Source organism: Blautia ammoniilytica (assembly GCF_025566965.1).
Lineage (GTDB): Bacteria > Bacillota > Clostridia > Lachnospirales > Lachnospiraceae > Blautia_A > Blautia_A ammoniilytica.
In genome coordinates, this window is sequence record NZ_JAOQJL010000002.1 from 117,399 (window position 1) to 175,069 (window position 57,671).

Genomic DNA, 57,671 nt, shown 5'->3' on the forward strand with positions numbered 1-57,671 from the left:
AGAATTTATGTGCTTGATTTTGGAAAGCCTATTGCTGAAGGTGTTCCGGAAGAGATTCAGAATAATCAGCGGGTAATTGATGCTTACCTGGGAGGTGCAGCAGATGAGTAATGTACTGGAAGTAAAAGGACTGTGTGTTTCCTATGGAGGCATCCAGGCAGTAAAAGATATCAGCTTTGTAGTTCCGAAAGGTGAAGTAGTTACACTGATCGGAGCCAACGGTGCAGGGAAAAGCTCTACACTTCGTTCCATTGTAGGTCTTGTGAAACCAACCCTTGGCAGTGTTCTTCTTAATGGAAAGGAAATCGCCGGAAAAACACCGGAAAGTATTGTATCCCAGGGGATTACCCTTGTGCCGGAAGGAAGAAGGGTTTTTGCCGACTTGACAGTGCTTGAGAACCTGAAGGTTGGAGCTTACCTAAGAAAGGACAGCCTGGATGAAGATATCCGCTGGTGTTATGACCTGTTCCCAAGACTGAAAGAAAGAAGCTGGCAGCTGGCAGGTACTCTTTCCGGAGGAGAGCAGCAGATGCTTGCTATTGCAAGGGCATTGATGAGCCGCCCGGATGTGATCATGATGGATGAGCCTTCCCTTGGACTGGCGCCTATTGTTGTACGTGGAGTGTTTGATATTATCCGTGAGATCAACCGTCAGGGTAAGACAATCCTTTTGGTGGAGCAGAATGCGAACATGGCATTAAATGCAGCACATCATGGGTATGTTATGGAAACAGGACGGATCACGTTGTCAGGAACCGGTAAGGAACTGTCTGAGAATGATTCCGTAAAGGCTGCTTATCTTGGAAAAGCAAGAAAATAATGTTACGATAAGAATGCCGGGAAAATAATCCCGGCATTAATCGTTATGAAGTGCATAAGAAATATTAAGGATGCAGCAGATACACAGGAGCGGATCACAGGATCTTTGTGGTCCACTTGCTGCAGTCCCATACCTGAGAAACAATATCCTGGTAGAATTCCGGTTCATGACAGATAAGCAGGATACTTCCCCGATATTCAAGAAGGCTCTGTTTCAGGGCCTCTTTTGCGTCCACATCCAGATGATTGGTAGGCTCGTCAAGAAGCAGCACATTGGTTTCTTTATTGACAAGCTTGCACAGGCGGACTTTTGCCTGTTCTCCACCGCTGAGTACACGAACCTGGCTTTCAATGTGTTTGGTGGTAAGTCCGCATTTGGCCAGTGCAGAACGCACTTCATACTGGGTATAGGATGGGAATTCTGCCCAGATCTCATCAATGCAGGTGGTCTTATTGTCGCCCTTTACTTCCTGTTCAAAGTATCCGATCTGCAGGTTGTCCCCTAATTCGCAGGAACCGGAAAGGGGCGGGATCAGACCCAGGATGCTTTTTAAAAGTGTAGTTTTACCGATTCCGTTCGCACCGGTAAGAGCGATTTTATGCCCTCTTTCCATAGAAATGGTAAGGGGCTTGGATAAGGGTTCGTCGTATCCGATCACAAGGTCTTTAGTTTCAAAAATATATTTACCTGGTGTGCGCCCGGCTTTAAAGTGAAATTCCGGCTTGGGCTTCTCTGCGGCAAGCTGGATAAGATCCATTTTATCTAACTTTTTCTGCCTGGACATGGCCATATTTCTGGTGGCCACTCTTGCTTTATTTCTGGCAACAAAATCCTTAAGCTCGCTGATTTCCTGCTGCTGTTTTCGGTAAGCAGCTTCCAGCTGGGCTTTTTTTACTTCATATACTTCCTGGAAATGGGTATAATCTCCAACATAACGGTTCAGCTCCTGATTTTCCATATGATAAACCAGATTGATCACATCATTCAGGAAAGGAATGTCATGGGAGATCAGGATAAAAGCATTTTCATAATCCTGAAGGTAGCGCTTCAGCCAGGCAATATGCTCTACATCCAGATAGTTGGTAGGCTCGTCAAGGAGCAGGATATCCGGCTTTTCCAGAAGAAGCTTGGCAAGCAGAACCTTTGTACGCTGACCGCCGCTAAGATCCGTTACATCCCGGTCAAGGCCAAGCTCCAGAAGCCCCAGTGCCCGGGCAACTTCCTCAACCTTTGCATCTATTACGTAAAAATCATGAAGAGTCAGGGTATCCTGGATAGTACCAAGCTCTTCCATCAGGTTCTCCATTTCTTCCGGAGACGCATCCCCTAGCTGATCACAGATACTGTTCATTCGTTCTTCCATCTGGAAAAGCCAGGAAAATGCAGATTTTAATACATCTTCAATGGTCATTCCTGCCAAAAGTACAGAGTGCTGGTCCAGATAACCGATCCGTACATTTTTGGACCATTCTATCTTACCTTCATCAGGCATCAGTTTTCCTGTAACAATATTGAAAAAAGTAGATTTGCCCTCGCCGTTAGCACCTACAAGGCCAATGTGCTCCCCTTTTAAAAGGCGGAAGGACACATCATGAAAGATGGCTCTGTCTCCAAAACCATGGGTCAAATGTTCTACGTTTAGTATACTCATAAAATGAAACTCCTTTGTATTTGAACCAATGTGCTTGTTCTAAAAGAATTATGCTTCGGAAAGAGAAGAAATATCCGGAACAGCCATCAGAGAATAGTTGGTGTAATATACCACAAATCCTGGCTTTGCGCCAGCTGGTTTTTTTACATTTTTCTTTTGCAGGTAATCGATTTCTACTTTAGGGGCAGTACGGCCCTGAGAATAATAGGCGGCCAGACTGCCGGCTTCTTCAAAGGTGCGGTCCGGAAGAGTACCATCCTTTGTTTTGACTACTACGTGGGAACCTGGCATTTTCTTTGCATGGAACCACCAGTCGTTTCCGGATGCGAATTTGAAAGTCAGTTCATCATTCTGATAATTGTTCTTTCCCACATAGATGTCATACCCGTCACTGGATATGTAATGGAAAGGTTTGGATTTTGTCTGCATTTTGGCACCTTTTTTGGAGGTATAATGCTTTTTGATATAACCAAATTCTGTCAGTTCCTCTTTAATCTGGGATAGATCACTTTCCTCGCGGGCAATATCTAATGCATTGGAAATAGATTCCAGATGCTGGATCTCTTCCGTGGTTTCCTTGATCTGTTCTTCAAGTGCCTCCTGGGTGCGTTTCAGCTTCTGGTACCGGTCAAAATACTTTTTGGAATTTTCCTGAGGGGTAAGTTGAGGATCCAAAGGAATGGTAATTTCCTCATTGGTATAGTAATTCAAAGCTTTAAATGATTTTACACCTTCTTCCAGACCATAACCATAGGTGTTGATCAATTCACCATATATCTTGTATTTGTCTTTTTTCTCAGTATCCTTCATCTGTTTTTGCTGAAGCATCAGCTTTTTGCGGTTGCGTTCCAAGGCTGTCTGTACGATCCTGCGAAGATCAGCAGATTTTTGACGGATTCTTGTGATCAGATCCCTGGAGGCATAGTAGGTTTCCAGCATCTGGGAAACGCTGTCAAAGGATACGTTATGGTATTCCGGCCCATATTGCTGGAAATCCAGCACTCCGTATTCCACAGGTTCATCCCCCCGGAAAATAATATTAGGGGTAAAACTGCCCTCTTTTACCTGATCCATGATCCTTGCAAAGGTATGGTAAAGATGAGTGCGTGCAGCTTCATTAAGAGACTGCATGGAATCATTTCCGTCAATAGATGCACGGAAGCAGACTTCCTGAGCCATAACAGGACTGATCCCTGTAAGGGATGAATAAATGGCTTTGGCCGCCGGAAGTGGCTTTGGGCAGATGTCGGATATAAATTCTTCTTCTGTGATGGTAAGCGGATCCAGCTTGTCCTGGGTTTTGGGAATAAAGTATTCACGGCCTGGAAGGACTTCGCGGACAGAACTCATATTGGAAGAAACATGTTTGATGCTGTCTAGGATCATACCCTTGTCATCGCAGAAGATCAGGTTGCTGTGTTTGCCCATAAGCTCCATGATCAGTATTTTATGGCATACATCTCCTAATTCATTTAAATGTTCCAGGTGGAACTGTACTACACGCTCCATGCCGGGCTGTGTAATATCTGTGATCCGCGCACTGCCGATATGCTTCCGTAAAAGCATGCAGAAATTGGGAGCAGTAAGGGGGCTGATACGGTTCTTAGATGTAAAGTAAAGCAGAGGCAGGGATGGGGAAGCGGAGAGCAGCAACCGCTTCTGGCCATCCTGGCCTCTGACTGTGATTAGCAGCTCGTCGCTTTCAGGCTGGGCGATTTTGTTGATCCTGCCGCCTTTCAGGCTGCTGTTCAGTTCTTTTACCATTGCTGCAATGGTGATGCCGTCAAATGCCATATGAAAAACTCCTTTCAGAGGGAATATACGTTAAAAAGTAAATGCACCTGGCAAAGCTTCCAACAGCCTTAATGCTTTGTTTGTGCACTTACTTTAGTATACACGTAAAAAAAGGGTTTGACTAGGGTTATTGAATGAATTATAATAAATCTATATGTTCGGAGGAAGAAAAGAAAGACAATGATAAAAAGCATGACTGGCTTCGGACGAGCCGAAGTTATCACGAAAGAAAGAAAAATAACAGTTGAGTTAAAATCTGTAAACCACAGATATCTTGACCTGAGTATAAAGATGCCCAGAAAGCTTAGCTTTCTGGAGAGTACTGTGCGAAATCTTCTGAAGAAATATATTCAGAGAGGCAAGGTAGATGTATTTATTTCCTATGAAGATTATACCTTGAGCCAGGGATCACTGAAGTATAACAGAGAACTGGCAGCGGAATATCTTGGCTATCTGAAAGAAATGGCACAGGATTTTGGTCTGGACTACGACATGAAGGTGTCCGCACTTTCCAGATATCCGGATGTTTTTACTATGGAGGAGCAGTCACTGGATGAAGAGGAGTTATGGAACTGTCTTGAACAGCCTCTTATGGAGGCATGTGAGAAGTTTGTTGCAGCCAGGGAACGTGAAGGCGAGCACCTGAAGAATGATCTGGTTTTGAAGCTGCAGGGGCTGGATGAGAAGGTGACGATGGTAGAGCAGCGTTCTCCGCTTGTAGTAGATGCTTACAAAGAGAAGCTGGAGGCTAAGGTTCATGAACTTCTGGCAGATACCCAGTTTGATGATGCCAGGATCGCAGCTGAGGTTGTGATGTTTTCTGATAAGATCTGTAATGATGAAGAGACAGTACGGCTTCACAGCCATATTGCCGGGATGAGGAAGATGCTGGAGGAGTCTGAAGGTATTGGACGTAAGCTGGATTTTATGGCACAGGAGATGAACCGGGAAGCCAATACCATTCTTTCCAAGTCCAGTGATCTTGTGATATCAGATATTGCCATTGATTTGAAAACAGAGATCGAAAAGATCCGTGAGCAGATTCAGAACATTGAGTAAAGAACCTGGAGATTTGTTTTATGGCAAAATTAATTAATATTGGTTTTGGTAATGTGGTAAATTCCCAGAAGATTGTTGCAGTTGTAAGCCCGGATGCAGCACCTGTGAAGCGGATGGTGCAGAGTATCAAAGGCACCCGTTCACTGATCGATGCCACACAGGGACGAAAGACAAAAGCAGTGATCATCACATCAGATGATTACCTTGTATTGTCTGCATTACAGCCGGATACCATTGCCAGAAGATTTGCAGAAGTATATGAATATGAAAGCAGGGGAGAGAACCATGAGTAAAGGGATACTTGTTGTAGTATCTGGATTTTCTGGTGCCGGGAAAGGCACTGTAATGAAACGTCTGATGGAAAAATACAACAATTATGCATTGTCTGTTTCTGTTACCACCAGATCTCCCAGACCGGGAGAGCAAGATGGAAAAGAATATTTCTTCCGTACAAGGGAAGAATTTGAGGAGCTGATCCAAAAGGATGCCCTCATTGAATATGCCCAGTATGTAAAGAATTATTACGGGACGCCCCGTGCCTATGTAGAAGAACAGCTAAATGCAGGTAAGGATGTAATCCTTGAGATCGAGATTCAGGGAGCCCGCAAAATCAAAGCAAAGAATCCGGAAGCATTGCTGATCTTTATTGCACCTCCATCTATGGCAGAGCTGAAAAACCGTCTTGTTGGCAGAGGTACAGAAACACCCCAGGTGATCGAGAGCCGTCTTCACAGGGCAGCAGAAGAATCCCAGGGTGTGGAGGAATATGATTATCTTCTTTTAAATGATGAGCTGGAAATCTGTGTGGATGAGCTTCACAGGATCATCCAAAGCGAACACAGCCGGATCAGCCGGAATCTTGGTTTTATCCAGGAACTTCGTAAGGAGGCCAGTCAGCTGGGCTGAAAAGTGCATATGATAAGATAAGATCACAGACATTTACGTATTACAGGTGTGAAAGGTTTGAACCTGTCCGGACTATGTCAGGACAGGAGAATGACTTTACAATATAAAATTATAAAAAGGAGCAGGATAGATATGATTCATCCATCTTATTCAGAATTAATCGAGGCAATCAATACAAATAACGAAGACGACGACGAGAGCATGGTTCTGAACAGCCGTTATTCTCTGGTACTTGCTACCAGTAAGCGTGCACGCCAGCTGATCGCCGGATCCAAACCACTTGTAGAAGGAGCAGCCGGAAAGAAACCTCTGGCCATTGCTATTGATGAACTTTACAAAGGAAAAGTAAAGATCCTTCCTGGCAAGCATGAGGATGAGGAAGAAGCAGCTGCAGCAGAAGAGACAGCAACAGAGACATCAAAAGAGGAGAATACTGCTTCTGCAGAGGAGTCTTTGTCAGAAGAGGCATGATTATATGAAATTATTATTTGTTTCCCTGGGATGTGACAAGAATCTGGTGGACTCAGAAGAAATGCTGGGGCTTCTTACCAGGAATGGTCATGAGATTGTTGACGATGAGACAATGGCAGATGCTATTATTGTAAATACCTGCTGCTTTATCGGAGACGCCAAAGAGGAAAGTGTGAATACGATCCTTGAAATGGCAGAATATAAGAAAGCCGGTTCCTGTAAAGTTTTGATCGTTACAGGATGTATGGCACAGCGCTATAAAGAAGAAATTATTCAGGAGATTCCAGAGGTAGACGCCGTTCTTGGTACTACTTCTTATGGGGAGATCCTGAAGGCAATGGAAGCCGCAAAAGCCGGAAAACATTTCCAGGAATTTAAAGACATTGACTATCTGCCGGAAGATCTGGGCAGGCGTGTGCTTACTACAGGTGGTCATTATGGATATCTGAAGATTGCAGAAGGCTGTGATAAGCACTGCACTTACTGCATTATCCCCAAATTGCGTGGCAGGTACCGCAGTGTTCCTATGGAACGTCTTCTTAAGCAGGCTATGGATATGGCAGAACAGGGTGTGAAGGAATTGATCCTTGTAGCCCAGGAGACTACAGTATATGGCAAGGATCTTTATGGTAAGAAATCTCTTCATATCCTTCTGAAAGAGCTTTGTAAGATTCAAGGAATCAGATGGATACGTATTCTGTATTGCTATCCGGAAGAGATTTATGATGAGTTGATCCAGGTAATGAAAGAAGAAGAAAAGATATGTAATTATCTAGATCTTCCAATCCAGCATGCCAGCGATCCGGTTCTGAAAAGAATGGGCCGCAGGACAACAAAAGCAGAATTGGTGGAAATCATAGAGAAGCTTCGCCAGGAGATTCCTGATATTATCCTTCGCACTACGCTGATCACCGGTTTCCCGGGAGAAACAGAAGAAGACCATCAGGAACTGATGGATTTTGTGGATCAGATGGAATTTGACCGTCTGGGAGTTTTTACTTACTCTCAGGAAGAAGATACACCAGCTGCTTCCATGGAGGGACAGATCCCCGAAGAATTAAAGGAAGAAAGAAAAGATCAGCTGATGGAGCTTCAGCAGGAAATATCCCTGGAAAAGGGCCGGCAGAGGGTCGGGCAGGTAGTATCTGTGATGATCGAAGGTCAGATTTCAGGAGAAAGTGCTTATATAGGCAGGACTTATGGAGATGCGCCAAAGGTAGATGGCTATATTTTTGTGCAGACAGGAGAGCTTCTGGTAACAGGAGATTTTGTGAATGTACGGATCACCGGTGCATTGGAATATGACTTGATAGGAGAATTGGAAGATGAATATACCGAATAAACTTACGGTTGCAAGAATGATCATGGTGCCGTTTTTTGTTCTGTTCAGCCTTACAGGCTGGGGAGGTGCTGCGAACCGCTATATCTGTCTTGTTATTTTTGTAGGAGCCAGCATTACGGACTGGATGGACGGTCATCTTGCAAGAAAGAATAATCTTGTTACGAATTTTGGAAAGTTTATGGATCCTCTGGCTGATAAGCTTCTGGTATGCTCTTCCCTGATCTGTATGGTGGAATTGAACCGTCTGGAGGCTTGGATTGTGATCATCATCATCGCCAGAGAATTTATTATCAGTGGGTTCCGCCTGATCGCAGCTGAGAACGGAGTAGTGATCGCAGCCAATTACTGGGGCAAATTCAAGACAACCGCTCAGATGATCATGATCATTTTGCTGATCCTGAACTTTGATGGCATCTTTCACATCCTTGCCCGTGGTTTTGTATGGATCTCACTGGCATTGACGATTATCTCACTGTTGACTTACATTATGGAGAATAAGAACGTATTATCCATGCAGGAATAATAACTGCGAAAGGAAAAAATATGATTGCAGAGATTGTAACGGTAGGAACCGAGATATTGCTTGGTAATATTGTGAATACCAACAGTGCATATCTGGCAGTGGAATGTGCGAACCTTGGTCTGACTGTATATTATCAGAGTGTGGTAGGAGATAATGAAGAACGGATGAAGGCAGTGATCCGTACGGCACTGGACCGGTCTGATGTTGTGATCCTTACCGGTGGTCTTGGACCTACAGAGGATGACCTTACCAAAGAGGTAACAGCTGAAGTGATGGGGATGCCTCTTGTTGAGGATGCACATTCCAAGGAGCGCATCGAGCGCTATATGAAAGAATATAAGAAAAATAATTCCCAGCGCCGCATCACATCGAATAACTATAAGCAGGCACTCATTCCAGAGGGGGCACTTGTACTGGATAATCACAATGGGACAGCTCCTGGGCTGATCCTTGAGAAGGATGGGAAGATTGCCATTTTGCTTCCCGGACCTCCGGTAGAATTAAAGCCTATGTTTACAGAGGAGGTTTATCCTTATCTCCGCAAAAAACAGCCGGAAATCATTTACTCCCAGGTAGTGAAGATCTGCGGGATTGGCGAGAGCCAGGTGGCAGAGGATATTCAGGATATGATCCAGGCACAGACCAATCCTACCATTGCACCTTATGCAAAAATAGGTGAAGTACATTTGCGGATCACTGCAAAGGCGTCTGACGAGAAGGAAGGCAAAAAGCTGATCAAGCCTGTGGTAAGGGAACTGAAACGCAGGTTTGGCAGGAATATATTTGCAACTGAGGCAGAGAAAACACTGGAAGAAGCGGTGGTAGATATGCTTCGTGACCAGCAGCTCACACTTGCATTGGCTGAGTCCTGCACAGGTGGAGAGATTGCAGCCAGGATCGTGAATGTGCCAGGTGCATCCCAGGTATTTACCCATGGTTTTGTCACATACAGTAATCGTGCCAAGAGAAAATGCCTTGGCGTAAAGAAAGCCACACTGAAGCTGGAAGGTGCTGTTTCAGCCAAATGTGCAAAGGAAATGGCAAAGGGAGGATGTAATGCGGCAGAGGCTGACATCTGCCTTTCTATTACAGGGCTGGCAGGCCCTGACGGAGGCACAAAGGAAACACCTGTGGGCACTGTATTTATGGGCTGTTGTTATAATGGCAAGGTTGTTACACGGGAGTTCCATTTCACAGGGAACCGCACCAAGATCCGACAGCAGGCAACTGCACATGCTCTTGCTTTTTTACGTGAATGCATGATGGAAGGTATTTCAAAATCTGAGTAAAATGATTCAGCCATGAACATCAGGAATTGGTTCATGGCTGTTTTTATATTCATTTTATCATTTTCATAAGTTGTATTACCTGATCCAGTTTCCGGGTTTCTTCCGGGCTTTTTCCAATTTTTAGTACCTGTATGATGGTATCAATCTCATTATCTGAAAAATTCATACCTGCCTGCTTTCCCCGGGCAGCTGCACTCATGATGTAAGGCAGCATCTGGGAAGGGCTTTTCCCTGCTCCCTGCATGGCCAGTTGGGAAAGCATATCTAATTTCCCGCGGTCTAATTGTGACAGTTTAGGGTTGTCTTTCCAGTTTTGATCCATTTAAAACCTCCTTAAATAGGGGCAGATCTGCCCCATGATCTTTACTAATTTATGATTTTATTATTAAAATATGACAGGACAGCGGCCTGTGACATAAACTGATAGAAAGAATGAAAGCAGGAGATCGATATGGAAAAGAAAGAGAATGGCAGGCAGCGAATTATTTTTGATGGAACTGCCTTTTATGAAATAGATCTGGAATGTGTGGAACAAAAAAGAAAGGATCAGGAGAAACGGGAAAAAGAGAGAAACCGACAGACAAAAGGGGCGCATTAAGCGCCCCAAGGACAGGAATGATCAGCATCCACATCCGCATCCGCCATAGCCTGACAGGAGCAAAAGTACAATGATCAGCCAGCTGCAGTCATTACTGCCGCAGCCATTGCAGTTGTTTCCATAACCATTGCATCCGCTAAGGCAAAGTATGATGATGAGCCAGAGTATGCAATTACAGTTTCCGTTGTTCAGGTTGTTGAAGCCCAGGCATCCATTGTTGCCGCATCCATTGTTGCCACATCCATTGCTGTTGCATCCGCATCCGTTGTCACATCCACATCCGCATCCGGATCTTTCCTCAGAACATCCACAGTTGGTAGCTGCTAAATCACTCATGTTAAAATCCTCCAGAAATTGTTTACACTTCATCTTATGAACAGGACAAGATTTGTGTGAATCATAATTACACCTGTGCACAGCAACATAATTACAATGAATTGACAGATTTATTATATTAGGATATAATGAAAGAAATTTAATAACTTTGTAATCTTTGAAATGAAATCGACATAATTTGACAAACGGAGAGATGGATATGAGTGAAAAAGCAAAAAAATCTTCCAGGAATCATTTTTTACTGGTGCTGTTAGCGGTATTTGCTGCAGTACTCACATTACAAATGGGAGCAGGGGAAGTGAAGGCTGCTGCCAAGGGATTTCGTACAGTAAAAGGGAAAACATACTACATAGATGACAGCGGCAAGAAGCATAAAGGCTGGCTGAACCTGAACGGAAAAAAATATTATTTCAATAAGAAAACAGGGGTACAGGTAAAGGGCTGGCAGTTAGACAGTAAGGGCCGGAAAGTACGGTATTTTTCCATGGGCAAAGGGATCATGGCCACCGGCTTTGTAAAGGACAAGTCTGGGATCACACGTTATTTTTCCCCTGCAAACGGACGTATGGTTACTGGATGGATGAAAGATGCCAATGGATACCGGTATTATTTTAAAAAGAACACAGGTGCCATGCTGAAGGGATGGGTAACTGTTTCCGGCAGGAAGCGGTACTTTTCCGGTTCCGGCCGTATGGCTACAGGCTGGGTAGTGAATTCCAAACAGCATGCCCGGTATTTCAGCCCAAAGAGCGGTTTTATGTATACCGGTCTTCAGAAGGTAGATGGAGCATATTACTATTTTGTAAAATCAACAGGCTTCCGTTACCAGAAGGGCTTTTACACCATTTCAAAGAAGAAATATTATTTTAATCCAACGGATGGACGTGCACAGACCGGTTGGCTTACATTAAATGGCAAAACATATTATTTTAATTCCAAAGGGGTTATGTATACCAATACAACAGCAGTGATCGACGGTATATCTTATAAGTTCAGCTCCAGCGGCGTTGCTTCTCAGGTTGCTGCTCCAAATGTGGTTGCCAATGATAAGACCATGATTGTCTATGATGAGAAAAATGCCAGAAATTATACAGTAATGAAGGAATACTTAAGCCATCCGGGTGTTGCTAACGGAGAAAAGTCTGATCTGGATCTGTTGGCAGCTTTCTGCGAGTCTGAGGCTGGCAATCAGGGGCTGGTAGGTATGGAAGCTGTAGTACTTACCGTGCTGAACCGTACCATTAAGGCAGACAGGGAGTTTCCATCCAGTGTACGTTATGTGCTGTACCATGGCACCACATTCCCACAGTATTCAGTTGTGACAAATGGAGTACTTCTGAAACGTCTGAATGGGCAGTTTGATAACAGGGAGCTTGCTTATCAGGCAGCCAGTGAAGCGATGAAGATTTTTAATGATTATGTGACAAATGGGACTAAGAGGACGCTGAAAGGCATTGATACAAAAGACTTCAATTACATGTATTTTATGACGATCAGTGCATACTGGAAACAGCCACTTAATTTCAGTAAAGTGAAATCCTGTCAATATAAGGATCATATGTTTTTTGTTGACTGGGTATAAAGGAGGCTGGGATGAACCATTCATACCTTACATCGATTTTGATGGCAGCAGGATTTATCCTGCTGTTTGTCATATGGATACTGCATGAAAACAGGAAAAACCAAAAACAGCTTCTTCAAAAGATCAGAAACGCGTACGGAAAGCCGTCGCAGCGTAGATATGAGCCAGGGGATCTGGATAAGATCTCTCATTACTACAAACGGATAAAAGAAGATAGATTTTATATTGATGACATTACCTGGAATGACCTGGATCTGGACAGTATGTATATGATGGTGAATCAGACCATTTCCTCACCAGGAGAGGATGTGCTTTATTCCATGATGAGGCTTCCCGTGTTTTCAAAAGAAGAAGCAGATAAAAGAGAAGATCTGATTCAGTTCTTTGCTGCTTCCCAGCAAAAAAGAGAAAGGCTTTTACAGTCTTTGGCCAAAATCAGCAAAAATGGCGCAGGCTCTCTCTCGGATACAGTACTGGCCTTAAAGGATGCGCCAAGAGTGCATACAGGGATTCATGCGGTCCTTCTTCTGGTACTTCTGGCCAGCCTGGTGATCCTTCCTTTTTCGCCGGTTTATGGATTTTTCTTTTTGCTGATTATCATGATCACCAATGTGGTGGTGTATTATGCCGGCAGGGACAGGAAGCTGATCGAAGCCTACCTTATCTGTTTTTCCCAGCTGATACGTATGCTTTCAGCTGCAGATGAATTGGAATCAGTGGATTGGCCGGAAATCAAGGAGCAGATGGATGGTATCAGGGAGGGCAGGAAGGCCTTTCACAAAATTCGGAAAAGATCTGTTTTTATCACTGGCAGTAATGGGGCTGGGGATGGCCTTCAGGTAGTAATGGACTATGTGCGTATGCTGACCCATGTAGATATTCTTGTATATAACAGCCTGCTGGATCAGGTTCAGGGAAAGACCGGGCAGATCCTGCAGATGATCCAATGCATCGGGGAACTGGATGCTGCTATTTCTATAGCATCCTTTCGTGAAATGCTGTCTTACTGGTGCAGGCCGGAATTTCTGCCTTATACTACAGCACAGCCTGTTTCCCTGGAAGCGGCTGATCTGTATCATCCCCTTCTTACAGAAGCAGTTGCAAACAGTATCCAGGCTAAGGGCGGCACACTTGTGACAGGCTCCAATGCTTCCGGAAAGTCTACATTCCTTAAAAATGTGGCTTTAAACAGTATTCTGGCGCAGACCTTACTTACCTGTACCTGCAGCTGTTACAAGGCTCCTTTTTTGAAGGTTATGACTTCCATGGCTCTTAGGGATGATTTGTCCGGCGGCGAAAGTTATTTTATTGTAGAGATCAAATCCCTGAAAAGGATTCTGGATGAAGGTAAAAAAGAAGTTCCTCTATTGTGCATCATTGATGAGGTCCTTCGAGGAACCAATACGATTGAAAGAATTGCTGCATCCTCTCAGATCCTGAATGCTCTTGACAAAAAATGGATCCTGCCTTTTGCAGCCACTCATGATATTGAGCTTTCTTATATTCTGAATGGTGTTTATGAGAATTACCATTTTCAGGAAGAGGTACGTGAGCATGAAGTGGTGTTTGATTATATCCTGAGAAAAGGACGGGCAACCACCAGAAATGCGATACGTCTTCTGGATATGCTGGGATACGATCCGAAGATCGTAAAAGCAGCAGGAATGGCGGCAGAGAATTTTGAAAGAACCGGTGTATGGAGAACAATAAACTGATTTTGTATAATTTTGGTATGGTGCAGATTTCTTTTAAAACGGTGACTGCATTGCATTAAGTTGTAAAAGCACTCTGGAAAAGCCTTGACTTTTTTGGGGCATCTTTGTATACTTGCAAATATATCAGAAAAAGACTTGGATGGGAAAGAGTAGCATAAGGATAAGCCTACAGAGAGCAGCCGGAGGGTGAGAGGCGCAGGTGGAAATTATGTGAATACCTCCCGGAGTTCCGCACCCAACAGATGATCTGTCTTAGTAGGCTGCGGCGGTGTGGCGTCCGTTACAAGGCTGAAGTGATTTGCTATAAGAGCCAGTCACTTGCGGAGGCAGAGAATGTGAGTTCTCAGCAAATTTAGGTGGTATCACGGGATCCCGGTTCTCGTCCTAAAAGGACAAGGAGCCGGGACTTTTTTATTAACAGGAGGAAAGAAAGATGACAGTTTGGGAAGAACTGAAAGCGAGAGGTCTGATCGCGCAGGTGACAGACGAGGACGAGATCAAGGAATTGGTAAATAATGGTAAGGCTACATTTTATATTGGCTTTGACCCCACAGCAGACAGTCTTCATGTAGGACATTTTATGGCACTTTGCCTGATGAAACGTCTTCAGATGGCAGGCAACCGTCCTATCGCACTGTTAGGCGGCGGTACAGGTATGATCGGAGATCCTTCCGGCAGAACAGATATGCGTCAGATGATGACTAAGGAAACCATTCAGCATAACATTGACTGTTTCAAGAAGCAGATGGAACGCTTTATTGATTTTTCAGATGGCAAGGCTATGATGGTGAATAATGCAGACTGGCTGATGAACCTGAATTACGTAGAGCTTTTAAGAGAGGTTGGCCCTCATTTCTCAGTCAACAGAATGCTGACAGCTGAGTGTTACAAGCAGCGTATGGAAAGAGGCTTAAGCTTCCTTGAATTTAACTACATGATCATGCAGAGCTATGACTTCTACATGCTGTTCCAGAAATACGGCTGCAATATGCAGTTCGGCGGCGATGACCAGTGGAGCAACATGCTGGGCGGTACAGAGCTGATCCGCAGAAAGCTGGGCAAAGATGCTTATGCAATGACCATCACTCTTCTGCTTAATTCAGAGGGCAAGAAGATGGGCAAAACCCAGTCCGGAGCTGTATGGCTGGATCCTAATAAAACCTCTCCATTTGATTTCTACCAGTACTGGCGTAATGTAGATGATGCAGATGTGATCAAATGCATGAAGCTTCTTACCTTCCTTCCTTTGGAGGAGATCCAGGAGATGGAGAAATGGGAAGGAAGCCAGCTGAACAAAGCCAAAGATATCCTGGCATATCAGCTGACAGAACTTGTTCACGGAGAAGAAGAGGCAAAGAAGGCCCAGGCCGGTGCACAGGCACTGTTCGGCGGCAGTGCAGATACAGCCCATATGCCATGTACAGAGCTTGAGGAAAGTGATTTTGCAGAGGATGGGACCATTGATCTGATCACTCTTCTTGTAAAATCAGGTCTTGTTCCTACCCGTTCCGAAGGCAGAAGAGCCATTGAGCAGGGGGGAGTTTCTATTGACGGAGAGAAGAATACTGACATCCGACATGCCATGAAAAAAGAAGACTTCCAGGGTGAAGGTGTGATCCTGAAGCGTGGAAAGAAAAAATTCAATAAAGTTTGCTTAAAATAATAAGATATGCTAAGATAAAAAACAGTGCTTCCGCAGCTGCAAACAAGCGGCTGTGGACATTTTGAACGATGTAGGAGGAAATAGAAATGAAGAAATACGGAGTGAACGAACTTCGAAAGATGTTTCTGGATTTCATGGAAAGCAAGGGACACCTTGTAATGAAAAGCTTTCCCCTGGTTCCTCAGGGAGACAAAAGTGTTCTTCTGATCAATGCAGGTATGACACCTTTAAAACCATACTTTACAGGAGCTGAGAAGCCGCCTCGTACAAGGGTAAGTACCTGTCAGAAGTGCATCCGTACAGGTGATATTGAGAACGTAGGAAAGACTGCCCGTCATGGTACATTTTTTGAGATGCTTGGTAATTTTTCCTTTGGCGATTACTTTAAGAGAGAGGCACTGAACTGGTCCTGGGAGTTCCTTACACAGGTAGTAGGACTGGATCCGGACAGACTGTACCCTTCTGTATATGTGGATGATGATGAAGCTTTCCAGATCTGGAATAAAGAGATCGGCATCCCGGCAGAGCGTATTTTCAAATTCGGCAAAGAAGACAACTTCTGGGAGCATGGAGCAGGTCCTTGCGGTCCATGTTCAGAGATCTATTATGATCGTGGTGAGAAGTATGGCTGCGGTAAGCCAGGCTGTACAGTTGGCTGTGATTGTGACCGCTATATGGAAGTCTGGAACGATGTTTTTACACAGTTTGAGAATGACGGAAATGGCAATTATACAGAACTGAAACAGAAGAATATTGATACAGGTATGGGGCTTGAGCGTCTGGCTGTAGTTGTACAGGATGTGGATTCCATTTTTGATGTGGATACCATCTGCTCCCTGCGTAATCTTGTAAGCAAGATTTCAGGCAAAGAGTACGGCGTGAAGCATGAGTATGATGTTTCTATCCGTCTGATCACAGACCATATCCGTTCTGCTACATTTATGATTTCTGATGGTATTATGCCTACCAATGAAGGAAGAGGTTATGTACTTCGCCGTCTGATCCGCCGTGCAGCCCGTCATGGACGCCTTCTTGGTATTGAGGGAGCATTCCTTTCCAAGCTAAGTGAGGAAGTGATCAATGGTTCCAAGGACGGATATCCGGAGCTGGAAGAAAAGAAGGATTTCATCTTCAGGGTACTTACTAATGAAGAGAATCAGTTCAATAAGACCATTGACCAGGGTCTGCGTATCCTTGGCGACATGGAAGAGGATATGAATCAGTCAGGGGAGAAGACACTTTCCGGTGCCAATGCATTCAAGCTGTATGATACTTATGGATTCCCTCTTGATCTTACAAAAGAGATCCTGGAGGAAAAGGGATACCAGGTAGACGAGGATGGCTTTAAGGTTGCTATGGATGAGCAGAGGAAAAAAGCTCGTGATGCCCGTGAAGTAACAAACTACATGGGCGCAGATGCTACAGTATATGACCAGATCGATACCTCTGTTACTACTGAGTTTGTAGGCTATGATCATCTGACTTTTGATTCCAAGGTGACCGTTCTTACTACAGAGACAGAAGTAGTATCTTCCCTTATGGAAGGACAGAAGGGTACTGTATTTGTAGAGCAGACACCATTTTATGCAACTATGGGCGGTCAGGTTGGCGACACTGGTGTGATCCAGACTGCAAATGGCAGATTTGTTGTAGAAGATACCATTAAGCTTCGTGGCGGCAAGTTTGGCCATGTTGGTTACATGGAGTCTGGCATGATCTCAGAGGGAGAGACCGTTTCTCTGATCGTGGACAGCCAGGCAAGAAAAGATACAGAGAAGAACCACAGTGCTACACATCTGCTTCAGAAGGCATTAAAGGTTGTACTTGGTGCACATGTAGAGCAGAAGGGTTCCCTTGTAACACCAGACAGACTGCGTTTTGACTTTGCTCATTTCCAGGCAATGACCAGTGAAGAGCTGTCAAAGGTAGAGGATCTTGTAAATGAAAAGATCCAGGCATCCCTTCCTGTTAATACAAATGTGATGGATATTGAGGAAGCAAAGAAATCCGGAGCTATGGCATTGTTCGGAGAGAAATACACCCAGAAGGTACGTGTGGTTTCCATGGGGGACTTCTCCAAGGAACTTTGCGGTGGTACCCATGTAGCAAATACAGGGGAGATCATGCTGTTCAAGATTGTTTCCGAAGCAGGTATTGCAGCTGGTGTACGCCGTATTGAGGCTCTTACAGGCAAAGGTGTTATCGAATATTACAAGAAACAGGAAGAAATGCTTCAGGAAGCTGCCAAAGCATTAAAGGCAAATCCATCTCAGGTAGTGGAGAAAATCCAGCATCTGCAAAGTGAATTAAAGGCAGTATCTTCCGAGAACGAATCCCTTAAGAGTAAGCTGGCACAGGGAGCACTTGGGGACGTTATGGATCAGGTTGTGGAAGTGAAGGGCATTCGTCTTCTTGCTGCAAAGGTAGAGGGCGTTGATATGAACGGACTTCGTGACCTGGGCGATCAGCTGAAGGAAAAACTGGGCGAAGGCGTAGTTGTCCTTGCAGCAGTGAATGATGGTAAGGTAAATGTACTTGCCATGGCTACGGATGCTGCCCAGAAGGCAGGAGCACATGCAGGTAATCTTGTAAAAGCTGTGGCTGCTATTGTTGGCGGCGGCGGTGGCGGACGTCCGAATATGGCCCAGGCCGGCGGACGTAATCCTGAAAAAGCAGATGAGGCTATTGCAGCAGCTGCTGGTATTCTGGAAGGACAGCTGAAATAATCCGTCTTTTGGAAAAAGATTCAGACCCGGCAGGAATATGCAAAAAGATTTTGCAAAAAAAGCCAAAAGTTGTTGACGAACCAGCAGGGTATGATATATAATAATGTTCGTGCAAGAAAAATACCCATACAGTTGTATTTCAGCACAATCTACAACTGGAGGGAGGTTAGGTGTGGGTCTATGTCAAACGTAATCGTCAAAGAGAACGAGACTTTAGATAGCGCTCTTCGCAGATTTAAGAGAAGCTGTGCGAAAGCGGGTATCCAGCAGGAAATCCGTAAGAGAGAGCATTACGAGAAGCCAAGCGTTCGTCGTAAGAAAAAATCTGAAGCCGCAAGAAAACGTAAATATAATTAATTGTGCGCAAGAAATCCCTGACTGATACGGTCAGGGATTTTTATCTAAACGGATATACTTTTAAACGGATATACTTTTAAACGGATATACTTTCTGACGGTGGCATCACTATGTATGATAGGGAAACAGTTGGAAAGCTGGCGGGAAAGGACAGGAGATTATGATCATACTGAAGAAAATCGCAAAACTTATTTTTAATCGATTGTTTTATGTGGTGTTTGCTATGGCTGTACAGCTGGGGTGGCTCCTGCTTCTGTTCTTAAAAGCTGCCAGCTATTCCAGATATATTTCAGTAGGACTTACTATTTTAAGCATTCTTGTTGTGCTGTGGATCGTAAACAGAGAGATCAATCCTTCTTACAAGCTGGCCTGGGCAATGCTGATCCTCAGTCTTCCTATTTTCGGACTGGTACTTTATCTTGTGTTTGGACAGTCCAGGATCGCCAGGACTATGCAGATGCAGTTTAATGAAATGCTTGTACAGACCAGTGATTATTTGAAAGATGATTCAGACACCAGAGAGAAGCTGGAGGCAGCAGATCGCTCAGCCTGTATACAATCGGATTACATTTTTCGTTCTTCCGGATATCCGGTACATGAGAATACTACAGCTGAGTATTTTCAAGTGGGTGACGATATGTTTCCTGTACTTATCAAAGAACTGAATCAGGCAAAGCACTATATTTTTATTGAATACTTTATTATCCATGATGGAGTAATGTGGCGGACCATTCTGGATATCCTGGAGAAAAAGGTTAAGGAAGGGGTAGATGTACGGCTGATCTATGATGATATGGGATGCCTTACAACGCTTCCTCACAAATATTATCTTCAGCTCCGTGAAAAAGGGATCAAGTGTGAGGTATTTAATACCTTCCGCCCCATTTTGAATATTGTCCTGAACAATCGTGACCACCGAAAGTTCTGTATCATTGACGGATATGTAGGATTTACAGGCGGGATCAATCTTGCAGACGAGTATATTAACCAGAAGGAAAGGTTCGGACATTGGAAGGATACTGCAGTTATGCTGAAAGGCGAGGCTGTCTGGAATATGACAGCCATGTTCCTTCATATGTGGAAGGTAGTGACAAGATCCAGAGATTATGCCGAATTTGACCATTACCTGCCTCATACATGGCACAAGGATCAGTTTGAAAGTGACGGCTTTGTTCAGCCATTCTGTGATACGCCGCTGGATGGAGAGACGGTTGGTGAGAATGTATATCTGAATATCATCAACAGAGCCAAACATTATGTATATATCTGCACCCCCTATCTGATCATTGATAATGAGATGATGACTGCTCTTTGTCTTGCTGCCAAAAGTGGTATTGATGTAAGGATTATGACACCGGGTATCCCGGATAAGAAGATGGTCTTCCTGCTGACACAGTCCTACTATAAGCAGCTGCTGGAGGCAGGGGTGAAGATTTATGAGTACCAGCCAGGCTTTCTTCACGCCAAGTCCTTTGTGTGTGATGATGAACTGGGAGTTGTTGGTACCATCAACCTGGATTACCGCAGCCTGTATCTTCATTTTGAAGATGGAGTATGGATCTGTCGTAATAAGGTAGTTATGGATATTAAAGAGGACTTTGTGGAGACGTTGCATTATTGTTCACCTGTGACTTTAGAATTTTGCAAGAACCGAAATATTTTTGTGAGGATCATGCAGAATATCTTAAGGCTTTTTGCGCCCATGTTGTAATATGCGAATGAAATCCCTGTGGATTCCTGTTGGTAATATTTGCCAATAAGGATCTACAGGGATTTTTCTGCAATAAATGATGCCAAATCTAAACAAGGAATGTGAAAATTGTTATGAATCCATGAAAAGTTATATAGAGCAGATAAAGGAAGAAAAGTATAATATCATTTATAGTGGCATTGCAAGCTGCTCGACTTGAAAAGGCACACAATGAGGGAGGCAAACATGTTGAGAAGAAAATTATGGAACAAAATGATAGCCTTAGGGCTTTGCATTTCCATGGCAGTGGGCGGAAATGCAGCAGGCTTTTTGACAGAAAGCATGGCATATGGATCTGAATTTTCTGATGGAGAAGAACAGAACCAGAAAGGATCAGGGGAAGCGGATCCATCACCGGCAGAAGAACCTGAAGAAATTGATATATCTGATGAAGAAGGACCTGAAGACATAAATGAGCCTGAAGAAGCTGATCTTTCCAGCCAGATTCAGGAGGCAGAAGATGCACCTGAGGACGTACAGGAAATCATGGATGTGCCCCAGGAGGAAGAGAGCACAGACCAGGATGAACAGGAATATACAGAAGCAGAGGAATTTCTGGATGATCCGGATCTGCTTGAAACCTCCAATCAGCCTGTAGATGGGATAGAGGATATAATTGATGTGAATAACCCGGAGTGTGGGATTATTTATGATATTGATACAACAGGTATGACATTGGATGAAACATACAATGACATTTTCTTAGATGGAAACTATAGATATATGTCTTCTATGTATTACAATGGCACATGGTATCAAGGAAATCATGGGTATCTTTTATATGGCTGGAATGATATAGAAAAGAAGTATGAATTTTTAGTTGCAAATAATATTAGTCAGAGTACAATCAGACTTTTGAAACAACTGGAACAATATGGAGATGCAGATAAATACAGCAAGTATCGTATGATAATAATGCCATTTTATTACAATTCCTATCAGAAGAAATATATTCCTGCAAGCATACTTATAAAATATAAAGCCAGATGGATAGATAATATGAATTATTCGGTAATTGATAATATGGTTTTTTATGAAAAGAAACAAGTATCAGATGCAGGCAATGGCAGCCCCATGCCAACGATGCCTGACACTTGGGAGACAAATTATTCTGCGCCTGAAGATTCTGTGAGATTAACCGATTCTGATTTACGTGTTGTTACACAAATTCAGAATATTCAATCACGTAAGGCGGTTTCTTATAAAGAAAGTGGACTTCCAGATGGAAGTGTAATGATTACAAATACCGGTGAAAAGGATGTGATAATTAAGGCGGAAGTAGAACTTACAGGGAAAACTGAATTTGTTGACAATAATGGGGACTGTAAAATATTCAATAAATCATCGGAGGTACGTTCTTGTGGCTTGAAAGGCGCATTATATGAGAAAAATGAACAGGGAAACTGGAAAGAAATAGAGAACAGCAGGTCTTCTATTTCTTTGGGAAGTAATGAAAGAACATTAAAACCTGGTGACGCTTATGTTGTGTATGCGCCGGTCTCAGTTCTTTATAATTACCAGGTATGGATAAAACCTCAGGTTCAGGAAGAGGAACTGTCTATAGAGTATAAAGAACTGACAGAAGGGAATGTGTGGAAACAGTCAGGAGAAAAGTGGACCGCTGTACTGTCCTCAGATAATGAACTGGAAGAATCACCAATACTTGGTATTCAAGCAGAAGAAGCTTCGCTTCCTACATATAAAGAGAATGGGCTGCCTAACTATGCGCTTCTTGTACGCGGCGATCCAAATACCGGAACAGTTACCGGATACGATGGGGTTGAAAGATATCCAGGGTATTTTATAAGGGTGAATCCCTGCTGGGACAAAAATCATAATAATCAGCCAAACACTTACCAGAACTCTGCACTTCGAGCTGTGTGTATTTATTATAAACTGAATCAGGAAACCGGAAAGTATGAACTGGAAGAAGAATACAAGAGACCAGGAAAACATGGATCTTATACTACTAATGCAATAGAAACATATACAGATACTTCCGATTATGTTCATTGTTTTTATGTAGATCCGGAGCCTGATGAAGTAGCGGCAGTAATTCCTTTGGATTGTACAGCGCCTGTTGAATTTAGATATTCTTCCAATAAGCTAGCAGATTATTTAAAGAAATGCAGCCGTAATTACTGTTTTCAGTATCAGGTATTCCTGAACAGTACTCAGGATTGGAAGATAACAGGAGTAACATCCCTGGACGGAGAAAGTACCCCATATTACAGTGAAGACATGGTAAAAGGAAGCTGGCTGACCTATGGACATGATCCGGCAGATCATAAAGGTACTGCAGGGGCAGATCTTATGGTTTCCGTAGAAGAGCAGACAGATGGAACTGTTCTGGAGTATGGGGCAGATGGTCTCCCAAATATCGGACTTCGATTAGAGGTGGGCGATATTCCGGACACCGGTTTGGACGGACTGTTGAAGGTAAATATCTCAGTGCCTGAAGCATACAAAAATGGCGAAGCCGGAATGGGATACAGTACAAATGAACTGTACAGGAGTTCTGATACGTATGAATGGCGATACCAGATCACCGGCAGGGGCGGAACCAGGATGCTGGCAGCACAATACAGGCTGGGAGATGAGGGAATCTATGAAGAGAAAGAATATCAGATCCTGAATGTTTCCTCTGAAAAGAAAACCGGTTTTGATCTTTCAGATTTGAATCTTCAAAAAGGAGATATTATCTGTATCCTGCCTTACAGCCCGGAGTATACGGGAAGTTATGTTGTAAGAGAGAACTCAAGCTATGATAGAAGAAATGTTTATTCTAACGGATATTATAGATGGGGTGGTTTGGTTCTTTCCGAGGCGCAGTATGGAAGCAGTCAGAAGATCAGATATTTTAATTTTGATTATAATGTAGAATTGTCTGGAAATGAAGAGAACCTTATGCTTACAGGGCAGGATGATACACAGATCCAGAAGGAAGGCCAGGCTTTTTATGGCATCAAGTCAGTCAGTGATGATGGACTGAGTCTTCAGAAAGCAGAATTGTCTGTAAAGGAAGATACGAGGGAGGATAAGTGTGGGATCGGAGAAAACGGACTTCCTAATTATGGGATCATTGTCCTGCCTGGGGTTAGAGAAGAGGAATTGCTGCTTTCTTCAGATCAGCCTGGATCAGGAGAATATGATTATTATATAAAAGAGTATTATAAAAAGGGAGAGGATGGGATTTATACTCCTTATTCTGATACAGTAACTGTATATCAGGCGAAAAAATCAGGGGACAGGATCAAGAAGGTTAATGAAGAAACAGATCCTTCTATCGTGGCGGTTATAAGACCAATCCTTCCATCGGCTGCTTTAAAAAACAAATCGTTTACATCGGATTATTACGATGGTGCATCTTATCGGGAGTTTCAGCAATCTGATGGACCATTTGAAAAAACAGACAGCAGTGGTAAAATCCTGTATCCTCAGAATGGTACGGTAAAATACCGGTTCTGGAAATATAAAATGGATTGGGATTCCGGTTATGCATACAGTTATTATTATCTTGGATCTATAAAAAGATGGAAGAATCAGAACTGGGAGAGCACAGAGCCTGTTACATACAGTACAAGCCGTACTCCTTATGGCATTTCAGGAACTCTTGATCTTAGGGATCAGAAAGAAAGAAATCATGTGCTTCAGGCAACTGATTGGGGATCATCATACCTTTACTGCACAGATTTAAGTGAAAACGGCCTTCCCTATGAAGGTCTTGTGATCCAGAATAAAAATGTAGGTGGAACCTCTGATGAGATGGCAGAGATCAATGTTCGCCTGGATATGTCAGAACAGGGAACCGGAGGCGAATACTCCCTTGGCCGTATGCATTTCTGGGCCTGGTTGTATCAGAAGGACGAAAATGGAGTATGGCATAAGGCTGATAATAAAAATGACTATGGCGACTGGATCAACCTGGGAGTTCCGGGCAAAGGCTGGGCTTATTGGGAATCAGGGGATCTGGATGCTGACTATGGCTATACAGTACACGCTCATTTGAAAGATAATGAAGCCATTGTGATCCTGCCTCAGTATCGTCTGTGTGATTTTTCATATACTGTGTCTTTGAATAACAGTAAAGATTTTGATATAATCACGGAGAAATGCCAGCTACCTGCAGATGTACAGTTGTCCGGCAGACAGACCTATAAAGGCACAGTTTTCCAGTGGCCGAATCAGGATAATCCGGCTACCCATCTGGTATTGGCAACTTCACCTAAGAATACAGCTTCCGGTGAAAACGATACAGCTTCCAGACTGACAGACGTAAGATCTTTGCCTGTTACATTGTTTGATTATGATTTCGGAAACTGGGATGGCTTTGAACTGGCAAAGCAGAGTGCACAGTACAGGTTCCGGTACGATCCGGTAAATGTAAAAAATACACCTGTGAATTCTTTTTACAATACTGTTTTCCCGGGGATTGTGAAGAACCAGCTGGGAGAGGATGGGCTTCCGGTGCTTAATTACACCACACCGTTTTCACTGTTTGACCAGACTCAGGCGGCAACTCCGGTAAATGGGGGTACAAAAACAGTTTACTCAAATGTTGGATTTGATTTTGTATATGATCCGGCTTCCAATGAATACAGTTATCAAAGCAGTCTGAACCATGCAGGCTATGATGCTGGCACAAATAAGATCTACCAGTATGACAAGGCTCTTGGTATTGACGGATGGGGTAGTAAAGGAGCTGGTTTCCTGCCGTTTAACAGTTTTCAGGATGAAGGCGTATGGGGAACAGCAGATAAAGGCACGGAAGGGATCTATCTGCTGGATCAGATGAAAACCGTGGATTATCATTTTGGAATGAGCATGGAAAAGGATTTCCTGATCCCGGAAAACGGAACTGTTGCAGTTACAGATGTACAGGGAACTGTTAATGACAGGAAAGACCTGGTATTCTCCTTCAGCGGGGATGATGATGCATGGCTTTTCATTGACGGACAGCTTGTGCTTGATATGGGTGGTATCCATGAGACAGTTTCCGGAAGCATTAATTTTACAAAGGGAATCTATACTGTTACCAGCAGTGTGACCGGTGATGTACAGACCGGTTCTCTGTCTGATATTTTCGCAGGATATCCAAAGGCAATTGGGGCATTTGACGATTCAGAGTGGGCAGCAGGGACAAAGCATACCTTTGCATTCTATTACCTGGAAAGAGGCGGCACCCTGTCAGACTGTGCGATCAAATTTAACCTTCCTGTATTTAAGGAATTCTCTGTTACCAAAACAGTAGAAGGTAAAGAAACAGATCAGAAATTTGATATGGTGCTGGAACTGTTTGAGACAAATGGGGATCCATATAAAGGAAGCCTGTACCAGGTTACAGATGGAACAAAGACCAGTATCCAAACAGAAGAAGGTGCATACAGTTTTTCATTGAAGGACAAGCAGACCATTAATTTCTGCGTTCCTCAGGAGTGCATGAGTTACTCTGTGACTGAAAAGAATCCGGAAGGGTGTTCAGTAAGCTGGAAGTCCTCAGATGGCTTATCAGGCGAGGGAAGCGCTACAGATAAGGTATCCTCCACGGCAAATACAGAGATCATTAACCAGTATGTGGCACCAACGGCTACGCCTGTTCCGACTGAGAAACCAAGGCCTACAGACAAGCCGCAGCCAACACCGGACATTACGGAAACACCGCAGATCTCTGCTACACCAGAGCCTGCACCTCAGGTAACAACTCCGGCTCAGACAGTGACTCCAAAGCCGGAAAAGACACCAACAGCTACACCTGTTTCCGAAGAAAAAGAGCCAACGAATACACCGGCTCCTGGACAAGGTGGAAGTTCATATAGAGGCGGCGGTTATGGTGGATCCTCAGGCGGCAGCAGCACAGGAACTTCTTCTCCCAAAACAGGGGACACCAGTGATATGGCATTATGGCAGTGTCTGCTGCTGATGGCAATTGCTGCGATTCTTGCAACAGGCTGGAAGCTGCAAAAAAGAAAAATAAATAAATGAAACGGATAGGCAGAGCAATAAGTAAAGTATATCAGCTGGGAGTCAATCCCCCAGCTGATATAGCCTCCGGCAGGATTGCAGAGGTGCGCAGGAGAAGTATGTCATGCAATTGCATGACGCGCACCTCGCAGCAAGAATGCCGAGCATTCTTGAAGTAAAGCAAATGGGCGGAGAAATCACTGAAAAAAACAGTGATTCCTCCGTCCTTTTTCAATATCAAGGCATAAAAAGCCTTGTTTTTTTTTACAATAGAGTAAAGGGAATACAGGGGGAAGATGATTTGAATCAAAGAAAATGGAAAAGAGTCCTGGCATTATTTCTGACCATAATTCTGATGGTTTGTGGAAATGGAGTGCTTACAGCCTACGGTGAGGAAAACAAGGAGGCTGATGGTGTACAGGAAGATATACTGATCCAGGCTCCGGCAGGGATCCTGATAGAGGCAGATACAGGAACGGTGTTGTATAAAAAAAGCGAGGAAGAGAAAAGAAGCCCTGCCAGCATTACAAAGATCATGACTCTTCTGCTGATCTTTGACAGTCTGGCAGATGGGAATCTGAAGCTTACAGACACAGTGACTACCAGTGCATATGCCAAATCCATGGGTGGATCCCAGGTGTTCCTGGAAGAAGGAGAGACCCAGGATGTGGAAACAATGATCAAATGCATTGTAATTGCCTCCGGGAATGATGCAAGCGTGGCAATGGCAGAGCATATTGCTGGAAGTGAGCAGGAGTTTGTAAAAAGAATGAATCAGCGGGCAGAGCAGCTGGGAATGCAGGATACTCATTTTGAAGATTGCTGTGGACTGACCGATTCAGAGAATCATTATACTACGGCTAAGGATGTTGCCATTATGAGCAGAGAACTGATCACCAGGTATCCTAAAATTCTCACATACTCTTCTATATGGATGGAAAATATCCTGCACGTAACAAAGCAGGGCTCCAAAGAGTTTACACTGACAAATACCAATAAGCTGCTGCGAAGCTATGAGGGCTGTACAGGGCTGAAAACAGGAAGCACCGGAAAGGCAAAGTACTGCGTTTCTGCTGTTGCCAAGAAAAATGATATTACCTTGATTGCTGTTGTGATGGGGGCACCGGATTATAAGGTACGCTTCAGGGATGGAGCTGCTTTATTTAATTACGGGTTTTCAAAGTGCAGTCGGTACATAGATGATCATCCTATGAAACTTCCCAGGTTAAAGGTGGGAAATGGAAAAGAAGAATATGTGGCTCTGAAATATGAGAAAACATTTGTCTGGATCGGAACAGATGGAAAAAACATTGGAGAAGTGACACGAAAGCTTTCCCTTCCGGAACAGGTAACAGCTCCGGTAAAAAGGGGAAAGCTGGCAGGAAAAATGGAATATTATGCTGGTAAAGAACAGATTGGCAGTGTAAACATCTTGTATGATCAAAGCGTACCCAGGTCTACATGGATTTGGAGCCTTGGAAAACTTGTGCGAAAACTTGCATTTCATTAAATATTCGTAATTGTCCACTACATTCACAGTTGTGAAGGGCAAATGCTGGTTAAAAAGTCTTTGGAAAAAGGAAGGGCTGATTTTGACAAAAACAGGCAGATAGGCTTATAATAGGGAGTACTAAAATCGGAAAGAGGAAATGAATCATGAACAAGGGTAAAGGAAAAGACCACAAATTAAAATTGCTTGCAGCATATTATAAGCCGTATAAAGGCCTGTTTTTTGCCGATTTGTTTTTTGCGATCCTGGGCGCAGCCGTAACGCTTGTAATCCCTTTGCTGGTAAGGTACATTATGACCTCCATAGGTGATATGCCGGTTGCACAGGCACAGAAGACCATCTTATATATTGGCCTTGGTATGCTGGTTCTTATTCTTGTACAGCTGGGAAGCAGATATTTTATCACCTATTACGGGCATATGATGGGCGCCTATATCGAACATGATATGCGTAATGAGATCTTCAGTCACTATCAGAAGCTTTCCTTTGCATTTTATGATAATCAGAAAGTAGGCCATCTTCTTTCAAGAATCACCAGCGATCTTTTTGATATCAGTGAGCTGTTGCATCATGGACCGGAGGATATTATTATTTCCGTGATCAAATTGTTTGGCGCATTGATCATTTTGATGAATGTGAACTGGAAAATGGCACTTCTTTGTTTCCTGGTTGTTTTGGTAATGCTTATTTATGCTCTTATATATAACCGTAAAATGAAAACCGCTTTTAAAGAAAACCGTGTACGTATTGGGGATATTAACAGCCAGATCGAAGACAGCCTGGCAGGGATCAGGGTGGTAAAGTCTTTTGGAAATGAGAAACGGGAGATTGAGAAATTCAAAAAAGGAAATGAAAGATTTGTAGAGGCAAAAAGTGTATCATATCGTTATATGGCAGGATATCATGCCGGAATGGATGCATTTACTACTTTGATCACAGTTGTAGCACTGGTTTCCGGATCTATGTTTTTGGCAGGAGGAAGCATTTTGGCAGCAGACCTTGTTACCTTCCTGCTTTATATCAACAATTTTACGGAGCCGGTTACAAAGCTTGTGAATTTTACAGAACAATTCCAGAATGGATACAGTGGATATGACCGTTTCCTTGAAATGATGTCCATTGCTCCGGATATCGAAGACACACCGGATGCACAGCCCCTTGAACATGCGAAAGGGGATATAAGGTTTGAGGATGTATCCTTTCACTATGAGGATCATAAGGAGAGTGTTCTTTCTCACGTGAATCTGGAAGTGAAGCCAGGAGAGTATGTAGCATTAGTGGGTTCTTCCGGAGCAGGGAAAACCACTTTGTGCAGTCTGATCCCCAGATTTTATGATGTTTCAGGTGGTGCTATTTACCTGGATGGAAAGGATATCCGCAACATCCGTCTGAAAGATCTGAGAAATAATATTGGTATTGTACAGCAGGATGTTTATCTTTTTGCAGGAACAGTTCTGGATAATATACGATATGGAAGACCGGATGCGTCAGATGAAGAAGTGATCCGTGCTGCTAAGGCTGCCAATGCACATGATTTTATTATGGAAATGGACAATAATTATTATACAGACATAGGGCAGAGAGGAGTGAAGCTTTCCGGAGGGCAAAAGCAAAGACTGTCAATTGCCAGGGCATTTCTGAAAAATCCGCCCATTCTTATTTTTGATGAAGCGACTTCAGCTTTGGATAATGAAAGTGAGAAGGTGGTACAGGATTCGCTGGAACGGCTGGCAAAAGACAGAACTACATTTGTGATTGCACACAGGCTGTCAACGATCCGGAATGCAAGAAGGATCCTTGTGCTCACTGAGGATGGGATCGCGGAAGAAGGCACCCATAAGGAACTGATGGAAAAGAACGGTGTTTATGCAAAACTTTGCAGAGCCGGTTTATAAAGGAGGGTTGGCATATGAAAGAGATTTGTACCAAGGATGCAGTGGGTAGTGTGTTGTGTCACGATATTACGCAGATCATTAAAGATGAAAAAAAGGGAGTTCTGTTTAAAAAAGGCCATGTGATCCGGGAAGAGGATATTCCTCTTCTTCTTTCAGTGGGAAAAGAGCATTTATTTGTCTGGGAGAAAAAAGAAGGGATCCTTCACGAAAATGAGGCTGCAAAGATCCTATATCAGATATGTGCAGGAGAGCATATGCACGGAACGGAAGTAAGTGAGGGAAAGATCGAGCTGATCGCAGATATAGACGGAGTGCTGAAGATCCGAAGGGATGCACTTCTGGCAGTAAACAGCCAGGGGGAAATGATGATCGCATCAAGACATGGAGATTTTCCTGTGAAGAAAGGCGACAAGATTGCAGGGACCAGGATCATCCCTCTTGTGATCCAACAGGAAAAGATGGATAAAGCCTGTAAAGCGGCAGGAACAGATCCGATTTTTTCTATTCTTCCTTACAGAACTATGAAAGTAGGGGTTGTAACTACAGGAAGTGAAGTGAAAAAGGGGTTGATAAAGGATACCTTTACACCGGTGCTGGTAGAAAAATTAAAGGAATACTCCATGGAAGTTATAGGCCAGACTATGCCAGGAGATGATAAAGCTCAGATCACAGAGGATATCCTTCAGTTCATAAAAAACGGAGCAGATATGGTGCTTTGTAGCGGTGGGATGAGCGTAGATCCGGATGACCGTACGCCAGGCGGGATCCAAGATACAGGAGCCAGGATCGTAACTTATGGTGCACCTGTGCTTCCTGGAGCTATGCTTCTGATTTCCTATTATGAGAAAGACGGAAAATGTATTCCTGTGATCGGACTGCCAGGCTGTGTGATGTATGCAAAACGAACGGTTTTTGACCTTGTTCTTCCAAGACTGGCAGCCGGAGATGAAATCCACGAAGAGGAAGTGGCTGCATATGGCGAGGGCGGACTTTGCCTGAATTGTAAGGTCTGTACTTTTCCGACCTGTGGGTTTGGCAAATGATCCGTTTTCGCACACAGGTGTACAAGCTTACATCGTCCAAAATCCCTGAAGGGAAAAAACTGAAAGCAGCTTTTCTTACAGATCTGCATGGCAGAGAATTCGGTCCGGGAAATCAGGTGCTGTTGGAAGAAATATGCAGGCAGCAGCCGGATCTTGTTTTGTGTGCAGGAGATATGATCGTGCGTACATTACCCCATTCCATTCCGGTGGCAAGGGCGCTTCTTTTGAAGCTTTCAGAAGATTTCCCGGTTTATATGGCTCTTGGCAATCATGAATGCAGGATGAAGCTTCAGCCGGAGACTGCCCGGATCTATACGGATTATGAAGAGGAATTGGTAAAAGGCGGCATAAAGATCTTTCACAATGAAAAGAAGGATCTTAAGATAGGGGATATCCCGTTGACTATTTACGGACTGGAACTCCCTATGGAGTATTATCATAAGCCGGATTCGCCAACGCTGACCTGTGGACAAATCAAGAATTTACTGGGCTCAGGTGATCCATCCAGACTGAATATTCTTCTGGCCCACAATCCCAAATACGGAAAAGCTTATTTCTCCTGGAATGCAGATCTGACTCTTTGCGGTCATTATCATGGGGGGATTTTACGGCTGTCCAGGCATCGTGGCCTGACCAGTCCTCAGTATCTGCTGTTTCCGCCATTTTGCTGCGGGGATTTTGAAAAAGAAGGAAAATATATTCTGGTAAGTGCAGGGCTGGGGGAGCATACCATTCCTGTGCGGATCCATAATCCAAGGGAACTTCTGATCATTGAACTGGAAAGCACAGGATCTTGAAACATTTATAATATGCAAAGCCACCCTTTACAATCCCATGCAGAACATGTAAAATGAAACACCGGGAGAACGATACGAATGGCTATATCTGTAAAGTTAAATGTGTTTGAAGGACCACTAGATCTGCTCCTTCACCTGATCGATAAAAATAAAATAGACATCTATGATATTCCTATCGTGGAGATCACAGATCAGTACATGGAATATATCCATGCTATGGAAAAAGAAGATCTGGGTGTTATGAGCGAGTTTATGGTCATGGCAGCCACACTTCTGGATATTAAATGCAGGATGCTTCTTCCTAAGGAAGTCAATGAAGATGGAGAGGAAGAGGATCCAAGAGCAGAACTAGTGCAGAAGCTTCTTGAATACAAAATGTATAAATATATGTCCTATGAACTTCGTGATAAGATGGACGATGCAGAAGGGATTTATTACAAAAAACCTACGGTTCCAAAGGAAGTGCTGCAGTACAGAGAGCCTGTGGATCCGTCTGCTCTTCTTGAAGGATTGACCTTGGAAAAGCTGAATGAGATCTACAAATCCATCATACGAAAACAGGATGACAGGATCGATCCTATCCGAAGCAAGTTTGGAACTATTGAGAAGGAAGAAGTAAGTCTTTCCGACAAAATGCTTCAGATGAAGGATTTTGCAAAAAGCCACAGGAAGTTCAGCTTCAGACAGCTATTGGAAAGGCAGTGTTCCAAAGTTCAAGTGATCGTTACTTTCCTTTCTGTACTGGAGCTTATGAAGATGGGGCATATCCATGTGGTGCAGGAAGAATTATTTGACGATATTCAGATCGATGTTGTAACAGATCCTGACACATGGAAGAATTTGACTGAATTTGCGGAGGATGCATAAGCAGCTTCCGTATAAATGGAACATAGAAGAGGTTAGTAAGTGGAGATCAAGACAATGGAAGCAGCGATCGAGGCCATACTTTTCACAATGGGAGATTCTGTAGAGTTAACACAGATCGCAAAAGCAGTAGAGCAGGATAAAGAGACAACAAGAAAGGTGATCCATCATATGATGGACCGATACCAGGAAGAAGACAGGGGGATTCAGATCATTGAACTGGGAGACTCCTTTCAGATGTGCACCAAAAAAGAATATTACGGGAATTTGATCCGGATCGCCATGCAGCCTAAGAAACCATCCCTTACAGATGTAATGCTGGAAACCCTTTCCATTATTGCATATAAGCAGCCTATCACAAAGGCAGAGATCGAGAAGATCCGCGGGGTGAAAAGTGACCATGCAGTGAATAAGCTGGTGGAATATTCCCTTGTAAAGGAACTTGGGCGCCTGGATGCGCCGGGAAGACCGATTTTGTTTGGTACAACAGAAGAATTTTTGCGTACCTTTGGTGTTCAGGGACTGGAAGAACTGCCTGCTCTTGACCCTGTAAAGCTGGAAGATTTTAAGGCAGAAGCAGAAGAGGAAGTACAGCTTCGGCTGGATGTGTAAAGGGAGATGAACAAATGCCAACCACATATGCACATGATCTGTTTGGAAAAATGGTTTACAGGCAGCTGCCTGCATCTTTGCAGCAGCTGATCCGGGAAAACGGAGAATTATTCAGGATCGGTGTTCATGGGCCAGATATCCTGTTTTACTTTATGGTTACGCCGAATCCGGTGACAGCGAAAGGTGTTTCCATGCACCGGCAGAAGGCTGCCGGTTTTTTTGAGGCAGGGATGAAAAAAGTGAGAGAGACAGACAGTCATGCACTGTTTGCATATATGATGGGGTTTGGCTGCCATTATCTTTTGGATTCTGTTTGCCATCCCTATGTGAATCAGGTGGATGACTCCGGAGCTTTGCGTCACAGCACCTTGGAAACAGAATTTGACAGATATCTGATGGAAAAAACAGGTAAAAATCCCTATGCATATTACCCTTCTTGCGGGGTTGTGCCGGATATCCGCTATGCAAAGGTGATCCATCAGGCGATTCCTCAGGTAAGCAGCAGTAATATTTGCATTTCCATGAAAATGATGAAATATTTTACAAATCTTATGGTCTGTGATGACGGAGGCATGCGAAGAAAATGGATCGGGCGCATTTTAAGACTGGGCGGAAAGAATTTCCAGGAGGATATGTTGGGGCACTTTATGACTCCTGCACCTGTAAAGGAAAGTCAGATACCTGTGAGGCAGCTGGAAGAATACTTCCGTAAGGCTTTGCTTGCAGCTCCGAAAGATCTGATGGAATTATACAGCCTGGCCCTTATGCCGGGCAGTCTGTCTGAACGATGGGATAAAACATATAACGGTTAAGGTATATTCAGGACATGCCTGCATATGATTATTATAAAATCAGGTATCTGGATCCGTGTATCCGGATATCAGGCTGCGGGGTGTCAGATGAAAGGAATACTGAAAAAGACAGCAGTGTGCTGGTGTCTGCTGCTTCTTGCAACTATTTATATTCCGGCATATGGAAAAAGCCAAGTTACGGAGGTACAGATGATCCCCAATCTGGTGGATCTGGTAGAAAACAGTGAGCCAGAAGAGCCGGGGAGTCTCTATTCCCTGTCAGCAGTGCTGATGGATGGAGATTCCGGCAGGATCCTTTATCAGAAGGACGGAGAAGTACCAAGACCAAATGCAAGTACAACAAAAGTGCTTACTTGTATTCTGGCTTTGGAAAACGGATCCGGAGATGACTATGTGAGTATTTCAAAAAATGCCGCTTCCCAGCCGGAGGTGAGGCTGAACCTGCATGAAGGAGAACAGTATTACCTGGAAGACCTTTTATATTCTCTGATGCTGAAAAGCCATAATGATACAGCAGTGGCAGTTGCAGAGCATATCGGCGGCAGCGTGGAAGGCTTTGCTGACATGATGAATGCAAAGGCAAAAGAGATCGGATGCAAGGATACTTATTTTATTACACCAAATGGTCTGGATGCTTCGGATGCAGGCGGTGTACATCATACCACGGCTGAGGATCTGGCAAGGATCATGAATTATGCTATTTCCAATCCGGTATTTCTTAAAATCACCCAGACAAGGGATTATTCTTTTTCAGATTTAAGTGGCAAAAGACATTTTTCCCTGCATAATGCAAATGCATTCCTTGATATGGAAGAAGGGGTGCTTTCAGGAAAAACAGGATTTACCGGCAATGCAGGATACTGTTACGTGTGTGCTTGTGAGAACCAGGAAAGGACATTTATCATTGCCCTTCTTGGATGTGGATGGCCTGGTAATAAAAATTACAAATGGCAGGATGCAAAAAAGCTTCTGAAATACGGGGAAACCTGTTTCAGATATGAAAATTACTGGAAAGAGCTTAAGATCCCAAGGATTTCTGTTGAAAATGGAACCACAGGAGGCAGCAGGCCGGGACAAAAGGTATGGATCCAGGGAAAATTAAGGGCAAAAGAAACAGATAAAAAGAAAAAAGTACTGGTTCGTACCGATGAAAAGGTAAGCTGCAGCCTGAAGCTGGAAAAGGAACTTCAGGCTCCTGTGCAAAAGGGACAGAAGATCGGAGAAGTGCGATACATGCTTAGAGATGAACTGCTGTCTGCTTATCCGGTTGTTGCAGATAAGAATGTGGAACGGATCAGTTATTTCTGGTGTGTGGATCAGGTGTTTCACTTATTTTTTCATAGCTGAAACAAAAAAAAGAAAGAAGAAAAAGTATGGAAAGGAGCTTTTGCCGAAAGATTCCCGAAAGGGAACCTTTTGCAAGGCTCTTTTTTGCTGTTTCAGTATAAAAAGACTTGAAAAAAAAGTTGAAAAATTGTACAATTACAATCGGCAGATTTTTTGGTTATACTTTTAAATTTTTATAAAACGGAGGGCAAATAAGAATGAGTAATGCAACACAAAGCTTAGCAGGCAAAAGAATTACTTCTTTGCTTGATGCAAACAGTTTTGTTGAGATCGGCCAAAGTGTGACAGCCAGAAGCACTGATTTCAACTTAGCTGAAAAAAAAGCACCTTCTGACGGAGTTATTACCGGATATGGTGTCATTGACGGGAATCTGGTTTATGTATACAGCCAGGATGTATCCGTATTAAACGGTACAGTTGGCGAGATGCATGCCAAGAAGATCACCAGACTTTATGACCTTGCCATTAAGACCGGCGCACCGGTGATCGGCCTGATCGATTGTGCAGGACTTCGTCTTCAGGAAGCTACCGATGCACTGGAGGCTTTTGGAGAGATCTACTTCAAGCAGACTCTGGCATCTGGAGTGATTCCCCAGGTTACAGGTATTTTCGGTACCTGCGGTGGAGGTATGGCTGTTGTTCCGGCACTTACTGATTTTACTTTTATAGAGAGCAAAAAAGGAAAAATGTTTGTGAATTCCCCAAATGCACTGGAAGGCAATCACATTGACAAATGTGATACATCTGATGCTGCATTCCAGAGCAGTGAGACAGGACTGATCGACGGAGTTGGCACCGAAGATGAGATCCTTGAGAAGATCCGTGAACTGATTTCCTACCTGCCGTCTAATAATGAGGATTCTGATGCATATATGGAGTGCACAGATGACCTGAACCGTGTATGTGAGGATATTGCAAACTGCACAGGAGATGCTGCTATTGCACTTTCAAGGATCGCTGACAATGAGCAGTTCTTTGAGATCAAACCAGACTTCGGCAAAGATATTGCAGCAGGATTTATCCGTCTGAACGGAGCTACTGTAGGTGCTGTTGCTAACAGAAGCGAGATCTATGATGCACAGGACAACAAGTCTGAAGAGTTAGACGGAAGCCTTTCTGCAAGAGGCGCAAGAAAAGCAGCAGATTTTGTGAAATTCTGCGATGCTTTCCAGATCCCTGTACTTACTCTTACCAATGTAACAGGCTTTAAAGCAGACAAATGCAACGAGAGAACTCTTGCAGCTTCTCTTGGACAGCTGGTACATGCTTTTGCAGATGCAACTGTACCGAAGGTTAACGTGATCGTCGGCAAAGCATTCGGAAGCGCTTATACAGTGATGAACAGTAAAGCCCTTGGTGCAGATATGGTTTATGCATGGGAAGATGCACAGATCGGTATGATGGACGCATCCCTGGCAGCCAAGATCATGTATGCAGGTGCAGATGCAGCTACATTGAATGAGAAGGCAGCTCAGTACAAAGAACTTCAGTCCAGCGTTGAGTCTGCTGCACAGAGAGGATATGTAGATACCATTATCAGTCCTGCAGACACAAGAAAATATGTGATTGGTGCATTTGAGATGCTTTTCACAAAAAGAGAAGCACGTCCGTCCAAGAAACACACAACGGTCTAAGTGAGGTGGAGCATATGAAAGGTATTTTTAAGAAAGTATCCTGCTTCTGCGCTTCGATCTTATGTGCGGCAGCCCTTGTACTGGGTACAGCCGGAGCTGTATGGGCAGATGTGGATGATACGCTAAAGCAGCAGATGATCACAACTGCAGAAGGCCTGACCCAGACCATTGTCCAGCTGACAGATGATCAGGTAGAGGCTTATTCCAAGTCCAGTGACAGCTTTACTACCAGTGCTATGACAGCATGGGCTGGTGCAAAGGATGAGCTTGGAACCATGAAAGAGGATCAGAAGGATGCCGGAGAGACAGACTTCTCTGAGGCAAATGGTGAGTATACCATTACTGTTCCTGTAGCATTTGAGAAATCAGATGCAAAGTTTGTATACGTATTTAATGAGTCTGGTGCTCCTACATCTGTAAATGTAGACATCCAATATTCAATGAGTGATACACTGAAAAGAGCTGCAATGAATACAGTGATGGGTCTTGCCACCGTATTCTGTGTCCTGTTTTTCCTGATGTTTGTGATCTGGCTGTTCCGTTTTATTCCCAATGGCAGCAAGAAGAAAACAGAAGCACCGGCACCAAAGGCAGCACCGGCACCAGTAGCAGCACCTGTTGTTGAAGAAACAGCAGACGATGGTGAACTGGTTGCAGTGATCGCAGCTGCTATTGCTGCTGCAGAAGGCACCAGCACAGACAGTTTTGTTGTACGTTCTATCCGCAAAGTTAATCGTAAGAAATGGTAAATAACAGGAGGATTTCAAAATGAAAAATTATACAATCACAGTTAATGGAACTGCATATGATGTAACCGTAGAAGAGAATGGAAGTGCAGCACCGGCAGCAGCTCCAAGAGCAGCAGCACCGGCACCGAAGGCAGCACCGGCACCAAAGGCAGCACCGGCACCAAAGGCAGCACCGGCACCGAAAGCAGCAGCTGCTGGTGCAGGTTCCGTAAAGGTAGCAGCACAGGTGCCTGGAAAAGTATTAAAGATCGTTGCATCTGTAGGACAGGCTGTTAAATCCGGTGACAGCATTGTAATCGTTGAGTCCATGAAGATGGAGATTCCGGTAGTAGCTCCACAGGACGGAACAGTTGCAAGTATTGATGTGGCAGAAGGTGCCTCTGTTGAAAATGGAGATACCCTTGCAACATTAAACTAAGTCGGGAGGTATTCAGATGTCTTATGTAACAGATACTTTGTCCAACCTGCTTCACCAGACAGCATTTTTTAATCTGACATGGGGCAATTACCTGATGATCGTGGTTGCATGCGTATTCCTTTATCTGGCTATTGCAAAGGGATTTGAGCCGCTTCTTCTGGTTCCCATCGCATTTGGTATGCTTTTGGTTAATATTTATCCGGATATTATGGCTAATCCGGAAGATATGTCCAATGGTGTAGGTGGACTTCTTCACTATTTTTACATTTTGGATGAGTGGAGTATTTTACCATCCCTTATTTTTATGGGTGTAGGTGCGATGACAGATTTTGGTCCGTTGATCGCCAATCCTAAGAGCTTTATCATGGGTGCAGCTGCACAGCTTGGTATTTATGTTGCTTACTTCCTTGCCATCTTCCTTGGCTTCAACGGAAAGGCAGCAGCAGCTATTTCCATTATCGGCGGTGCAGATGGTCCTACATCTATTTTCCTTGCAGGTAAGCTGGGACAGTCCTCATTGATGGGACCTATCGCTGTGGCGGCATATTCCTATATGTCCCTTGTGCCTATCATCCAGCCTCCGATCATGAAGTTGTTTACAACAGAAGAAGAGCGTAAGATCAGAATGGATCAGCTTCGTCCTGTATCCAAGCTTGAGAAGATCCTCTTCCCAATCGTGATCACCATCGTAGTATGTATGATTCTTCCTACCACAGCTCCTCTTGTAGGTATGCTGATGCTTGGTAACCTGTTCAGAGAGTCTGGCGTTGTAAAACAGCTGACAGAGACAGCATCCAATGCTTTGATGTACATCGTAGTTATCCTTCTGGGTACTTCTGTAGGTGCATCTACAAGTGCTGAAGCATTCCTTAATGTTGCTACACTGAAGATCGTAGTTCTTGGTCTTGTGGCATTTGCATTTGGTACATTTGGCGGTGTTATGCTTGGTAAGCTTATGTGCAAACTTTCCGGCGGCAAGATCAATCCGTTGATCGGTTCTGCAGGTGTATCCGCTGTGCCTATGGCTGCCCGTGTATCCCAGAAGGTTGGTGCAGAGGCAGATCCTACCAACTTCCTTCTCATGCATGCTATGGGACCCAATGTGGCAGGTGTTATCGGTACAGCAGTAGCAGCCGGTACATTTATGGCTATTTATGGAGTTTAATATTTTAGAATAATATAAGGAGTACAATCATGGCAGAAATTGAAAAAAAACCTGTTAAAATTGTGGAAACCATTCTCCGTGATGCACATCAGTCCCTGATCGCAACACGTATGACCACAGAACAGATGCTTCCCATTGTTGATAAACTGGATCAGGTTGGCTATCACGCAGTAGAGTGCTGGGGTGGTGCTACCTATGATGCCTGCCTTCGTTTCCTGAAAGAGGATCCGTGGGACAGACTTCGTAAATTACGTGACGGATTCAAAAATACAAAGCTGCAGATGCTTTTCCGTGGACAGAATATCCTTGGATATCGTCCATATGCAGATGATGTGGTAGAGTATTTTGTACAGAAATCCCTTGCAAATGGTATTGATATCATCCGTATTTTTGACTGTATGAATGACCTTCGTAATCTTCAGACAGCAGTTAAGGCTGCTAACAAAGAAAAAGGCCATGCACAGGTAGCTCTTTCCTATACACTGGGTGATGCTTATACAATGGAATACTGGACAACCATGGCAAAACGTATCGAGGAGATGGGCGCTGATTCCATCTGCATCAAGGATATGGCTGGTCTTCTTCTTCCATACAAGGCTACAGAGCTTGTAACAGCCCTGAAAGAGACTGTAAAGATCCCCATCGATCTTCATACACATTACACCTCAGGTGTTGCTTCCATGACATATCTGAAGGCTGTTGAGGCTGGTGTAGATATTATTGATACAGCTATGTCTCCGTTTGCACTGGGTACTTCCCAGCCTGCAACTGAGGTTATGGTTGAAACCTTTAAGGGCACACCATATGACACAGGATTTGACCAGAAGCTTCTGGCTGAGATCGCTGATTACTTCCGCCCAATGCGTGATGAAGCTCTTGACAGCGGCCTTCTCAATCCTAAGAACCTTGGCGTAAATATCAAGACTCTTCTGTATCAGGTACCAGGCGGTATGCTTTCTAACCTGACCTCCCAGCTGAAGGAACAGCATGCAGAAGACAAATTCTATGACGTTCTGGAAGAGGTTCCACGTGTTCGTAAAGATCTTGGTGAGCCGCCGCTTGTTACTCCGTCATCCCAGATCGTTGGTACCCAGGCTGTATTCAATGTAATCCTTGGCGAGAGATACAAGATGGTAACAAAAGAGACAAAGGATGTACTCTCCGGTAAATATGGTGCTACAGCAAAACCGTTTAACGAAGAAGTACAGAAGAAGTGCATCGGCGATACAACACCGATCACATGCCGTCCGGCTGACCTTCTTGACAATGAGCTGGATAAGCTTGAAAGCGAGATGGCACAGTATAAGGAGCAGGATGAGGATGTTCTGTCCTATGCACTGTTCCCGCAGGTTGCAACTGAGTTCTTCAAATATCGTCAGGCTCAGGAGACAAAGGTTGATGAAACAAAAGCAGATACAAAGAACGGAGCATATCCGGTATAATGAAATGATGTAACGCTTCAGTTACAGAATACATTTCGCAGCTTTGCAGATTGATAAGGGGGTGGGGTATAAGCAGGCATAAGTTTGCAGGCTTATACAACAACCCCTTACTTTTATAAGTAGTGATGGTTCCAACAGGCCATATCACATACTGAGACACAGAAAACAGAAAGTTGAGAATTTATGAGCAGAGTTTTGATCATAGGCGGCGGTGCTGCAGGGATGATGGCAGGTGTTCATGCCGGAAGACTGGGGCATCAGGTTCATATCCTGGAGAAAAATGAAAAACTAGGGAAAAAATTATATATTACAGGAAAAGGCAGGTGTAATGTTACAAATGCCTGTGATGTGGAAGAGCTTTTTCCTGCAATGATGAGTAATGGAAAGTTTCTGTACAGCGCATTTTATACTTACACCAATCAGGATGTATATACCTTCTTTGAAGAAGCAGGGGTGCCTTTAAAGGTAGAACGGGGAGGCAGGGTTTTTCCTGTGTCAGACCATTCTTCAGATATTATCCGAGCCCTGGAAAAAGAACTGAAAAAGGCAGGCGTACAGATTCATTTGAATACGAAGGTAAAAGAACTGCAGTTTCATGATGACCATGTGGAAGGCGTGATCCTTGATCATGGGAAAGTATTGGAAGCGGATGCAGTGATTATTGCTACAGGAGGCTTATCTTACCCGGCTACCGGTTCCACAGGTGATGGGTATCGCTTTGCTAAAGATGCAGGACATACCATTGCCAGACTTTCCCCATCACTTGTTCCACTGAAGACCAAGGAAGATTATATTCCCATGATGCAGGGGCTTTCCTTGAAGAACACACAGCTTACTGTGAAATCAGGGAAAAAGGTGGTTTACCAGGACTTTGGGGAGATGATGTTTACTCATTTTGGCGTAACCGGCCCTATGATTCTTTCCGCTAGTGCGCATCTGGGCAGATATCTGGACAAGGGAGAAGAACTGAAAGGATATCTGGATCTGAAGCCTGCCCTTTCAAATGAGCAGTTGGATGCCAGAGTTCTCCGGGAATTTGAAGGTGGACAGAACCGACAGTTTAAAAATGTGATCGGGCATATGTTTCCTTCTTCCCTTACCCCTGTTATGCTGCTTCTTGGCGGGATTCCGAGAGATAAAGTGATCCATGATATATCCAGGGAGGAAAGGATGCATTTTGAAGAGGTAGTGAAAGCATTTCCTTTTACCATAACCGGTATGGGTGAGTTTAAGGAGGCAATCATCACCAGAGGCGGCGTTTCTGTAAAGGAGATAGTCCCACAGACAATGGAATCAAAGAAAATGAAAGGCTTATATTTTGCAGGAGAGGTACTGGATCTTGATGGCGTTACCGGTGGCTACAATCTTCAGATCGCCTGGTCTACCGCTTATCTGGCAGCACAGGCCATCCCGTAAAATTGAATGAATTAGATGGTTACAAGGAGGGAACTTGAAAATGGGTTTTAATATAGCCATTGACGGCCCGGCAGGTGCCGGAAAAAGTACAATTGCCAGGGCTGTGGCAAAAGAGCTTTCTTTTATCTACGTAGATACAGGAGCTATGTACCGGGCTGTAGCATTATATCTTATGGAGCTTGGCATCACTGCTGAGCAGAAAGACCAGATCAGTGAAAAATGCCAGGATGCCCATGTTTCTATCCGTTATGTGGATGGGGAACAGCAGGTATGGCTGAATGACAGGGATGTGAGCAGCCAGATCCGTAAAGAAGAAGTGGGTAATATGGCTTCTGTGGTTTCCGCAGTCCCGGCAGTACGCCAGCATCTGTTCCAGCTTCAGCGTTCTCTGGCAGCAGAGAATAATGTGGTTATGGATGGAAGGGATATTGGTACTACCATACTTCCGGATGCACAGGTAAAAATCTTCCTTACTGCCAGCGTAGAAACACGAGGGAAAAGACGTGCCCTGGAGTTGGAAGCCAAGGGAGAAAAACACAGTATTGAAGAAATCTGCCAGGATATCCGCGACAGGGATCACAGGGATATGACGCGGGAAATCTCACCCCTTCGTCAGGCAGAGGACGGAGTGCTTGTGGATTCCTCAGATATGACCATTTCTCAGGTGGTACAGCGGATCCTGGATATTTACCGGGAAAAGGCGGAAGACTAATGAAAGTAGTAACTGCAAAGACAGCAGGCTTTTGTTTTGGCGTGCAAAGGGCTGTTGATAAGGTATATGAGCTGATCAGCCAGAATGTGGCACCGATTTATACTCTGGGACCGATCATCCATAATGAGGGTGTGGTGGAAGACCTGGAGAAAAAAGGAGTCCAGGTGATCCAGGAAGACCAGCTGGAGACGATTCAGGAAGGAACTGTGGTGATCCGATCCCATGGTGTGGGGAAGAATGTATACGACAGGATCAAAGCACAGGGGCTGGATTATGTAGATGCCACCTGTCCTTTTGTACTGAAGATCCATCGGATCGTAGAGAGAGAAAGCCTGGCAGGATCACAGATCGTGATCATTGGTGATCGTGAGCATCCGGAAGTGCAGGGGATCTGCGGCTGGTGCACAGGACCTTTCACCGTGATCCGCAACAAGGAAGATGCAGATCAATTTGTACCAATTATGGGTAAAAAGATCTGTGTTGTGTCTCAGACGACATTTAATTACAACAAATTTAAAGATTTAGTTGAAATTCTTAGGAAAAAGAGGTATGATAATACTGTTTTAAATATTCTCAATATTTTAAACACTATTTGTAATGCTACCGAAGAACGGCAGAAAGAAGCAAAACACATAGCCGGAGAGGTAGACACTATGCTGGTTGTTGGCGGCCGACATAGTTCCAATACTCAAAAGCTGTTTGAAATATGTAAAAAGGAATGTGAAAATACTTACTATATACAAACACCTGTAGACTTGGATTCTGAAATGTTCCAATGCAGTAGTTATGTAGGTATTACAGCAGGGGCTTCCACCCCAAAGAAAATTATTGAGGAGGTTCAAGAACATGTCAGAATTAAGTTTTGAACAAATGCTGGAAGATTCCGTAAAAACTATTAGGAATGGAGAGATTGTACAGGGTACTGTCATTGATGTGAAAGAGGACGAGATCATTCTGAATATCGGCTATAAAGCAGACGGTATCATTACAAAGAGCGAGTACTCTAATGATGCAAATGTTGTATTAACAGAAGTTGTTCATCCAGGTGATACAATGGAAGCAAAGGTACTGAAAGTTAATGATGGTGAAGGTCAGGTTATCCTCACATACAAGAGACTTGCAGCAGAGAAAGGCAACAAGCGCCTTGAAGAGGCATTTGAGAGCCAGGAAGTTCTCAAAGCACCTGTAACACAGGTACTTGATGGCGGTTTATGCGTGAATGTTGAGGAGACAAGAGTATTTATTCCTGCCAGCCTGGTATCTGACACATATGAGAAGGATCTGTCCAAATATGCAGGACAGGAGATCGAGTTTGTGATCACTGAGTTTAATCCTAGAAGACGTCGTATTATTGGTAATCGCAAGCAGCTTCTGGTTGCTGAGAAGGCTCAGAAACAGAAAGAGCTTATGGAGAAGATCCATGTTGGCGATAAGGTAGAAGGCGTTGTTAAGAATGTTACAGATTTCGGTGCATTTATTGATCTTGGCGGAGCTGACGGACTTCTTCACATCTCTGAGATGTCCTGGGGCAGAGTTGAGAATCCTAAGAAAGTATTCACAGTTGGAGAGAAGCTGACTGTTCTGATCAAAGATATCAATGGTGATAAGATTGCCCTTTCTCTGAAGTTCCCTGAGGAGAATCCATGGCTTACAGCAGATGAGAAATTTGCAGTAGGTAATGTAGTAACTGGCAAGGTTGCACGTATGACAGACTTTGGTGCATTTGTTGAACTTGCACCTGGTGTTGACGCTCTTCTTCATGTATCACAGATTTCCCGTGAGCATGTTGCAAAGCCATCTGATGTATTATCCATCGGTCAGGAGATCACAGCAAAGGTTGTTGATTTTAATGGCGAGGACAAGAAGATCAGCCTTAGCATGAAAGCACTTGAGAGTGCTGCTCCTGCAGAGGAGGAAGAGCCGGTAGAAGAATAATCTATCTGCTGTTGCCAGGCAAGTTGCTTGGGACGAAGCAAACAGTATCGATCATTTGACACTGATGCTTTGCTCATACAAAGAGATTAATACAAAGAAATAATTAACCGCAGTTAAATCAATTGAGTGTTCATCTGGTTTGACTGCGGTTTTTGTATGGCTTTTTGCATGATCAAAGAGAATTTGTAAGCGTTATTCTGCATTAATGAATGGTTTGAATGATCCAGGGCAAAGTGTGCTCCAGGTATTTTTTCTGAATGGCCGGATCTGTAAGAAAAGCGCCTGTGCAGTCAAACCAGGTATAACAGTTGTTTTTGGTGGCTGGCTTTCGCAAGCTTTTGTCCATAAAGCGGGTCAGGCTTTTAGGCATTATGGTATCTTCTCCTGGAATATAATCATATTCCTTGTAATTCATATAATATTGTCTGGCTTTGCCCTGATAAGTATTTATCAGGATACGAACTTTTTTCCCTTCTCCTGTTATATAAAAATCCTGAATCCTGTTGGAAAAGGCAACAGGAAGGGGATAAGGAAGCTCAAGCGAAAGGATAAGATTGTCCGATGTACAGGTAAGATCCGTGCATGTGTATCTGCCATCAAGAAGACAGAGATAGGCCATCATTTCATAGACGCGGCCAAGTCCGAGAAGGTCTTCCTGGTTGTGTCCAAGCAAAGAGGAAAGAAGTGCCGGATCCTGGTTTTTGATGTAATCTTTGTATAAATGGATACATTCTCCTCCGTTACAGTACTGTCTGGCGGAAATACCAAGGAAATTTTCCATCTGCTCCTGCTTCATGCCAGGAAGCTTCAGAAGGGCTTTCACAGGCTTTAATTTCTTATATAGATCAACAGAAGAAAGTTCTGTAAAAGGATTTTCCATCTGATGGGCTGCCAGCCGTGCTTCAAGATAAGGCTGGTCAAATTGATCCCCATTATACTGGATGGAGCAGGTAAAAGGCTTAAGGAAGGATGAAAAAGCAGTGAGAATTTCTTCTTCCTGCTGTGGAGATTCGCCCATCCACTGACACATCTGCCAGGTTTCACCAGTATAATAGATAACTCCGATCAAATATAAAAAAGTGGAATTTCGTGATAGTCCGGTGGTTTCGATATCATAAAAAACAGGGTTGAAATCAGAGGTTTGACTGGTTGAAATTGATAATTTTCTGACACACTCAAAGTCTGGAAAACCTTGTAAAATCGGCATTTTTTTAACAATCATTGATCTCGTTCCTTTTTATGTATTTTTATTTATTATATACAAATTTTTTTGAAAATGGTAGTGAATTTTTTCATAAAATGAGTTATAGTAATAAAAAGATAAAGTTGTGAAAGGGGAGCATATGTGGAGTTTGACAATTAGAGGCATAGACATGTATCATCTTGTCAGCTGGTTTTTTATATACAGCTTTTTGGGCTGGCTTTGGGAGACCTGCTATGTGTCTGCAAAGGAAGGGGAATGGGTGAACCGTGGTTTTATTAATGGCCCTTTTTGTACGATTTACGGATGTGGTGCCCTGGCTGTTTATCTGGTGCTGTATCCGTTTCAGGAGAATCTGCTGATTCTGTACTTTGGAGGCGTTATCGTGGCTACTGCCCTGGAGTATGTAACTGCTGTGCTGATGGAGAACATTTTCCATACTTCTTGGTGGGATTATAGCGATAAGAAGTTTAATTTCCAGGGTCGGATCTGCTTGGGAGCTTCCGTCGGGTGGGGATTTTTTACAGTGGGGTTATTTAAGATCCTTCATCCGGCAGTAGAGAAGATCGTTGCTCTTTATCCTCAGAGGGTGGGAGAGATTGTGATTTATGTGATCGTAGTTGTATACGCAGTGGATTTTTGCTTTTCTGCAGCAGCAGCCTTCCATTTGCGAGATCGCATTCCGGCATGGGAGCAGGCTCTGGAGCAGATGCAGGGAGAACTTTTGCTGAAAGGCAGGCAGAAGATGGATGCCTTGGAAGAGTCTATGGGGGTTACAAGACAGGCACTGAAAGAGAAAATATCCTTAAAGCCGGATTATCCGGCAGTACTTGTGGAGCTTGAGAAGAAAAGGGCTGTCATCATGGCTGACATCAACAAAGAGCTTCGGAAATACAAAGAAAGTATGGCCGGTAAATTTGGTCATAATATAAAACGTTTCGTGAAGTCATATCCGAATCTGAACAGAGGTTACAAGCTGCACAGAAAAGAACGGCAGGAACACGAAGCTAAATAAAATAAACTGGAGGAGGCAATAAAGAGTATGGGATTTTTAACCTTTAAAGGCGGCGTGCATCCTTTTGACGGAAAAGACATGTCAAAAGAATGTCCTACAGAAAAGTATCTGCCTAAAGGAGAACTGGTATATCCGGTTTCCCAGCATATCGGTGCACCGGCCAAGCCGCTGGTAACTAAAGGAGATCATGTGCTGGCAGGTCAGGTCATTGCTGAAGCAGGCGGTTTTGTATCTGCCCCTGTGCATGCATCCGTATCCGGTACAGTAAAGGGGATTGAGCCACGGTTGACCTCGACTGGTTCTATGGTCAGTTCCATTATCATTGAGAATGACGGAGAATATAAAGAAGCAGAATTCGTGCCAGCCAGACTGGAAGATCTGTCCAGAGAAGAGATCCTGGACAGGATCCGTGAAGGCGGTGTTGTGGGTATGGGCGGTGCAGGCTTTCCCACCCAGGTCAAGCTGTCTCCTAAGGATCCTGATAAGATCGAATATATCCTGGTGAACGGGGCAGAATGTGAGCCTTACATTACCAGCGATTACCGCAGGATGATGGACGAGCCGCAGAAGGTGGTGGACGGGCTGAGGATCGTGCTTACCCTTTTTGAACATGCCAAGGGCTGCATCTGTATTGAGGATAATAAGCCAGACTGCATCCGGAAGATGAAGGAGTTGGTACAGGATATTCCCCGGATCGAAGTAAAAGAGCTGATGACAAAATATCCTCAGGGCGGTGAGCGTACTTTGATCTATGCAGTGACTGGCAGAGAGATCAATTCTTCCATGCTCCCGGCAGATGTGGGGTGTGTGGTTGATAACGTAGAGACCATGGTAGCTATCTGTAATGCTGTACTGCTGGGACGCCCGGTTATGAGCAGGATCATTACCATTACAGGTGACGGTATCAGCCATCCTGCACATTATGAAGTACTTACCGGTACCAATGTGGAGGAGCTGGTGCAGGCAGCCGGAGGTTTAAAAGACAATGTTAAAAAAGTGATCAGTGGTGGTCCAATGATGGGATTTGCCATGTTTGATTTGCATGTACCCTGTACAAAGACAAGCTCCGCACTTCTTTGTATGGCAGAGGATCCTGCTTCCGAATCAGAAGCTACTGCATGTATTAACTGCGGACGCTGCGTAAAAGTCTGTCCCGGGCATGTAATGCCTTCAAGGCTGGCAACACTTGCAGAACATGGGGATCTGGAAGGCTTCCAGAAGATGGATGGTATGGAATGCTGTGAATGTGGATGCTGCAGTTACATTTGTCCTGCAAAGCGTCCGCTGACCCAAAGCATTAAGTCCATGCGTAAGATTGTTCTTGCAAACCGTAGAAAGAAATAGAGGGGGCATACATTATGGGAGAAATGTTACATGTGTCATCCAATCCTCATGTAAGAGACAGGATGACAACAGCAAAAATAATGCAGATGGTATTTGTGGCACTGCTTCCGGCAGCTGCAGTAGGTGTATGGAATTTTGGACTTAGGGCTCTCCTTGTGCTGTGTGTGTCTGTTTTGTCAGCAGTCTGTTCAGAGTGGGTTTACGATCATTTCATGCATAAACCTAACACAGTAAAGGATTGGAGTGCAGCTGTTACAGGACTTTTGCTTGGCATGAATATGCCGGTTTCCATTCCTTTATGGATACCGGTGCTTGGAAGCGTTTTTGCAATTATTGTTGTAAAGCAGCTGTTTGGAGGATTAGGACAGAACTTTATGAATCCTGCTCTGGCTGCCAGATGTTTCCTGTTGATTTCTTTTTCTGCAAGGATGACAGACTTTTCTGTTTCAGACAGTTTTAAGGGAGTGGTGGATACTGTGACAGGTGCTACACCACTGGCAGCATTAAAGGATCATGGGTTTGTTTCTGGGTCTGTTCCTATCAGGAATCTTTTTGTGGGAAATATACAGGGAACCATTGGCGAGACTTCTGCACTGGCGATCCTTTTGGGTGCAGTGATCCTTCTTACCTTTAAGGTGATCGATCTGAAGATCCCGCTTACATATCTGGGTACATTTTCTGTTTTTGTAGTCCTGTACCTTTGCTTTTCAGGAAAGGGCTTTGATATGAATTATCTGCTTAGTGAACTGTTTTCCGGCGGTCTGATGCTAGGTGCATGGTTCATGGCAACTGATTATGTAACATCGCCGATCACGCAAAAGGGGCAGTATGTATACGGTATCTGTCTGGGTATTGTTACCGGTGTGTTCCGCCTGTTTGGCGCTTCAGCAGAGGGTGTTTCCTATGCGATCATTTTCTGCAATCTTCTTGTGCCGCAGATCGAACGTTTTACCTGTCCTACCGCCTTTGGAAAAGGAGGGAAAAAACATGAGTAACAGAATCGTAAAAGATGCCATTGCCCTGACTGTGATCACATTGATCTCAGGTCTTCTCCTGGGATTGGTTCATGATATTACTGCGGATCCTATTGCAAAGCAGGAAGCCAAAGAAAAGTCAGAGGCCTATAAAGCTGTTTTTGCAGATGCAGCTTCTTTTGAAACTTTAACCGATACAGAGGATCCGGATCTGGAAGCTTATCTGGATGATCAGGGATATCCAGGTGAAAGCATCAACGAAGTAATGCTTGCAAAGGATGATTCAGGTAATGTCCTTGGTTATGCGTTTACCATTACCACATCTGAAGGATATGGCGGAGATATTAAATTTGCTATGGGAGTAAAGGACGATGGTACTATGACAGGTATTTCCTTCCTTTCTATCAGCGAGACTGCAGGCATGGGTATGCGTGCAGATACGGACGACTTTAAAGACCAGTTCAAGGACAGAAAGACAGAGAAGATCACATATACCAAGACCGGAGCAGCCGGGGCTGATCAGATCGATGCATTAAGCGGTGCTACTATTACTACAAATGCCATGACAAACGGCGTAAATGCCGGACTGTGTGCTTATCGTTATGAGATGCAGCTGGCAGGAGAGGGGGACAATCAGTGATGAAACAGAATTCGCCTTCAGAACGGCTTTATAACGGAATCATAAAAGAAAACCCTACATTTGTGCTGCTGCTGGGCATGTGTCCAACACTGGCAATCACCACCTCAGCTGTGAATGGTATTGGTATGGGGCTTACCACCACAGTGATCCTGGCGGCCTCCAATCTGATGATCTCCCTTCTGCGTAATTTCATTCCAGACAGAGTCAGGATGCCTGCATATATTGTTGTAGTTGCTTCTTTTGTTACAATTGTTCAGATGCTTCTCCAGGGCTTTATACCAACCCTTTATTCTTCCCTTGGTATTTACATTCCGCTGATCGTGGTAAACTGTATCATCCTTGGAAGGGCAGAGGCCTATGCATCCAAGAATCCGCCGGTTGCATCCCTGTTTGACGGCATTGGTATGGGACTTGGTTTCACGGTAAGTATTACCTGCATCGGCGCAGTGAGGGAGCTGATTGGCGCAGGTGCTCTTTTCGGACATCAGATCATCCCACTGGCAGATGCGGCAGGTAAAGGCGGCTATCAGCCGGTTACCATCTTTGTTCTTGCACCAGGTGCATTTTTTGTACTTGCAGCCCTTTCGGCCATCCAGAATAAATTTAAGATTGGTGCTGCAAAGCGGGGAATCGATCCAAGTAATTCCGGTTCTGGATGCGGCGGCGGATGTGCTGCCTGCGGCAATACCATGTGCAGTGGGAAGGGAGGCAAAGAATCATGAAAGAAATGCTTTTGATCATTGTAAGTGCAGCGCTTGTTAATAATGTGGTACTTAGCCAATTCCTTGGGCTTTGTGCATTCCTTGGTGTGTCCAAGACTACAAATACAGCTGCAGGAATGGGCGGCGCTGTTATTTTTGTTATCACATTGTCTTCCTTTGTTACAAGCCTGATCTACAAGTTCATTCTTGTACCGCTGGATCTGACCTATCTGCAGACCATCGTATTTATCCTGATCATTGCAGCACTGGTACAGTTTGTGGAGATGTTTCTGAAAAAAAACATGACGGCCCTCTATAAGGCACTAGGTGTGTATCTTCCGCTGATTACTACCAACTGTGCAGTTCTTGGTGTGGCCCTGATCAATGTACAGAAGGATTACGGGATCCTTCAGGGAACTGTAAACGGATTTGCCACTGCAGTGGGATTTACGATCTCCATTGTACTTATGGCCGGTATCCGTGAGAAAATTGCATATAACAACATTCCAAAGTCATTCCAGGGCTTTCCTATCGTGCTGATCACAGCCGGTCTTATGGCCATTGCATTCTTTGGATTTTCCGGACTGATTTAAGGAGGGTGTAAGATGAATATTGGGGCGATTGTAACAGCAACTGTACTCGTTGCCCTTGTTGGCCTTTTTATTGGTATTTTCCTTGGGGCTGCAGGGAAGAAGTTTGCTGTGGAAGTAGATGAAAAAGAAGTTGCGATCCGGGAGGCCCTTCCTGGGAATAATTGTGGTGGATGCGGATATCCGGGCTGTGACGGTCTTGCAGCTGCCATTGCAAAAGGAGAGGCGCCAGTGAACCGTTGTCCGGTAGGCGGCGAACCGGTAGGCAAGATCATTGCCGGTATTATGGGACAGGAAGCAGGAGAAAGTATCCGCCAGACTGCATATGTAAAGTGCAAAGGTACCTGTGATAAAACAAAGGATTATTATCAGTATACCGGCGTGGAAGACTGCGAGATGATGGCTTTTGTGCCAAATGGCGGCGCTAAGATGTGCACTTATGGCTGCCTTGGCTTTGGAAGCTGCGTAAAGGTCTGTCCTTTTGATGCTATCCATGTGATCGATGGTGTGGCAGTGGTGGACCGGGAAGCCTGTAAAGCCTGTGGGAAGTGTGTGGCAAAGTGTCCAAGACATCTGATCCAGCTGATTCCATACGAACAGCAGATTTTTGTGGGATGCAGTTCCCATGCAAAGGGTAAAGCAGTAACTTCTGCTTGTGATGTAGGCTGTATTGGCTGTAAGAAATGCGAGAAGACCTGCCCGAATGGAGCTGTCACTGTAACAGATTTCTGCGCACAGATCGATCCTGACAAATGTACGGGATGCGGTCAATGTAAAGAAGTCTGTCCAAGAGGGATCATCCGGCAATCCTAACAAAATAGCTGTAACATGAAAGACCGTCCTGCTAAGCTGTGGGGCGGTCTTTCATATGAATTCAGGGATTGAGGAACTTGAGGCAGATTTGTCTGCTTTGTTTTATCGAATGGATGTTTGCACTTTTTCCTGACCTGTGGTATGATAAAACAAATTTATGGATTTAAGGAGCACTTCATGATTTCATTTGTTAAGGGAAAAGCAGCAGATATGACAGAAACATCTGTGATCCTTGAGAATCATGGCATTGGCTATGAGATCTTTATGACAGGAAATGACCTTTCCAGGATCCATATGGGTGAAGAATATAAAATACATACGTATTTCCAGGTGAGGGAAGATGCTATGGTTCTTTTTGGATTTCTTCAGAAAGATGATCTTTCTATGTTCAGGCTTTTGCTTGGGGTGAATGGCATTGGCCCCAAGGGAGCTTTGGGAGTTCTGTCCGGCCTGTCTGCAGATGAACTAAGATTCGCCATTCTGGCAGATGATGCCAAGACTGTTTCTAAGGCTCCTGGCATCGGGAAAAAGACTGCCCAGAAACTGATCCTGGAACTTCGTGATAAGTTAAGCCTTGAAGAAGCCTTTGAACAGAAGCTGTCCCATGAGACCGCAGGGATAGTGGTATCCTCAGACGGCATGACGGATGCCAAAAGAGAAGCGGTAGAAGCATTGACAGCCTTGGGATACAGCAGCACAGAGGCTTATGCGGCAGTGCGATCTGTTGCAGGGGTGGATCTGGAGAATGTGGAAGAGATTCTGAAAGCAGCTCTTAAGAATTTCTGACGTCAGATAAGGGGAATATAAGAAATGGAGAACAGGATCATTACCACAGATGTAACAGAAGAAGATTATACGCTGGAAGGAAGCCTTCGTCCAAGGACCCTGGAGGAGTACATCGGACAGGAAAAAACCAAAAATACCCTGCGGATATACATAGAAGCAGCAAAGCAAAGACATGATGCTTTGGATCACGTATTGTTTTACGGTCCTCCGGGACTTGGAAAGACTACACTTTCCGGTATTATTGCCAATGAAATGGGCACCCACCTGAAGGTGACGTCAGGGCCGGCTATTGAGAAGCCGGGTGAGATGGCGGCTATACTGAATAATCTTCAGGAAGGGGATGTATTGTTTGTAGATGAAATCCACAGGCTGAACCGGCAGGTGGAGGAGGTTCTTTATCCTGCTATGGAGGACTTTGCCATTGATATTATGATCGGTAAGGGGGCGTCGGCCAGATCCATCCGTCTGGATCTTCCCAGGTTTACACTGGTAGGAGCCACCACAAGGGCAGGCCTTTTATCGGCACCTTTACGGGATCGTTTTGGGGTGGTGCATCATCTGGAGTTTTACAGCCAGCAGGAGCTGACAACTATTGTAATTCGTTCTGCACAGGTACTTGGAGTAGAAATTGATCCAAAGGGAGCTGCTGAGATTGCCAAGCGATCCAGAGGTACTCCCCGTCTTGCTAACCGCCTTTTGAAAAGGGTCAGGGATTTTGCTCAGGTAAAATATGACGGAAGGATCACACTGGAAGTGGCGAATTTTGCACTGGACTTGTTAGAAGTGGATTCCTATGGACTGGATAAGCTGGATCGACGGATCCTTCAGACTATGATCCGTAATTTTCAGGGAGGTCCTGTGGGTCTGGAAACACTGGCAGCAGCCATAGGAGAAGATGCAGGTACACTGGAGGATGTATATGAGCCTTATCTTCTGCAGAATGGATTTCTTGGAAGAACCCCAAGAGGGCGTATTGCAACTGCCGCAGCTTATGAACATCTGGGGTATCCCATACCATCCGAAAAATAATGCTATACATTTTTACACATTTCGATTATAATAGAACGGCAGAAGTGCCAAAAAGAGAAATTATTCCATTTATATTGGTTAAATGATTACAGATAGAAGAAAAGCAGGAGGCTTGTACGGATGGCGGTCAAAAATACGGCGCAGGTTATTATCGGCGGGAAAATCATTACATTGGGAGGTTACGAATCTTCTGAGTATTTTCAGCAGGTTGCGAATTATATGAACAGAAAGCTGTCAGAGCTTAGCGAGATGCCAGGTTATAGCAGACAGCCCATGGAGACGAAGCATACCCTTCTCAGCCTGAATATTACAGATGATTATTTTAAGGCAAGAAAGCAGGTAGAGACTTATGAACAGGATCTGCAGCAGAAGGATCAGGAGATGTATGATCTGAAGCATGAACTGATTTCGCTGAAAATGCAGATGGAGGAAGCCAGAAAGACAGAGCAGGATGCGATTGACCAGAAGAACCGTCTGGAAGGCAAAGTAAAGGAACTGGAAAAAGAACTGGATGAAATGCTGAAATAAGAACGAGGGGGATTGCTTACAGGTAATCCTCTTTTTTATAGGAGGGAGCATATTGGGTCAGGACAGAAAGATAGAACTGCTGGCACCGGCAGGCTCGTATCAGGGCTTTGAAGCGGCTTTGGGCGCAGGTGCAGATGCAGTATATGTGGGAGGCACCAGGTTTGGAGCCAGAGCCTATGCCAGAAATTTTTCAGATGAAGAACTGCTTCAGGCAATTGATACAGCACATATTTATGGGAAAAAGCTGTATCTTACAGTGAATACCCTTTTAAAGAATAAAGAACTTTATGAGGAATTGATCCCGTATCTTCAGCCTTTTTACCAGGCTGGGCTGGACGGAGTGATCATACAGGATTTTGGAGTTTTTACAGCATTAAAAGAAGCTTTTCCCCTGCTTCATCTTCATGCCAGCACCCAGATGGCAGTAACAGGACCTAAGGGGATGAGATTTCTTGAACAGCAGGGAGCGGTCAGAGTGGTGGCAGCCAGGGAGCTGACCCTTAAAGAACTGGAAAAAATGCATCAGGAAAGCAACCTGGAGATCGAAGCATTTGTACATGGGGCTTTATGCTACAGCTATTCCGGCCAGTGTCTGATGAGCAGTATTCTTGGCGGCAGAAGCGGTAACAGAGGCAGATGTGCACAGCCCTGTCGCCTTCCTTATGATACCTCCCTGGACGGAAGAAAGAATTATAAAGGTAAAGGCCAGATGTGCCCGTTAAGCCTGAAAGATATCTGTACCATTGAGATATTACCGGAGATCCTGGAAGCAGGAGTGACTTCTCTTAAGATAGAAGGACGGATGAAACAGCCGGAGTATACAGCAGGAGTGACGGCTGTATACAGGAAATATCTGGATCTTCTGGAAAAGAATGGAAAAGAATCCTATCATGTGGAAGAAAAAGACAGGAAATATCTGCTGGATCTGTTTAATAGGGGCGGATCTTGTACAGGATATTATAAAATGCAGGGCGGACCTTCCATGATGGCCTTTTCCAATGAGAAGAAAACAGGGGAGGTTTCCCTGAATCTAAGAAAAAGTAAAGAAAAAATTTATGGGAATTTAATACTTTTTCCCGGAAGTCCTGTTATACTGGAAATAACCTGCCAGGGTAAGAAGGTAACAGTCTCTGGCGGAGAGGTTCAGTATGCGAGAAATAATCCTATGGCACAGGAGCGGATCCGGCAGCAGATGGAGAAGCTGGGAAATACACCGTTTGTCTGGGGAGATCTTAAGATCCAGATGGAGGACAGTATTTTTGTGCCTATGAGTGCATTGAACCAGATTCGCAGGGATGCGCTTACCAAGCTTCAGGAAGAATTGCTTAAGCCCTACCGCCGCAGCCTTACAGGAAAGCTTCCCTCTGCTTTGACAGACAGTCAGAAGAGCATATTTCACTCTCCGGGGATCAGTGTATCTTGTGAAGACAGGGATACTGCACAGGCACTTTTGAAGACTGGTGGTTTTCAAGGCATGTACCTGCCTTTTGATCTGATGGAATTTTTCCTTGATAAAGGAGTCAGAGCAGGGATTTCCATGTATCTTGCCCTGCCTTATATTACCAGAGGTCAGATGCCAGATATAGTGCAGGAGAAGATACCAGGCTGGCTTGCAAAGGGGATGAAAGGATTCCTGGTACGTAATCTGGAATCTTATGCCATGCTTTCCGAAATGGGATATGGAGAAAAATGCAGGATCGACCATACTCTTTATACCTGGAACAATCAGGCTGTGGATTTCTGGAGAGCGCAGAAGGTGCTTGGCAATACGGTCCCCTTGGAATTAAATCAGGGAGAATTGGGACACAGGGATAATCAAGGCAGTGAGATGCTGGTTTATGGTTATCTGCCACTGATGTATTCTGCACAGTGTGTCCGCAGGAATGTATATAGCTGTAAGAAAACTGACTGCACACAGCAGAAAATAAAGAAAGACAGGGCAGATGTATATCTGAAGGATCGATATGAGAATCTGTTTCCTGTTGTATGTGAATGCGATCCCTGGAAAACAGGAAATACAGAAAAAAATCTGCCCTGTTATAATATCATTTACAATACACTTCCTTTTGGACTTCTGAAAGAAAGCAGGCAGGTAAAGAATCTGGGGATAGATTCAGTGCGGCTTTCCTTTACCATGGAGTCTCCTGGTGAAGCGGTCCATATTCTGAAGGATTTTACAGCTGCTTACAGGGATGGACAAGATGTGCCGGACCGGAAGTTTACAAAAGGACATTTTAAAAGAGGAGCCCAGTAAAGGCCTATGATTAATATTATTGTTGAACTGTCAAAATATGTGATCCTGACTTTGATGATCGTATATACCTTTCATTGCTTTTATATGGTAAGAAGACAGGATCAGGAAGAGCGGCGGGAGATGCTTACCAGGCAGCTGATGCTTATTTTCTTTATTGATTTTACAGCATTTCTTGTGATCTATCTGAAAACCTTTGATTTCAGCGTGATCCTGTTTTATGTGGAGATGATGGTTTATTTTGCACTGATCCAGATTCTGTACCGGATCATCTACAAGAATGCGTCGCTGCTTCTACTGAATAATATGTGTATGCTGTTAAGCATTGGATTTGTTATGCTTTGCCGGCTGGATATCAAGTCTGCCAATAAGCAGCTACTGATCGTAGCAGCAGGCAGTGTGGTATCTCTTCTGATACCGGTTATGATCCGCAAGATGAAATTTCTTAAGAATCTGACCTGGGTATATGCAGGGATTGGTGTTGTGCTTCTGGCAGCTGTTTTTCTTCTGGCAAAGACCAGCTACGGGGCCAAGCTATCCCTGATGGGGATCCAGCCATCAGAGGCCATTAAGCTTTCTTTTGTATTTTTCATGGCATCTCTTTTATGGAGGGATGTGAACCTGAAAAAGGTGATCCAGGCCACTGTGATCGCAGGCATTCACGTAGGGATCCTTGTACTGTCCAAGGACCTTGGAAGTGCAATGATCTTCTTTACTGCCTATCTGGTGATGATCTATGTAGCTACCAAAAGCCCGGCACTTCTGGGAATCGGAGTTGCAGGAGGAAGCGGGGCGGCAGTGGTTGCTTATTTCCTGTTCGGCCATGTGCGCCAGAGAGTGAGCGCATGGAAGGATCCTATGGCTGTTTACAAGAATGAAGGATACCAAATCGTTCAGTCTTTGTT

At 44.2% G+C, this 57,671-nt stretch carries 51 protein-coding genes and 1 other annotated feature (2 of these 52 cut by a window edge); of the genes, 46 read left to right on the forward strand and 5 right to left on the reverse strand.

Going from position 1 to position 57,671, the window contains the following annotated elements; translation table 11 throughout:
- Window positions 1-111: the end of an ABC transporter ATP-binding protein gene (locus OCV61_RS01545; protein ID WP_158420313.1), read on the forward strand. The gene continues 732 nt to the left of window position 1, outside the view; the window shows 111 of its 843 coding nt (coding positions 733-843); its start codon lies beyond the left edge, outside the window; the stop codon is at window positions 109-111.
- Window positions 104-820 carry an ABC transporter ATP-binding protein gene (locus OCV61_RS01550; protein ID WP_158420314.1) on the forward strand — a complete coding sequence of 239 codons (717 nt, stop codon included), beginning with the start codon at window positions 104-106 and terminating at the stop codon, window positions 818-820. Before OCV61_RS01545 ends, OCV61_RS01550 begins: the two co-directional genes overlap by 8 nt.
- 94 nt (window positions 821-914) lie before the next feature.
- On the opposite strand, the gene OCV61_RS01555 is transcribed toward OCV61_RS01550, so the two are convergent.
- Both OCV61_RS01555 and OCV61_RS01560 read right to left on the reverse strand, forming a co-directional pair.
- Window positions 915-2,471: an ABC-F family ATP-binding cassette domain-containing protein gene (locus OCV61_RS01555; protein ID WP_158420315.1), complete on the reverse strand. Its 1,557-nt coding sequence runs from the start codon at window positions 2,469-2,471 to the stop codon at window positions 915-917.
- A gap of 48 nt (window positions 2,472-2,519) precedes the next feature.
- A complete protein-coding gene (locus OCV61_RS01560) occupies window positions 2,520-4,265 on the reverse strand; it encodes an Rqc2 family fibronectin-binding protein (protein ID WP_158420316.1) in 1,746 nt (581 codons plus the stop codon).
- A 180-nt stretch (window positions 4,266-4,445) separates the two neighbouring features.
- Here OCV61_RS01560 and OCV61_RS01565 point away from each other — a divergent pair, with 180 nt between their 5' ends.
- The 7 genes from OCV61_RS01565 to OCV61_RS01595 all read left to right on the forward strand — a co-directional run bounded on the left by OCV61_RS01565 (window position 4,446) and on the right by OCV61_RS01595 (window position 9,855).
- The gene (locus tag OCV61_RS01565) at window positions 4,446-5,324 is read left to right on the forward strand and encodes a YicC/YloC family endoribonuclease (protein WP_158420317.1); all 879 of its coding nucleotides are present in this window, start codon (window positions 4,446-4,448) and stop codon (window positions 5,322-5,324) included.
- A gap of 20 nt (window positions 5,325-5,344) precedes the next feature.
- Window positions 5,345-5,617 carry a DUF370 domain-containing protein gene (locus tag OCV61_RS01570; RefSeq protein WP_158420318.1) on the forward strand — a complete coding sequence of 91 codons (273 nt, stop codon included), beginning with the start codon at window positions 5,345-5,347 and terminating at the stop codon, window positions 5,615-5,617.
- A complete protein-coding gene (gene gmk / locus OCV61_RS01575; protein ID WP_158420319.1) occupies window positions 5,610-6,230 on the forward strand; it encodes a guanylate kinase in 621 nt (206 codons plus the stop codon). Before OCV61_RS01570 ends, gmk begins: the two co-directional genes overlap by 8 nt.
- 132 nt (window positions 6,231-6,362) lie before the next feature.
- Window positions 6,363-6,701, forward strand: a complete 339-nt coding sequence (gene rpoZ / locus OCV61_RS01580; protein WP_158420320.1) for a DNA-directed RNA polymerase subunit omega — start codon at window positions 6,363-6,365, stop codon at window positions 6,699-6,701.
- Window positions 6,702-6,705: 4 nt separating this feature from the next.
- On the forward strand, window positions 6,706-8,043 hold the full coding sequence (gene rimO / locus OCV61_RS01585) for a 30S ribosomal protein S12 methylthiotransferase RimO (RefSeq protein ID WP_158420321.1): 1,338 nt from the start codon (window positions 6,706-6,708) through the stop codon (window positions 8,041-8,043).
- Window positions 8,027-8,566, forward strand: a complete 540-nt coding sequence (gene pgsA / locus OCV61_RS01590) for a CDP-diacylglycerol--glycerol-3-phosphate 3-phosphatidyltransferase (RefSeq protein WP_158420322.1) — start codon at window positions 8,027-8,029, stop codon at window positions 8,564-8,566. Before rimO ends, pgsA begins: the two co-directional genes overlap by 17 nt.
- 20 nt (window positions 8,567-8,586) lie before the next feature.
- Window positions 8,587-9,855, forward strand: a complete 1,269-nt coding sequence (locus OCV61_RS01595) for a competence/damage-inducible protein A (protein WP_158420323.1) — start codon at window positions 8,587-8,589, stop codon at window positions 9,853-9,855.
- A gap of 49 nt (window positions 9,856-9,904) precedes the next feature.
- Here OCV61_RS01595 and OCV61_RS01600 read toward each other — a convergent pair whose 3' ends face one another.
- Window positions 9,905-10,177 carry a hypothetical protein gene (locus OCV61_RS01600; protein WP_158420324.1) on the reverse strand — a complete coding sequence of 91 codons (273 nt, stop codon included), beginning with the start codon at window positions 10,175-10,177 and terminating at the stop codon, window positions 9,905-9,907.
- Between the two features lie 129 nt (window positions 10,178-10,306).
- Here OCV61_RS01600 and OCV61_RS01605 point away from each other — a divergent pair, with 129 nt between their 5' ends.
- Window positions 10,307-10,453: a hypothetical protein gene (locus OCV61_RS01605; RefSeq protein WP_262582589.1), complete on the forward strand. Its 147-nt coding sequence runs from the start codon at window positions 10,307-10,309 to the stop codon at window positions 10,451-10,453.
- A gap of 21 nt (window positions 10,454-10,474) precedes the next feature.
- Here OCV61_RS01605 and OCV61_RS01610 read toward each other — a convergent pair whose 3' ends face one another.
- Window positions 10,475-10,789: a hypothetical protein gene (locus OCV61_RS01610; RefSeq protein WP_158420325.1), complete on the reverse strand. Its 315-nt coding sequence runs from the start codon at window positions 10,787-10,789 to the stop codon at window positions 10,475-10,477.
- 199 nt (window positions 10,790-10,988) lie between these two features.
- Between OCV61_RS01610 and OCV61_RS01615 the strand changes: the two genes are divergently transcribed.
- The 24 genes from OCV61_RS01615 to rpsA all read left to right on the forward strand — a co-directional run bounded on the left by OCV61_RS01615 (window position 10,989) and on the right by rpsA (window position 44,894).
- On the forward strand, window positions 10,989-12,371 hold the full coding sequence (locus OCV61_RS01615; protein ID WP_262582590.1) for an N-acetylmuramoyl-L-alanine amidase family protein: 1,383 nt from the start codon (window positions 10,989-10,991) through the stop codon (window positions 12,369-12,371).
- A gap of 11 nt (window positions 12,372-12,382) precedes the next feature.
- Entirely contained in the window at window positions 12,383-14,086 is a 1,704-nt protein-coding gene (locus OCV61_RS01620) for a MutS-related protein (protein ID WP_158420326.1), read from the forward strand.
- 127 nt (window positions 14,087-14,213) lie between these two features.
- Window positions 14,214-14,476: a binding site (T-box leader), on the forward strand.
- Between the two features lie 43 nt (window positions 14,477-14,519).
- Window positions 14,520-15,749: a tyrosine--tRNA ligase gene (gene tyrS, locus OCV61_RS01625; protein WP_158420327.1), complete on the forward strand. Its 1,230-nt coding sequence runs from the start codon at window positions 14,520-14,522 to the stop codon at window positions 15,747-15,749.
- 86 nt (window positions 15,750-15,835) lie between these two features.
- A complete protein-coding gene (gene alaS / locus OCV61_RS01630) occupies window positions 15,836-18,475 on the forward strand; it encodes an alanine--tRNA ligase (protein ID WP_158420328.1) in 2,640 nt (879 codons plus the stop codon).
- Window positions 18,476-18,655: 180 nt separating this feature from the next.
- Window positions 18,656-18,832, forward strand: coding sequence for a 30S ribosomal protein S21 (gene rpsU / locus OCV61_RS01635; RefSeq protein WP_004222305.1), 177 nt, complete (start codon window positions 18,656-18,658; stop codon window positions 18,830-18,832).
- A gap of 160 nt (window positions 18,833-18,992) precedes the next feature.
- A complete protein-coding gene (gene cls / locus OCV61_RS01640; RefSeq protein WP_158420329.1) occupies window positions 18,993-20,543 on the forward strand; it encodes a cardiolipin synthase in 1,551 nt (516 codons plus the stop codon).
- A 225-nt stretch (window positions 20,544-20,768) separates the two neighbouring features.
- On the forward strand, window positions 20,769-26,564 hold the full coding sequence (locus OCV61_RS01645; RefSeq protein ID WP_158420330.1) for a DUF7601 domain-containing protein: 5,796 nt from the start codon (window positions 20,769-20,771) through the stop codon (window positions 26,562-26,564).
- 280 nt (window positions 26,565-26,844) lie between these two features.
- Window positions 26,845-28,053, forward strand: a complete 1,209-nt coding sequence (locus tag OCV61_RS01650; RefSeq protein ID WP_262582593.1) for a D-alanyl-D-alanine carboxypeptidase family protein — start codon at window positions 26,845-26,847, stop codon at window positions 28,051-28,053.
- Between the two features lie 146 nt (window positions 28,054-28,199).
- Window positions 28,200-29,948, forward strand: a complete 1,749-nt coding sequence (locus OCV61_RS01655; protein ID WP_158420331.1) for an ABC transporter ATP-binding protein — start codon at window positions 28,200-28,202, stop codon at window positions 29,946-29,948.
- Between the two features lie 14 nt (window positions 29,949-29,962).
- On the forward strand, window positions 29,963-30,991 hold the full coding sequence (locus OCV61_RS01660; RefSeq protein ID WP_158420332.1) for a molybdopterin-binding protein: 1,029 nt from the start codon (window positions 29,963-29,965) through the stop codon (window positions 30,989-30,991).
- Window positions 30,988-31,788 carry a metallophosphoesterase gene (locus OCV61_RS01665; protein WP_158420333.1) on the forward strand — a complete coding sequence of 267 codons (801 nt, stop codon included), beginning with the start codon at window positions 30,988-30,990 and terminating at the stop codon, window positions 31,786-31,788. Before OCV61_RS01660 ends, OCV61_RS01665 begins: the two co-directional genes overlap by 4 nt.
- A gap of 78 nt (window positions 31,789-31,866) precedes the next feature.
- Window positions 31,867-32,655: a segregation and condensation protein A gene (locus tag OCV61_RS01670; RefSeq protein WP_158420334.1), complete on the forward strand. Its 789-nt coding sequence runs from the start codon at window positions 31,867-31,869 to the stop codon at window positions 32,653-32,655.
- Between the two features lie 39 nt (window positions 32,656-32,694).
- A complete protein-coding gene (gene scpB, locus OCV61_RS01675; RefSeq protein ID WP_158420335.1) occupies window positions 32,695-33,264 on the forward strand; it encodes an SMC-Scp complex subunit ScpB in 570 nt (189 codons plus the stop codon).
- A gap of 14 nt (window positions 33,265-33,278) precedes the next feature.
- Window positions 33,279-34,076 carry a zinc dependent phospholipase C family protein gene (locus OCV61_RS01680; RefSeq protein WP_158420336.1) on the forward strand — a complete coding sequence of 266 codons (798 nt, stop codon included), beginning with the start codon at window positions 33,279-33,281 and terminating at the stop codon, window positions 34,074-34,076.
- Window positions 34,077-34,100: 24 nt separating this feature from the next.
- Window positions 34,101-35,423 (forward strand): D-alanyl-D-alanine carboxypeptidase family protein, encoded by a 1,323-nt coding sequence (locus OCV61_RS01685; RefSeq protein WP_262582595.1) that lies wholly within the window; start codon window positions 34,101-34,103, stop codon window positions 35,421-35,423.
- A 197-nt stretch (window positions 35,424-35,620) separates the two neighbouring features.
- Complete coding sequence (locus OCV61_RS01690; RefSeq protein WP_158420337.1) at window positions 35,621-37,057, forward strand: acyl-CoA carboxylase subunit beta; 1,437 nt, start codon at window positions 35,621-35,623, stop codon at window positions 37,055-37,057.
- 14 nt (window positions 37,058-37,071) lie between these two features.
- A complete protein-coding gene (locus tag OCV61_RS01695) occupies window positions 37,072-37,806 on the forward strand; it encodes an OadG family protein (RefSeq protein WP_158420338.1) in 735 nt (244 codons plus the stop codon).
- A 19-nt stretch (window positions 37,807-37,825) separates the two neighbouring features.
- Entirely contained in the window at window positions 37,826-38,224 is a 399-nt protein-coding gene (locus OCV61_RS01700) for a biotin/lipoyl-binding carrier protein (RefSeq protein WP_158420339.1), read from the forward strand.
- Between the two features lie 16 nt (window positions 38,225-38,240).
- Window positions 38,241-39,389 carry a sodium ion-translocating decarboxylase subunit beta gene (locus OCV61_RS01705; protein WP_158420340.1) on the forward strand — a complete coding sequence of 383 codons (1,149 nt, stop codon included), beginning with the start codon at window positions 38,241-38,243 and terminating at the stop codon, window positions 39,387-39,389.
- Window positions 39,390-39,418: 29 nt separating this feature from the next.
- Window positions 39,419-40,831: an oxaloacetate decarboxylase subunit alpha gene (locus OCV61_RS01710; RefSeq protein ID WP_158420341.1), complete on the forward strand. Its 1,413-nt coding sequence runs from the start codon at window positions 39,419-39,421 to the stop codon at window positions 40,829-40,831.
- Between the two features lie 183 nt (window positions 40,832-41,014).
- A complete protein-coding gene (locus OCV61_RS01715; protein WP_158420342.1) occupies window positions 41,015-42,247 on the forward strand; it encodes a BaiN/RdsA family NAD(P)/FAD-dependent oxidoreductase in 1,233 nt (410 codons plus the stop codon).
- Window positions 42,248-42,287: 40 nt separating this feature from the next.
- The gene (gene cmk / locus OCV61_RS01720) at window positions 42,288-42,959 is read left to right on the forward strand and encodes a (d)CMP kinase (protein WP_158420343.1); all 672 of its coding nucleotides are present in this window, start codon (window positions 42,288-42,290) and stop codon (window positions 42,957-42,959) included.
- Window positions 42,959-43,825 (forward strand): 4-hydroxy-3-methylbut-2-enyl diphosphate reductase, encoded by an 867-nt coding sequence (gene ispH / locus OCV61_RS01725; RefSeq protein ID WP_158420344.1) that lies wholly within the window; start codon window positions 42,959-42,961, stop codon window positions 43,823-43,825. The genes cmk and ispH overlap by 1 nt, the downstream gene beginning before the upstream one ends.
- Window positions 43,806-44,894 carry a 30S ribosomal protein S1 gene (gene rpsA / locus OCV61_RS01730; protein WP_158420345.1) on the forward strand — a complete coding sequence of 363 codons (1,089 nt, stop codon included), beginning with the start codon at window positions 43,806-43,808 and terminating at the stop codon, window positions 44,892-44,894. The genes ispH and rpsA overlap by 20 nt, the downstream gene beginning before the upstream one ends.
- A gap of 202 nt (window positions 44,895-45,096) precedes the next feature.
- On the opposite strand, the gene OCV61_RS01735 is transcribed toward rpsA, so the two are convergent.
- Complete coding sequence (locus OCV61_RS01735; RefSeq protein WP_158420346.1) at window positions 45,097-46,116, reverse strand: ribonuclease H-like domain-containing protein; 1,020 nt, start codon at window positions 46,114-46,116, stop codon at window positions 45,097-45,099.
- Window positions 46,117-46,267: 151 nt separating this feature from the next.
- On the opposite strand from OCV61_RS01735, the gene OCV61_RS01740 reads away from it, so the two are divergent.
- From OCV61_RS01740 to OCV61_RS01795, 12 genes are all read left to right on the forward strand, one after another.
- Entirely contained in the window at window positions 46,268-47,110 is an 843-nt protein-coding gene (locus OCV61_RS01740) for a putative ABC transporter permease (RefSeq protein WP_262582597.1), read from the forward strand.
- Between the two features lie 27 nt (window positions 47,111-47,137).
- Window positions 47,138-48,454: an electron transport complex subunit RsxC gene (rsxC, locus tag OCV61_RS01745; RefSeq protein ID WP_158420348.1), complete on the forward strand. Its 1,317-nt coding sequence runs from the start codon at window positions 47,138-47,140 to the stop codon at window positions 48,452-48,454.
- 14 nt (window positions 48,455-48,468) lie between these two features.
- The gene (locus tag OCV61_RS01750; RefSeq protein ID WP_158420349.1) at window positions 48,469-49,449 is read left to right on the forward strand and encodes an RnfABCDGE type electron transport complex subunit D; all 981 of its coding nucleotides are present in this window, start codon (window positions 48,469-48,471) and stop codon (window positions 49,447-49,449) included.
- On the forward strand, window positions 49,442-50,068 hold the full coding sequence (locus tag OCV61_RS01755) for an RnfABCDGE type electron transport complex subunit G (protein ID WP_158420350.1): 627 nt from the start codon (window positions 49,442-49,444) through the stop codon (window positions 50,066-50,068). Before OCV61_RS01750 ends, OCV61_RS01755 begins: the two co-directional genes overlap by 8 nt.
- Complete coding sequence (gene rsxE / locus OCV61_RS01760; protein WP_158420351.1) at window positions 50,068-50,790, forward strand: electron transport complex subunit RsxE; 723 nt, start codon at window positions 50,068-50,070, stop codon at window positions 50,788-50,790. The genes OCV61_RS01755 and rsxE overlap by 1 nt, the downstream gene beginning before the upstream one ends.
- The gene (gene rsxA / locus OCV61_RS01765; RefSeq protein WP_158420352.1) at window positions 50,787-51,362 is read left to right on the forward strand and encodes an electron transport complex subunit RsxA; all 576 of its coding nucleotides are present in this window, start codon (window positions 50,787-50,789) and stop codon (window positions 51,360-51,362) included. The genes rsxE and rsxA overlap by 4 nt, the downstream gene beginning before the upstream one ends.
- A gap of 12 nt (window positions 51,363-51,374) precedes the next feature.
- Window positions 51,375-52,172 carry an RnfABCDGE type electron transport complex subunit B gene (locus OCV61_RS01770; protein WP_158420353.1) on the forward strand — a complete coding sequence of 266 codons (798 nt, stop codon included), beginning with the start codon at window positions 51,375-51,377 and terminating at the stop codon, window positions 52,170-52,172.
- 177 nt (window positions 52,173-52,349) lie between these two features.
- Window positions 52,350-52,958 (forward strand): Holliday junction branch migration protein RuvA, encoded by a 609-nt coding sequence (gene ruvA, locus OCV61_RS01775; RefSeq protein ID WP_158420354.1) that lies wholly within the window; start codon window positions 52,350-52,352, stop codon window positions 52,956-52,958.
- Window positions 52,959-52,982: 24 nt separating this feature from the next.
- Window positions 52,983-53,987 carry a Holliday junction branch migration DNA helicase RuvB gene (gene ruvB, locus OCV61_RS01780; RefSeq protein WP_158420355.1) on the forward strand — a complete coding sequence of 335 codons (1,005 nt, stop codon included), beginning with the start codon at window positions 52,983-52,985 and terminating at the stop codon, window positions 53,985-53,987.
- Window positions 53,988-54,107: 120 nt separating this feature from the next.
- Entirely contained in the window at window positions 54,108-54,515 is a 408-nt protein-coding gene (locus OCV61_RS01785; RefSeq protein ID WP_158420356.1) for a cell division protein ZapA, read from the forward strand.
- 52 nt (window positions 54,516-54,567) lie between these two features.
- Entirely contained in the window at window positions 54,568-56,769 is a 2,202-nt protein-coding gene (locus tag OCV61_RS01790) for a peptidase U32 family protein (protein WP_158420357.1), read from the forward strand.
- Window positions 56,770-56,775: 6 nt separating this feature from the next.
- A protein-coding gene (locus OCV61_RS01795; RefSeq protein WP_158420358.1) for an FtsW/RodA/SpoVE family cell cycle protein crosses the window boundary here: on the forward strand, window positions 56,776-57,671 show its 5' portion. Its footprint extends 475 nt past the window's final position; 896 of the gene's 1,371 nt are visible here — the first part of the coding sequence; the start codon lies at window positions 56,776-56,778; the stop codon falls past the right edge of the window.

What these genes read in the sequence shown, in the direction of transcription:
- OCV61_RS01550 (WP_158420314.1), top strand. Translation starts at nt 104, where the DNA reads ATGAGTAATGTACTGGAAGTAAAAGGACTGTGTGTTTCCTATGGAGGC.
- OCV61_RS01555 (WP_158420315.1), bottom strand. Translation starts at nt 2,471, where the DNA reads ATGAGTATACTAAACGTAGAACATTTGACCCATGGTTTTGGAGACAGA.
- OCV61_RS01560 (WP_158420316.1), bottom strand. Translation starts at nt 4,265, where the DNA reads ATGGCATTTGACGGCATCACCATTGCAGCAATGGTAAAAGAACTGAAC.
- OCV61_RS01565 (WP_158420317.1), top strand. Translation starts at nt 4,446, where the DNA reads ATGATAAAAAGCATGACTGGCTTCGGACGAGCCGAAGTTATCACGAAA.
- OCV61_RS01570 (WP_158420318.1), top strand. Translation starts at nt 5,345, where the DNA reads ATGGCAAAATTAATTAATATTGGTTTTGGTAATGTGGTAAATTCCCAG.
- gmk (WP_158420319.1), top strand. Translation starts at nt 5,610, where the DNA reads ATGAGTAAAGGGATACTTGTTGTAGTATCTGGATTTTCTGGTGCCGGG.
- rpoZ (WP_158420320.1), top strand. Translation starts at nt 6,363, where the DNA reads ATGATTCATCCATCTTATTCAGAATTAATCGAGGCAATCAATACAAAT.
- rimO (WP_158420321.1), top strand. Translation starts at nt 6,706, where the DNA reads ATGAAATTATTATTTGTTTCCCTGGGATGTGACAAGAATCTGGTGGAC.
- pgsA (WP_158420322.1), top strand. Translation starts at nt 8,027, where the DNA reads ATGAATATACCGAATAAACTTACGGTTGCAAGAATGATCATGGTGCCG.
- OCV61_RS01595 (WP_158420323.1), top strand. Translation starts at nt 8,587, where the DNA reads ATGATTGCAGAGATTGTAACGGTAGGAACCGAGATATTGCTTGGTAAT.
- OCV61_RS01600 (WP_158420324.1), bottom strand. Translation starts at nt 10,177, where the DNA reads ATGGATCAAAACTGGAAAGACAACCCTAAACTGTCACAATTAGACCGC.
- OCV61_RS01605 (WP_262582589.1), top strand. Translation starts at nt 10,307, where the DNA reads ATGGAAAAGAAAGAGAATGGCAGGCAGCGAATTATTTTTGATGGAACT.
- OCV61_RS01610 (WP_158420325.1), bottom strand. Translation starts at nt 10,789, where the DNA reads ATGAGTGATTTAGCAGCTACCAACTGTGGATGTTCTGAGGAAAGATCC.
- OCV61_RS01615 (WP_262582590.1), top strand. Translation starts at nt 10,989, where the DNA reads ATGAGTGAAAAAGCAAAAAAATCTTCCAGGAATCATTTTTTACTGGTG.
- OCV61_RS01620 (WP_158420326.1), top strand. Translation starts at nt 12,383, where the DNA reads ATGAACCATTCATACCTTACATCGATTTTGATGGCAGCAGGATTTATC.
- tyrS (WP_158420327.1), top strand. Translation starts at nt 14,520, where the DNA reads ATGACAGTTTGGGAAGAACTGAAAGCGAGAGGTCTGATCGCGCAGGTG.
- alaS (WP_158420328.1), top strand. Translation starts at nt 15,836, where the DNA reads ATGAAGAAATACGGAGTGAACGAACTTCGAAAGATGTTTCTGGATTTC.
- rpsU (WP_004222305.1), top strand. Translation starts at nt 18,656, where the DNA reads ATGTCAAACGTAATCGTCAAAGAGAACGAGACTTTAGATAGCGCTCTT.
- cls (WP_158420329.1), top strand. Translation starts at nt 18,993, where the DNA reads ATGATCATACTGAAGAAAATCGCAAAACTTATTTTTAATCGATTGTTT.
- OCV61_RS01645 (WP_158420330.1), top strand. Translation starts at nt 20,769, where the DNA reads ATGTTGAGAAGAAAATTATGGAACAAAATGATAGCCTTAGGGCTTTGC.
- OCV61_RS01655 (WP_158420331.1), top strand. Translation starts at nt 28,200, where the DNA reads ATGAACAAGGGTAAAGGAAAAGACCACAAATTAAAATTGCTTGCAGCA.
- OCV61_RS01660 (WP_158420332.1), top strand. Translation starts at nt 29,963, where the DNA reads ATGAAAGAGATTTGTACCAAGGATGCAGTGGGTAGTGTGTTGTGTCAC.
- OCV61_RS01665 (WP_158420333.1), top strand. Translation starts at nt 30,988, where the DNA reads ATGATCCGTTTTCGCACACAGGTGTACAAGCTTACATCGTCCAAAATC.
- OCV61_RS01670 (WP_158420334.1), top strand. Translation starts at nt 31,867, where the DNA reads ATGGCTATATCTGTAAAGTTAAATGTGTTTGAAGGACCACTAGATCTG.
- OCV61_RS01680 (WP_158420336.1), top strand. Translation starts at nt 33,279, where the DNA reads ATGCCAACCACATATGCACATGATCTGTTTGGAAAAATGGTTTACAGG.
- OCV61_RS01685 (WP_262582595.1), top strand. Translation starts at nt 34,101, where the DNA reads ATGATTATTATAAAATCAGGTATCTGGATCCGTGTATCCGGATATCAG.
- OCV61_RS01690 (WP_158420337.1), top strand. Translation starts at nt 35,621, where the DNA reads ATGAGTAATGCAACACAAAGCTTAGCAGGCAAAAGAATTACTTCTTTG.
- OCV61_RS01695 (WP_158420338.1), top strand. Translation starts at nt 37,072, where the DNA reads ATGAAAGGTATTTTTAAGAAAGTATCCTGCTTCTGCGCTTCGATCTTA.
- OCV61_RS01700 (WP_158420339.1), top strand. Translation starts at nt 37,826, where the DNA reads ATGAAAAATTATACAATCACAGTTAATGGAACTGCATATGATGTAACC.
- OCV61_RS01705 (WP_158420340.1), top strand. Translation starts at nt 38,241, where the DNA reads ATGTCTTATGTAACAGATACTTTGTCCAACCTGCTTCACCAGACAGCA.
- OCV61_RS01710 (WP_158420341.1), top strand. Translation starts at nt 39,419, where the DNA reads ATGGCAGAAATTGAAAAAAAACCTGTTAAAATTGTGGAAACCATTCTC.
- OCV61_RS01715 (WP_158420342.1), top strand. Translation starts at nt 41,015, where the DNA reads ATGAGCAGAGTTTTGATCATAGGCGGCGGTGCTGCAGGGATGATGGCA.
- cmk (WP_158420343.1), top strand. Translation starts at nt 42,288, where the DNA reads ATGGGTTTTAATATAGCCATTGACGGCCCGGCAGGTGCCGGAAAAAGT.
- ispH (WP_158420344.1), top strand. Translation starts at nt 42,959, where the DNA reads ATGAAAGTAGTAACTGCAAAGACAGCAGGCTTTTGTTTTGGCGTGCAA.
- rpsA (WP_158420345.1), top strand. Translation starts at nt 43,806, where the DNA reads ATGTCAGAATTAAGTTTTGAACAAATGCTGGAAGATTCCGTAAAAACT.
- OCV61_RS01735 (WP_158420346.1), bottom strand. Translation starts at nt 46,116, where the DNA reads ATGATTGTTAAAAAAATGCCGATTTTACAAGGTTTTCCAGACTTTGAG.
- OCV61_RS01740 (WP_262582597.1), top strand. Translation starts at nt 46,268, where the DNA reads ATGTATCATCTTGTCAGCTGGTTTTTTATATACAGCTTTTTGGGCTGG.
- rsxC (WP_158420348.1), top strand. Translation starts at nt 47,138, where the DNA reads ATGGGATTTTTAACCTTTAAAGGCGGCGTGCATCCTTTTGACGGAAAA.
- OCV61_RS01750 (WP_158420349.1), top strand. Translation starts at nt 48,469, where the DNA reads ATGGGAGAAATGTTACATGTGTCATCCAATCCTCATGTAAGAGACAGG.
- OCV61_RS01755 (WP_158420350.1), top strand. Translation starts at nt 49,442, where the DNA reads ATGAGTAACAGAATCGTAAAAGATGCCATTGCCCTGACTGTGATCACA.
- rsxE (WP_158420351.1), top strand. Translation starts at nt 50,068, where the DNA reads ATGAAACAGAATTCGCCTTCAGAACGGCTTTATAACGGAATCATAAAA.
- rsxA (WP_158420352.1), top strand. Translation starts at nt 50,787, where the DNA reads ATGAAAGAAATGCTTTTGATCATTGTAAGTGCAGCGCTTGTTAATAAT.
- OCV61_RS01770 (WP_158420353.1), top strand. Translation starts at nt 51,375, where the DNA reads ATGAATATTGGGGCGATTGTAACAGCAACTGTACTCGTTGCCCTTGTT.
- ruvA (WP_158420354.1), top strand. Translation starts at nt 52,350, where the DNA reads ATGATTTCATTTGTTAAGGGAAAAGCAGCAGATATGACAGAAACATCT.
- ruvB (WP_158420355.1), top strand. Translation starts at nt 52,983, where the DNA reads ATGGAGAACAGGATCATTACCACAGATGTAACAGAAGAAGATTATACG.
- OCV61_RS01785 (WP_158420356.1), top strand. Translation starts at nt 54,108, where the DNA reads ATGGCGGTCAAAAATACGGCGCAGGTTATTATCGGCGGGAAAATCATT.